This is a genomic window from Pseudodesulfovibrio karagichevae (assembly GCF_041414475.1).
Lineage (GTDB): Bacteria > Desulfobacterota > Desulfovibrionia > Desulfovibrionales > Desulfovibrionaceae > Pseudodesulfovibrio > Pseudodesulfovibrio karagichevae.
Window position 1 is genome coordinate 1 of sequence record NZ_JBGLYH010000023.1, and the last position, 50,246, is coordinate 50,246.

The 50,246-nt window shown below is 64.1% G+C and carries 65 protein-coding genes; 46 read left to right on the forward strand and 19 right to left on the reverse strand.

Annotation, left to right across the window (positions count from 1 at the left end; all coding sequences use genetic code 11):
• A partial coding sequence (locus AB6M95_RS09560) for a hypothetical protein (protein ID WP_371386511.1) occupies positions 1-285 on the forward strand: 285 nt, incomplete at its 5' end.
• On the opposite strand, the gene AB6M95_RS09565 is transcribed toward AB6M95_RS09560, so the two are convergent.
• Positions 266-1,168 (reverse strand): glycosyltransferase family 2 protein, encoded by a 903-nt coding sequence (locus AB6M95_RS09565; RefSeq protein ID WP_371386512.1) that lies wholly within the window; start codon positions 1,166-1,168, stop codon positions 266-268. The genes AB6M95_RS09560 and AB6M95_RS09565 overlap by 20 nt on opposite strands.
• Positions 1,169-1,444: 276 nt before the next feature.
• Here AB6M95_RS09565 and AB6M95_RS09570 point away from each other — a divergent pair, with 276 nt between their 5' ends.
• The gene (locus AB6M95_RS09570; RefSeq protein WP_371386513.1) at positions 1,445-4,198 is read left to right on the forward strand and encodes a SulP family inorganic anion transporter; all 2,754 of its coding nucleotides are present in this window, start codon (positions 1,445-1,447) and stop codon (positions 4,196-4,198) included.
• Here the strand turns inward: AB6M95_RS09570 and rfbD are convergent.
• The 11 genes from rfbD to AB6M95_RS09625 form a co-directional block, all read right to left on the reverse strand.
• On the reverse strand, positions 4,195-5,070 hold the full coding sequence (gene rfbD / locus AB6M95_RS09575) for a dTDP-4-dehydrorhamnose reductase (protein ID WP_371386514.1): 876 nt from the start codon (positions 5,068-5,070) through the stop codon (positions 4,195-4,197). The genes AB6M95_RS09570 and rfbD overlap by 4 nt on opposite strands.
• On the reverse strand, positions 5,070-6,086 hold the full coding sequence (gene rfbB / locus AB6M95_RS09580; RefSeq protein WP_371386515.1) for a dTDP-glucose 4,6-dehydratase: 1,017 nt from the start codon (positions 6,084-6,086) through the stop codon (positions 5,070-5,072). Before rfbB ends, rfbD begins: the two co-directional genes overlap by 1 nt.
• A gap of 76 nt (positions 6,087-6,162) precedes the next feature.
• Positions 6,163-6,624: a tRNA (cytidine(34)-2'-O)-methyltransferase gene (locus AB6M95_RS09585; RefSeq protein ID WP_371386516.1), complete on the reverse strand. Its 462-nt coding sequence runs from the start codon at positions 6,622-6,624 to the stop codon at positions 6,163-6,165.
• 2 nt (positions 6,625-6,626) lie between these two features.
• Positions 6,627-7,334 carry a molybdopterin-guanine dinucleotide biosynthesis protein MobB gene (locus AB6M95_RS09590; RefSeq protein WP_371386517.1) on the reverse strand — a complete coding sequence of 236 codons (708 nt, stop codon included), beginning with the start codon at positions 7,332-7,334 and terminating at the stop codon, positions 6,627-6,629.
• A gap of 15 nt (positions 7,335-7,349) precedes the next feature.
• Positions 7,350-8,003: an energy-coupling factor ABC transporter ATP-binding protein gene (locus tag AB6M95_RS09595; protein ID WP_371386518.1), complete on the reverse strand. Its 654-nt coding sequence runs from the start codon at positions 8,001-8,003 to the stop codon at positions 7,350-7,352.
• Positions 8,000-8,695: an ABC transporter permease gene (locus AB6M95_RS09600; protein ID WP_371386519.1), complete on the reverse strand. Its 696-nt coding sequence runs from the start codon at positions 8,693-8,695 to the stop codon at positions 8,000-8,002. The genes AB6M95_RS09595 and AB6M95_RS09600 overlap by 4 nt, the downstream gene beginning before the upstream one ends.
• Before the next feature lie 66 nt (positions 8,696-8,761).
• Complete coding sequence (locus AB6M95_RS09605) at positions 8,762-9,586, reverse strand: ABC transporter substrate-binding protein (RefSeq protein ID WP_371386520.1); 825 nt, start codon at positions 9,584-9,586, stop codon at positions 8,762-8,764.
• Positions 9,587-9,640: 54 nt separating this feature from the next.
• Positions 9,641-10,027, reverse strand: coding sequence for a winged helix-turn-helix domain-containing protein (locus AB6M95_RS09610; RefSeq protein WP_371386521.1), 387 nt, complete (start codon positions 10,025-10,027; stop codon positions 9,641-9,643).
• Positions 10,028-10,158: 131 nt separating this feature from the next.
• Positions 10,159-10,995: a HesA/MoeB/ThiF family protein gene (locus AB6M95_RS09615; RefSeq protein ID WP_371386522.1), complete on the reverse strand. Its 837-nt coding sequence runs from the start codon at positions 10,993-10,995 to the stop codon at positions 10,159-10,161.
• A 4-nt stretch (positions 10,996-10,999) separates the two neighbouring features.
• Complete coding sequence (locus AB6M95_RS09620; protein ID WP_371386523.1) at positions 11,000-11,227, reverse strand: MoaD/ThiS family protein; 228 nt, start codon at positions 11,225-11,227, stop codon at positions 11,000-11,002.
• A gap of 92 nt (positions 11,228-11,319) precedes the next feature.
• The gene (locus tag AB6M95_RS09625) at positions 11,320-13,047 is read right to left on the reverse strand and encodes an aldehyde ferredoxin oxidoreductase family protein (protein WP_371386524.1); all 1,728 of its coding nucleotides are present in this window, start codon (positions 13,045-13,047) and stop codon (positions 11,320-11,322) included.
• 199 nt (positions 13,048-13,246) lie between these two features.
• On the opposite strand from AB6M95_RS09625, the gene AB6M95_RS09630 reads away from it, so the two are divergent.
• Together AB6M95_RS09630 and AB6M95_RS09635 are read left to right on the forward strand one after the other, a co-directional pair.
• Positions 13,247-13,801 (forward strand): hypothetical protein, encoded by a 555-nt coding sequence (locus AB6M95_RS09630; RefSeq protein ID WP_371386525.1) that lies wholly within the window; start codon positions 13,247-13,249, stop codon positions 13,799-13,801.
• Positions 13,802-13,902: 101 nt separating this feature from the next.
• Complete coding sequence (locus tag AB6M95_RS09635; RefSeq protein WP_371386526.1) at positions 13,903-14,265, forward strand: SpoIIAA family protein; 363 nt, start codon at positions 13,903-13,905, stop codon at positions 14,263-14,265.
• A 110-nt stretch (positions 14,266-14,375) separates the two neighbouring features.
• On the opposite strand, the gene AB6M95_RS09640 is transcribed toward AB6M95_RS09635, so the two are convergent.
• Positions 14,376-15,116, reverse strand: a complete 741-nt coding sequence (locus tag AB6M95_RS09640) for an SDR family oxidoreductase (RefSeq protein ID WP_371386527.1) — start codon at positions 15,114-15,116, stop codon at positions 14,376-14,378.
• A 287-nt stretch (positions 15,117-15,403) separates the two neighbouring features.
• On the opposite strand from AB6M95_RS09640, the gene AB6M95_RS09645 reads away from it, so the two are divergent.
• The 20 genes from AB6M95_RS09645 (at position 15,404) to AB6M95_RS09740 (ending at position 32,652) form a co-directional block, all read left to right on the forward strand.
• Positions 15,404-16,003 (forward strand): TetR/AcrR family transcriptional regulator, encoded by a 600-nt coding sequence (locus AB6M95_RS09645; protein ID WP_371386528.1) that lies wholly within the window; start codon positions 15,404-15,406, stop codon positions 16,001-16,003.
• Positions 16,004-16,578: 575 nt separating this feature from the next.
• Complete coding sequence (locus AB6M95_RS09650; RefSeq protein WP_371386529.1) at positions 16,579-18,408, forward strand: DNA primase family protein; 1,830 nt, start codon at positions 16,579-16,581, stop codon at positions 18,406-18,408.
• A 273-nt stretch (positions 18,409-18,681) separates the two neighbouring features.
• A complete protein-coding gene (locus AB6M95_RS09655; RefSeq protein WP_371386530.1) occupies positions 18,682-20,106 on the forward strand; it encodes a primase-helicase zinc-binding domain-containing protein in 1,425 nt (474 codons plus the stop codon).
• Entirely contained in the window at positions 20,096-20,374 is a 279-nt protein-coding gene (locus AB6M95_RS09660; protein WP_371386531.1) for a hypothetical protein, read from the forward strand. The genes AB6M95_RS09655 and AB6M95_RS09660 overlap by 11 nt, the downstream gene beginning before the upstream one ends.
• Entirely contained in the window at positions 20,367-21,011 is a 645-nt protein-coding gene (locus AB6M95_RS09665) for a hypothetical protein (protein ID WP_371386532.1), read from the forward strand. Before AB6M95_RS09660 ends, AB6M95_RS09665 begins: the two co-directional genes overlap by 8 nt.
• Complete coding sequence (locus AB6M95_RS09670; RefSeq protein ID WP_371386533.1) at positions 20,998-22,884, forward strand: terminase gpA endonuclease subunit; 1,887 nt, start codon at positions 20,998-21,000, stop codon at positions 22,882-22,884. Before AB6M95_RS09665 ends, AB6M95_RS09670 begins: the two co-directional genes overlap by 14 nt.
• Positions 22,885-23,229: 345 nt before the next feature.
• Entirely contained in the window at positions 23,230-23,445 is a 216-nt protein-coding gene (locus AB6M95_RS09675; protein ID WP_371386534.1) for a hypothetical protein, read from the forward strand.
• Between the two features lie 2 nt (positions 23,446-23,447).
• On the forward strand, positions 23,448-25,007 hold the full coding sequence (locus AB6M95_RS09680) for a phage portal protein (RefSeq protein ID WP_371386535.1): 1,560 nt from the start codon (positions 23,448-23,450) through the stop codon (positions 25,005-25,007).
• A complete protein-coding gene (locus AB6M95_RS09685; protein WP_371386536.1) occupies positions 24,997-27,168 on the forward strand; it encodes a phage major capsid protein in 2,172 nt (723 codons plus the stop codon). The genes AB6M95_RS09680 and AB6M95_RS09685 overlap by 11 nt, the downstream gene beginning before the upstream one ends.
• Before the next feature lie 55 nt (positions 27,169-27,223).
• Positions 27,224-27,580: a DUF2190 family protein gene (locus AB6M95_RS09690; RefSeq protein ID WP_371386537.1), complete on the forward strand. Its 357-nt coding sequence runs from the start codon at positions 27,224-27,226 to the stop codon at positions 27,578-27,580.
• 93 nt (positions 27,581-27,673) lie between these two features.
• Positions 27,674-27,952, forward strand: coding sequence for a hypothetical protein (locus tag AB6M95_RS09695; RefSeq protein WP_371386538.1), 279 nt, complete (start codon positions 27,674-27,676; stop codon positions 27,950-27,952).
• Positions 27,945-28,367, forward strand: a complete 423-nt coding sequence (locus tag AB6M95_RS09700; protein WP_371386539.1) for a DUF5675 family protein — start codon at positions 27,945-27,947, stop codon at positions 28,365-28,367. The genes AB6M95_RS09695 and AB6M95_RS09700 overlap by 8 nt, the downstream gene beginning before the upstream one ends.
• Positions 28,367-28,852 (forward strand): hypothetical protein, encoded by a 486-nt coding sequence (locus tag AB6M95_RS09705; protein ID WP_371386540.1) that lies wholly within the window; start codon positions 28,367-28,369, stop codon positions 28,850-28,852. The genes AB6M95_RS09700 and AB6M95_RS09705 overlap by 1 nt, the downstream gene beginning before the upstream one ends.
• A 13-nt stretch (positions 28,853-28,865) precedes the next feature.
• Complete coding sequence (locus tag AB6M95_RS09710) at positions 28,866-29,066, forward strand: hypothetical protein (protein WP_371386541.1); 201 nt, start codon at positions 28,866-28,868, stop codon at positions 29,064-29,066.
• 9 nt (positions 29,067-29,075) lie between these two features.
• Complete coding sequence (locus tag AB6M95_RS09715; protein ID WP_371386542.1) at positions 29,076-29,423, forward strand: hypothetical protein; 348 nt, start codon at positions 29,076-29,078, stop codon at positions 29,421-29,423.
• On the forward strand, positions 29,420-30,109 hold the full coding sequence (locus AB6M95_RS09720) for a hypothetical protein (RefSeq protein WP_371386543.1): 690 nt from the start codon (positions 29,420-29,422) through the stop codon (positions 30,107-30,109). Before AB6M95_RS09715 ends, AB6M95_RS09720 begins: the two co-directional genes overlap by 4 nt.
• Positions 30,110-30,118: 9 nt before the next feature.
• The gene (locus tag AB6M95_RS09725) at positions 30,119-30,574 is read left to right on the forward strand and encodes a hypothetical protein (protein WP_371386544.1); all 456 of its coding nucleotides are present in this window, start codon (positions 30,119-30,121) and stop codon (positions 30,572-30,574) included.
• A gap of 12 nt (positions 30,575-30,586) precedes the next feature.
• The gene (locus tag AB6M95_RS09730; protein ID WP_371386545.1) at positions 30,587-32,026 is read left to right on the forward strand and encodes a phage tail tube protein; all 1,440 of its coding nucleotides are present in this window, start codon (positions 30,587-30,589) and stop codon (positions 32,024-32,026) included.
• Between the two features lie 3 nt (positions 32,027-32,029).
• A complete protein-coding gene (locus AB6M95_RS09735) occupies positions 32,030-32,332 on the forward strand; it encodes a hypothetical protein (protein ID WP_371386546.1) in 303 nt (100 codons plus the stop codon).
• Complete coding sequence (locus AB6M95_RS09740; RefSeq protein WP_371386547.1) at positions 32,215-32,652, forward strand: DUF1799 domain-containing protein; 438 nt, start codon at positions 32,215-32,217, stop codon at positions 32,650-32,652. Before AB6M95_RS09735 ends, AB6M95_RS09740 begins: the two co-directional genes overlap by 118 nt.
• On the opposite strand, the gene AB6M95_RS09745 is transcribed toward AB6M95_RS09740, so the two are convergent.
• Positions 32,627-32,845 carry a hypothetical protein gene (locus AB6M95_RS09745; RefSeq protein WP_371386548.1) on the reverse strand — a complete coding sequence of 73 codons (219 nt, stop codon included), beginning with the start codon at positions 32,843-32,845 and terminating at the stop codon, positions 32,627-32,629. The genes AB6M95_RS09740 and AB6M95_RS09745 overlap by 26 nt on opposite strands.
• A gap of 49 nt (positions 32,846-32,894) precedes the next feature.
• Here AB6M95_RS09745 and AB6M95_RS09750 point away from each other — a divergent pair, with 49 nt between their 5' ends.
• The 11 genes from AB6M95_RS09750 (at position 32,895) to AB6M95_RS09800 (ending at position 43,165) form a co-directional block, all read left to right on the forward strand.
• A complete protein-coding gene (locus tag AB6M95_RS09750) occupies positions 32,895-35,255 on the forward strand; it encodes a phage tail tape measure family protein (protein ID WP_371386549.1) in 2,361 nt (786 codons plus the stop codon).
• Positions 35,255-35,608, forward strand: coding sequence for a hypothetical protein (locus AB6M95_RS09755; protein ID WP_371386550.1), 354 nt, complete (start codon positions 35,255-35,257; stop codon positions 35,606-35,608). The genes AB6M95_RS09750 and AB6M95_RS09755 overlap by 1 nt, the downstream gene beginning before the upstream one ends.
• Positions 35,608-36,270 (forward strand): phage minor tail protein L, encoded by a 663-nt coding sequence (locus tag AB6M95_RS09760; RefSeq protein ID WP_371386551.1) that lies wholly within the window; start codon positions 35,608-35,610, stop codon positions 36,268-36,270. The genes AB6M95_RS09755 and AB6M95_RS09760 overlap by 1 nt, the downstream gene beginning before the upstream one ends.
• Positions 36,260-36,688 (forward strand): NlpC/P60 family protein, encoded by a 429-nt coding sequence (locus AB6M95_RS09765; protein WP_371386552.1) that lies wholly within the window; start codon positions 36,260-36,262, stop codon positions 36,686-36,688. The genes AB6M95_RS09760 and AB6M95_RS09765 overlap by 11 nt, the downstream gene beginning before the upstream one ends.
• Positions 36,664-39,399: a TipJ family phage tail tip protein gene (gene gpJ / locus AB6M95_RS09770; protein ID WP_371386553.1), complete on the forward strand. Its 2,736-nt coding sequence runs from the start codon at positions 36,664-36,666 to the stop codon at positions 39,397-39,399. Before AB6M95_RS09765 ends, gpJ begins: the two co-directional genes overlap by 25 nt.
• Positions 39,399-40,334 (forward strand): glycine-rich domain-containing protein, encoded by a 936-nt coding sequence (locus AB6M95_RS09775; protein ID WP_371386554.1) that lies wholly within the window; start codon positions 39,399-39,401, stop codon positions 40,332-40,334. The genes gpJ and AB6M95_RS09775 overlap by 1 nt, the downstream gene beginning before the upstream one ends.
• A 119-nt stretch (positions 40,335-40,453) precedes the next feature.
• Positions 40,454-40,687 (forward strand): hypothetical protein, encoded by a 234-nt coding sequence (locus AB6M95_RS09780; RefSeq protein WP_371386555.1) that lies wholly within the window; start codon positions 40,454-40,456, stop codon positions 40,685-40,687.
• 2 nt (positions 40,688-40,689) lie between these two features.
• The gene (locus AB6M95_RS09785) at positions 40,690-42,216 is read left to right on the forward strand and encodes a hypothetical protein (RefSeq protein ID WP_371386556.1); all 1,527 of its coding nucleotides are present in this window, start codon (positions 40,690-40,692) and stop codon (positions 42,214-42,216) included.
• Positions 42,217-42,248: 32 nt separating this feature from the next.
• On the forward strand, positions 42,249-42,560 hold the full coding sequence (locus AB6M95_RS09790; protein WP_371386557.1) for a phage tail fiber protein: 312 nt from the start codon (positions 42,249-42,251) through the stop codon (positions 42,558-42,560).
• A 9-nt stretch (positions 42,561-42,569) separates the two neighbouring features.
• Positions 42,570-42,926 carry a hypothetical protein gene (locus AB6M95_RS09795; protein ID WP_371386558.1) on the forward strand — a complete coding sequence of 119 codons (357 nt, stop codon included), beginning with the start codon at positions 42,570-42,572 and terminating at the stop codon, positions 42,924-42,926.
• A 32-nt stretch (positions 42,927-42,958) separates the two neighbouring features.
• Positions 42,959-43,165: a hypothetical protein gene (locus AB6M95_RS09800; protein WP_371386559.1), complete on the forward strand. Its 207-nt coding sequence runs from the start codon at positions 42,959-42,961 to the stop codon at positions 43,163-43,165.
• A 39-nt stretch (positions 43,166-43,204) separates the two neighbouring features.
• Here the strand turns inward: AB6M95_RS09800 and AB6M95_RS09805 are convergent, their stop codons facing one another.
• The 4 genes from AB6M95_RS09805 to AB6M95_RS09820 form a co-directional block, all read right to left on the reverse strand.
• Positions 43,205-43,453 carry a hypothetical protein gene (locus AB6M95_RS09805; RefSeq protein WP_371386560.1) on the reverse strand — a complete coding sequence of 83 codons (249 nt, stop codon included), beginning with the start codon at positions 43,451-43,453 and terminating at the stop codon, positions 43,205-43,207.
• Between the two features lie 6 nt (positions 43,454-43,459).
• The gene (locus AB6M95_RS09810) at positions 43,460-43,915 is read right to left on the reverse strand and encodes a thermonuclease family protein (protein ID WP_371386561.1); all 456 of its coding nucleotides are present in this window, start codon (positions 43,913-43,915) and stop codon (positions 43,460-43,462) included.
• Positions 43,916-43,923: 8 nt separating this feature from the next.
• Positions 43,924-44,673: a hypothetical protein gene (locus AB6M95_RS09815; RefSeq protein WP_371386562.1), complete on the reverse strand. Its 750-nt coding sequence runs from the start codon at positions 44,671-44,673 to the stop codon at positions 43,924-43,926.
• A 112-nt stretch (positions 44,674-44,785) separates the two neighbouring features.
• Entirely contained in the window at positions 44,786-45,304 is a 519-nt protein-coding gene (locus AB6M95_RS09820) for a helix-turn-helix domain-containing protein (RefSeq protein ID WP_371386563.1), read from the reverse strand.
• Positions 45,305-45,404: 100 nt separating this feature from the next.
• Between AB6M95_RS09820 and AB6M95_RS09825 the strand changes: the two genes are divergently transcribed.
• Positions 45,405-45,722, forward strand: coding sequence for a hypothetical protein (locus AB6M95_RS09825; protein ID WP_371386564.1), 318 nt, complete (start codon positions 45,405-45,407; stop codon positions 45,720-45,722).
• On the opposite strand, the gene AB6M95_RS09830 is transcribed toward AB6M95_RS09825, so the two are convergent.
• Positions 45,704-45,976, reverse strand: coding sequence for a hypothetical protein (locus tag AB6M95_RS09830; protein ID WP_371386565.1), 273 nt, complete (start codon positions 45,974-45,976; stop codon positions 45,704-45,706). The two genes, AB6M95_RS09825 and AB6M95_RS09830, sit on opposite strands and share 19 nt — an antisense overlap.
• A gap of 97 nt (positions 45,977-46,073) precedes the next feature.
• On the opposite strand from AB6M95_RS09830, the gene AB6M95_RS09835 reads away from it, so the two are divergent.
• From AB6M95_RS09835 to AB6M95_RS09880, 10 genes are all read left to right on the forward strand, one after another.
• A complete protein-coding gene (locus AB6M95_RS09835) occupies positions 46,074-46,298 on the forward strand; it encodes a hypothetical protein (protein WP_371386566.1) in 225 nt (74 codons plus the stop codon).
• Positions 46,299-46,369: 71 nt separating this feature from the next.
• Complete coding sequence (locus AB6M95_RS09840) at positions 46,370-46,864, forward strand: phage regulatory CII family protein (protein ID WP_371386567.1); 495 nt, start codon at positions 46,370-46,372, stop codon at positions 46,862-46,864.
• Positions 46,865-46,888: 24 nt separating this feature from the next.
• Positions 46,889-47,113: a hypothetical protein gene (locus AB6M95_RS09845; RefSeq protein ID WP_371386568.1), complete on the forward strand. Its 225-nt coding sequence runs from the start codon at positions 46,889-46,891 to the stop codon at positions 47,111-47,113.
• Between the two features lie 106 nt (positions 47,114-47,219).
• Positions 47,220-47,684 carry a helix-turn-helix domain-containing protein gene (locus AB6M95_RS09850; protein ID WP_371386569.1) on the forward strand — a complete coding sequence of 155 codons (465 nt, stop codon included), beginning with the start codon at positions 47,220-47,222 and terminating at the stop codon, positions 47,682-47,684.
• Between the two features lie 105 nt (positions 47,685-47,789).
• On the forward strand, positions 47,790-47,939 hold the full coding sequence (locus tag AB6M95_RS09855; protein WP_371386570.1) for a hypothetical protein: 150 nt from the start codon (positions 47,790-47,792) through the stop codon (positions 47,937-47,939).
• Complete coding sequence (locus AB6M95_RS09860; protein WP_371386571.1) at positions 47,936-48,238, forward strand: hypothetical protein; 303 nt, start codon at positions 47,936-47,938, stop codon at positions 48,236-48,238. The genes AB6M95_RS09855 and AB6M95_RS09860 overlap by 4 nt, the downstream gene beginning before the upstream one ends.
• 201 nt (positions 48,239-48,439) lie before the next feature.
• Positions 48,440-48,643 (forward strand): hypothetical protein, encoded by a 204-nt coding sequence (locus AB6M95_RS09865; RefSeq protein ID WP_371386572.1) that lies wholly within the window; start codon positions 48,440-48,442, stop codon positions 48,641-48,643.
• A 4-nt stretch (positions 48,644-48,647) separates the two neighbouring features.
• A complete protein-coding gene (locus tag AB6M95_RS09870; protein ID WP_371386573.1) occupies positions 48,648-48,782 on the forward strand; it encodes a hypothetical protein in 135 nt (44 codons plus the stop codon).
• Between the two features lie 594 nt (positions 48,783-49,376).
• Complete coding sequence (locus tag AB6M95_RS09875; RefSeq protein ID WP_371386574.1) at positions 49,377-49,802, forward strand: hypothetical protein; 426 nt, start codon at positions 49,377-49,379, stop codon at positions 49,800-49,802.
• A 13-nt stretch (positions 49,803-49,815) separates the two neighbouring features.
• Positions 49,816-50,130 (forward strand): hypothetical protein, encoded by a 315-nt coding sequence (locus AB6M95_RS09880; protein ID WP_371386575.1) that lies wholly within the window; start codon positions 49,816-49,818, stop codon positions 50,128-50,130.
• Positions 50,131-50,246 lie beyond the last annotated feature (116 nt).

Below are 50,246 nucleotides of genomic sequence, written 5' to 3' on the forward strand. Positions count from 1 at the left end.
GAAAAGGGCTTTCCTTTCCCCCTTCCCCCGGACCCCCATCCCCCTTTTCTTCCTAAACTTTTTATTGCCGCTTCGCGGGGTAGGCGCAAGATGCGTTTTGGTTCGATATTGACCCAAGGCATCGCCATTCTCTTTATGGAGCGATTTGGGTGCGCAGCACCCAGCGGCTTTTCACCCGCGCTCGCACAAGGCTTTCGAGAGTTGTGCAGATGCGACGTTATCGGAAGCCGCTTTACCCAAACCATTACCTTACTGAACGAATGGTTTACAGGAGATGGGAGTTGATGACCGCCTGGTCGAACTGTCGTATGGCCTCTTCGGCGAGGGCGTCCGTGCCCATGACCCTCATGGCGTGGTCGTGGAGCATGCGGGTGATGTCCATGGGGCCGGGGATGGTCATGAATCCGTAGGCTTCGGCCCAGGTTTCGCCGCGCAGGTAGGAGAGCGCCCAGCGCACCGTGTGCTCATGGAAGAAGTGCTGGTTGTTGATGACCAGGACGGCCTTGCACCGGCCGTCTTCGGCCCGTTCCTTGAACGTGACCTTGCGGTGTTCGCAGGAGGTCAGCGGGTAGCTGACGTGGTAGAACGAGGCCCCCGCCTGCGCCGCCTGGACCCAGAGATCCCAGTCGCGGTAGTAGGTGTTGTCACGGAAGCCGACGGTCCGGTCGAAGGCTTCGCGGGTGATGAGCACGCCGGGGCCGAGGAAGCCGCGCGTCTGGAGCAGGCCGTCGCGGTAGGGCGGCAGCTGGATCATGGACGGACCCGTGGAGCGGTTCTTGCCCGACGCGAGCCGGATGTAGTCGGCGTACATGATGTCGGTTTCGGGGTGGTCCGCGAAGACCGCGTCGGCGGTGGTCAGGTACTTGGGGTCCAGCCGGTGGTCGGGCCGCAGGAACACGAGCCGGTCGCCGATGGCCTTGGCGGCGGCCAGGTTGCGCGCACGGGCCGGGGTGACGTTGGGATCGAAGGTTTCCAGCCGGGTGGCGTCGAGGCCGGTGATGGCCCGCCACAGGGCCGGTTCGGAAGGGTCGTGTCCGCCGTTTCCCGCCACCACGATCTCGGTCCGGTCCAGCCCTTCGGACTGTCGGGAGATGGACTGCAGCAGTCGCGGCAGGCCAGGGTGGGTTTCCAGGTCGGAAACGATTATGGAAACGGTATGCTTGCGCATGGTCGCCCTTCCATGGGATTTCGAGTTCCGGTCCGAGGAGGTGCATACGTCCGTGTACACATTTCGCCTCACTCGCACCAATTATATCGACTCATAGATCGGGAACTTTAGACCTTGCATATGTTTTTTTGAAAAAAAAGATATGCAGCCGACGTTGTTTCACCCGCTTGCGCGTGGGCCTGGGTTGACGTATGTACTTAAATGCGTGAAACAATATGTAAACCGGTTTCGTCTGTTCCGGTCATGTATAGCACCTCTTGAACCCGGCGGTACCTTGTGGCGATTTTCAAGTGTGAATCCTGCGGCTATGAACGTGTTGTCCCGGACGGTTTGACCGGGAAAAAGGCCAAGTGTCCCGGTTGCGGCCGGGGCGTGACCATCGAGACCGAACATCAGGCCGAAGCCGCGGCCGATGCAGGGGCCGGGACCGTGAACGGCGCCATACCCTTCGACGTGGAGATGCCATCGGCCGCGGCCGCCGTGCGGGACGAGCCGCTTCCGGCGGGTGGGGACGGCGAACCGCTGCAGCCCATCGACCTGGACGCCGGGGAACTGGACGTGAACCTGGAAGGGCCCGAGGACGTCATCTGCGCCGCCTGCGGCCACGTGCAGGAGCCCGGCCGCGCCGCCTGCTCGCGGTGCGGCGAGCCGCTCAAGGCCGTGGAGTACCTGCCCGAGGTGGACGAGAGCGAGATCGATGTCAGCGACCTGGCCGAGCCCGACGAGCCGCAGGTCTGGGATGTCGACTTCCGGGGGGGCGCGGACGGGGAGAGCCTCGAGACGGTCGGCGACCCGGAGCGCTGGCGGCTGCTGCGCGGCGGCAAGACGCTGAATCTTTACGCTGGCGTCGTCTCCGGCGTGCTGTCGCTCTTTTTCGTCTATTCCCTGTCCCTGCTGGCCGCGTCCCAGGGAGGCATGCACCAGTATCTGCCGTTTCTGCTCGGCACCGCCCTGACCGGGGTCATCGTCGGGTCCATCTTCTTTTCCTTCCTGTCGCGGGTGCCCTTTGCCCTGGTCGGCCCGGAGACGGTCCTGACCGCCGTGCTTTTTCTGTTCATGGGCAGCATGTACCGCTACATGGCCGACACCTTCGCCCCGGAACTCATCCTGCCGACCCTTCTGGCGGGCGTCGCGGTTGCGGCCCTGCTGACCGGGCTGAGCCTGCTCGTGCTCGGGCAGCTCAAGCTCGGCGAATACATCCGCTACATTCCGCTCCAGATCATCGGCGGGGTCATCGGCGGCGTGGGCGTGTTCGTGCTTATCGGGGCGTTCGCCTGGATGGGGGATCTGAGCCTCGATTGGAGCAACGTCTACAGCCTGGGGCTGTCCCTGGTGACCAATTTCAACCTCAGCCGGGACCTCTACACCATGGGGCCGAGCGTGATCTTCGGCCTGATCCTGTTTTTCGCCATGTTCCGGACCAAGAACTCCCTGTTCTTGCTGGCCCTGATCCTGGTGGCCGTGGGCGCGGGCAACGCGGCGGGCATCTGGGCCACGGACCCGGCGATCCGCGACCTGGCCGAGCCGGTGCCCTTTCCCAAGGGGTCGCTGCTGGTCCACCTGGTGAGCGTGCTCAAGTCGCCCATGCTCTTCACCGACATCCAATGGTCGGTGATCAAATCCCACGGGCTGTACATCGGGGCCATGGTCATCCTGGCCGTGCTCACGGTCATGTACCGGATCACCCGGCTCGAACTGATCCGGGGCCGCGAGAGCAACCTGAGCCGCGAATACAGTGCGCTGGGCGTGACCAACATGGTCTCCGGGCTGTGCTGCGGCATGCCGGTCTCCCTGTCCTTCGGCCGGAGCGCGGGCAGCTATGCCGCGGGCGGCCGGGGGCCGCTGGCCGGCATCGTGGCCGGGCTGATCTGCGCGGTGGGGCTGTTCTATGCGGACTTCATCCTGCCCATGATTCCCCGGTTCGTGCCCGAGGGGCTGCTCGTCTACGCCGGGCTGGACCTCATCCGCGACTGGATGCTGCGCACCAAGTCGTCCTTCACCAGCCGGTCCGAGCTGTGGCTGCTCCGGTTTACCTTCGCGGCCACCATCCTTCTCGGGCTGCTTGAGGGCATCGGCTTCGGCGTGGCCCTGGCCCTGATGGTCACGGTCAGCCGGGCGGGGCGCGGCGGGGTGGTGCGCAACGTGCTCTCCGGCTCGCAGCATACCAGCAACGTGGATCGGGCCTCGTCCCAGCAGCGCGTGCTCAAGGAATTCGGCGACCATATCCACATCATGCGCCTCCAGGGGTTCATCTTCCTGGGAGCCATGGAACAACTCCTCAGGGACGTCCGCAGGCGGCTGGAGGCCGAGAACCAGCTCTCCCTGGAATACCTGGTCCTCGATTTCCGCCTGGCCCGAGGGTTCGCCTCGGCCTCGAGCTTAGGGTTCGCAAAGCTCTACAAGCTGGCCGTGGAGAACAGGGTTCAGGTGGTCATCACGAGCGCGCCGCTGGAGTTGGAGTCGCATCTCGTCTCCCTCGGGTACGCGGGCGACGAGGAGGGGCAGTTCAAGATTTTCTTCAACTTGGACTATGCTCTGGAGTGGTGCGAGAACCATGTGCTGGACGCCGAGGGCATGCTCGAAATCCGGCAGAAGACCCTGCCCGAGCTGCTCGTGCCGATCTTTCCGGAACCCAAGTACATCCCGGCGCTCATGAAGGTCCTCAAGCGCGAGGTGGTCCAGGCGGGCGAGGCGGTCTTCCGCCAGGGCGACAACTCGGACGCCATGTATTTCGTGGAGTCGGGCAGGCTGGACGTGGAACTGGAGCTGCCCGACGGGCGGATCGTCCGGCTCAAGAAGGTCGGACCCGGCGCGGTCTTCGGCGAGATGGGCATCTACACCCTGTCCCCGAGATCGGCGACCATCCGGGCGGCGGAGAAGTGCGTCCTCTACCGCATGACCCTGCGCAAGCTCGACGCCATCGAGGCGCGCGTGCCCAGGCTGGTCACGGCCATCAACCGGTTCCTGATCAACCTCCTGTCCGAGCGGCTGGTCGAATCCAACGCCCGGGTCCGCGAACTGATGCTCTAGGCCCCCAGGCCGAGGTCGCCGCGCACGTACTGTTCGAGGGCTTCCTCCCAGGGGCGCGGAGCCAGGCCCGTGGTACGGATGAACTTGGACAGGTCAAGCACCGAGTAGGGCGGCCGGAAGGCCTTGGTGGGGTAAGCCGAGGTGGGCACCGGCGAGACGGTGCAGTCCTTGTTGGCCAGGCTCACGGCGGTATTGGCCAGCCCGTGCCAGGAGGTCGCGCCCGAATTGGCCAGGTGGAAAACGCCGGTGGCGTCCTTCTCCAGTAATCTGATGGTGTTTGCCGCTATGTCCGGGGTGTAGGACGGGGAGCCGATCTGGTCGTTGACCACGGTGAGTTTTTTGTGCGCGTCGGCCAGTCCCAGGATCTTCTTCACGAAATTCGTCCGTCCCGGCCCAAATAGCCAGGAGATGCGGATGATCAGGGTGCGTTTGTAGCCGAGCTTGAGCAGGCCGCGTTCCCCGTCCGCCTTGCTGATGCCGTAGACCGAGGTGGCGCTGGGCTCGTCGTACTCGGTGTAGGGCGTGTTTTTCCGTCCGTTGAAGACGAAGTCCGTGCTGTAGTGGACAAAGGGGATGGCCCGGCGCGCGGCCAGGGTGGCCAGCAGGGGCGGGACCGAGCCGTTGAGGGCGAAGGCCATTTCCGATTCGTCCTCGGCCAGGTCCACCTGGGTGTAGCCCGTGGCGTTGATCAGCAGGTCCGGGTCGTTCCTGTCCATCCATTGTTCCACGGACATCGGGTCGAGGACGTCGCAGTCCCGCCTGGACAGGGGGAAGGCCAGGGCCCCGGCGTTGTCGAAGGCCTTGGACAGGGCCTGGCCGAGCAGGCCGGTCCTGCCGCCGAGGACGGCTATGCGCAATCCTTCCATGCGCATCAGGCGCGCTCCTCGTACCAGGAGTCCATGAACGTCCGGTATTCGCCGCTCTGCACCTGTTCGAGCCAGGTGGTGTTGGCCTCGTACCAGGCGATGGTCTTGGCCAGTCCCTGGTCAAAGGGCAGGGTCGGGGCGAAGCCGAGTTCTTCGGCCGCCAGGGAGAAGTCCATGGCGTACCGCTTGTCGTGGCCCGGCCGGTCCGTGACGAAGGTGATCAGCGACTCCGGCTTGCCCACGATGGACAGCAGGGTCTTGACCACCGAAATATTGGTCTCCTCGGCGTTGCCGCCGAAGTTGTACACCTGGCCCTCGCGTCCCCTGGTCAGGGTCAGCTCCACGCCCCGGCAGTGGTCGTCCACGAAAATCCAGTCGCGCACGTTGAGCCCGTCGCCGTAGACCGGAAGCTTCCGGCCCGCCTTGGCGTTCAGGTACATGAGCGGAATGAGCTTTTCCGGGAACTGGTATGGCCCGTAGTTGTTGGAGCAGCGGGTGATCAGCACGGGGAAGCCGTATGTCTCGAAGTAGGCCCGGGCCATGAGGTCCGCGCCCGCCTTGCTGGCCGAGTACGGGCTGTTGGGGGCCAGCGGCGTGGTCTCGGTGAATTTTCCGCTGGGCCCGAGGGTGCCGTAGACCTCGTCCGTGGACACGTGGACGAACCGCCCGGTGCCGCACTGGCGGGCGCATTCCATGAGGGTCTGCGCCCCGCCCGTGTTGGTGGTCACAAAGGGCGACGGATCGTTGATGGATCGGTCAACGTGGGATTCGGCCGCGAAGTTGACCACCGCGTCCACCTTGTTGCCGGTCAGGATGTCCATGACCAGTTCCCGGTCGCAGATGTCGCCCCGGACGAACTCGTAGCGCGGCTCGTTCTCCTCCAGGTCCAGGAGGTTCAGCCGGTTGCCCGCGTAGGTCAGCTTGTCCAGGTTGAGGATGGACCAGTCCGGGTGCGCGGCGAGCATGAGCCGGATGAAGTTGGTGCCGATGAAGCCGCAGCCGCCGGTAACGAGAAGTTTCATGGAGTGTGCTTGGTCTCTGGTGAAAGGGTTCGCAATCTCTTGGACTGTGGAATCCTACCGCCGGGGCGGCGAAAATTCAAGCCGGGAAGGCGTCCACGATGCCGCCGGTCTGGCGCAGGGCCTCGAAAAGCAGGATGCCGGTGGCCGTGGACAGGTTCAGGCTGCGCACCTCGCCCCAGATGGGGATGCGCACCTTGGGGTGGCCCTTCATGAGTTCCGGGGGCAGGCCGCGCGTCTCCGGGCCCAGCACGATGGCGTCGTCCGCCCGGAACTCGAAGCGGTGGTGGGACGTGCTCCCTTTGGTGGTGGCCATGACCAGGCGCGGCGGGGCCACGGCTTCGAGAAACTGGCCGAAATCCGGGTGCACGGTCACGTCGACATACGGCCAGTAATCGAGCCCGGCGCGCTTGAGATGCTTGTCGTCGATGGTGAACCCGAGCGGCTCGATGAGGTGCAGCGGGGTTCTGGTGGCCGCGCACAGCCGCGCGATGTTGCCGGTGTTGGGCGGAATCTCCGGCTCGAAGAGGACGATGCGCACGGCTACACGTCCAGCTTGATGGTCGCCTTGCCCGGCGCGTACCCTTTGAGGGTGCGGATCATCTCGCGGATGGAGGCGGAGATGATGTCTTCCACGAACGGCTTCATGCCCACCACCGCGCCGTCGATGTCGACCTGGATGGAGTTGTGCATGGCCAGGCAGGCCCGGGGGGTGGTCTTTCCGGCCACGATCTCCGAGGCCAGGGTCCGGCAGTCCGGGCGGCCGCAGGTTTCGCAGTCCATGCCCGGCAGGAAGAAGCCCTTTTCGAGGACCGCGTCCGCTAGGGCCGGAAGGTCGTTGATCACCGGCACGCCGTCCACGGACGTTTCGCCCACGCTGGCGATGGCCAGTTCCGGGTGGAGCCAGTCGATGCCGTCGGACAGGTCGCCGCGCAGGCAGAGGATGCGGGGCAGGAAGCCGAGCTCCTTGCCGCCCTCCACGATGAGCACGTCGTTGGTCAGCAGCGGCAGCAGGTCCGGCAGGAAACGGTGGCTGGTCCAGTGGACGAAGGCCTCCTTGGGGCCCAGGCCCGCCACGGTGTCGCACACGGCGGCGTAGTCCGTGGTGTCGGCGTCGCTCCAGTCGAAGCCGTGGTGGCTGAACTTGGCCGCGGACACGGTCAGGCCCCGCTCCTTGAAGTGGCGGGCGAGTTCCACGCCCAGAGTGGTCTTGCCGGAATTCTTGGGTCCGATGATGGAGACTGCCTTCATGGGTCCTCCGAACGGTTATATGGTCCGCACCAGGCGGCCGTTTTCGAGATAGTGGATGTGCTCCGTGACCGCCGTGAGCCAGGTCATGTCGTGGCTGGCGATGACCAGGCTCGCGCCGTACTCCTCGCGGGCGGACAGGGCAGCCTGATGGATCAGCTCGGCGCTCTTGGCGTCCAGGCTGGCCGTGGGCTCGTCCATGAGCAGGAGCTTGGGCTTGAGGACCAGCCGGGCCGCCAGGGCCACGCGCTGCACCTCGCCGCCGGACAGCTCGAACCACTGCCGTTTGGCGAACACGGCGGGATCGAGGCCGACGACCTCCAGGGCGCGGGCCACCTTGGCGGGGATGTCGTTCTTTTTGCGGATGCGCAGGCCGTAGGCCACATTGGCGAAGACCGTGCGCTTGAGCAGGTAGGGTTCCTGCACCAGCAGGGTGACCTGCCGGTTCACGGTCGATCTGGCCGAAGTGGGGCGGCCGAGAAAATGGATGGTCCCCTTTGCCGGAGGCTCCAGGAAGGCGAGCAGGCGCAGCAGGGTGGACTTGCCCGAGCCGTTGGGCCCGGCCAGTCCGGTGATGGTCCCTTCCGCGAACTCCAGGTGCTCGATGTCGAGGACGGTCCGGTCCGAGTAGCGCTGCCGGACGTTGTCGAGGGTGATCAGCGGCGCGGTCATTGGACGGCCCGCTTCTTGAGGCCCGAGGCCCCGATGTTGACCAGCAGGGCCACGGCCAGGAGGACCATGCCGAGCGCGATGCCCATGGCGAACTCGCCCTTGCCCGTCTCCAGCGCGATGGCCGTGGTGATGGTCCGGGTGTGCCACTTGATGTTGCCGCCGACCATCATGGAGATGCCCACCTCGGAGACGATGCGCCCGTAGGCTGCCATGGCCGCGAGCATGATGGAGTAGCGCGCCTCGAGGACCGTGGCCCACATCATCTGGCCGGGGCTGGCGCCGAGTGTGATCAGGGTCATGGGCAGGCGCTTGTCCAGGGACTCCACGGCGTTGGCGGTCATGGCGATGATGATGGGCAGGCCGAGCAGGGTCTGGCCGATGGCCATGCCCGGAATGGTGAAGAGCAGGCCGGTGCCGCCCAGGGGGCCGTTCCGGGTCAGGAAGGCGTAGACAACCAGTCCGATGACCACGGTGGGAAAGGAAAGCAGTGTGTCCACGCCGGTGCGGACGACCTTCTTTCCGGGAAATTTCTTGTAGCCGAGCAGAAAGCCCAGGGGCACGCCGATGCCCATGCTGCAGATCATGGACAGCGTCGAGGCGTAGACCGTGGCCCAGATGGCCGTGTAGGCCTCGGGATTGCCCGAGAAGAGAAGCAGGAGCCCCTGCCGGAAGCCTTCAAGCAGATATTCCATGGTGATCTCACGAAAACGGGGGAGGGAGTTGCCGCCTCCCTCCCCCGTCGGGTCAACTGTGCTCTATTATTGGGCGTTGGGGATGAACAGCTTCTTGCCGAGCAGCTGGAAGTTGCCGATGGCCTTCTGGGTGTCCGGGGAGGCCATCCAGGCGATGAACTTGGTGGCCAGATCGTACTGGGCGTCCTTGCACTTTTCGGTGTTCACGGCCAGGGCGCTGTACTGGTTGAACAGGACCTTGTCGCCTTCCACCAGGACCACCAGCGGCGGATTGCCGCCCTTGGTGTCCGCGTACTTGATGAAGGTGCCGCGGTCGGTCATGGTGTAGCCGTTCTTCTCATTGGCGATATTGATGGTCGGGAGCATGCCCTGGCCGGTCTGGATGTACCAGGCTTCCTTTTCGGGCACGGCCATGCCTGCGGCCTTCCACAGGGAGAGCTCCTTCTTGTGGGTGCCGGAGTTGTCGCCGCGGGAGGCGAACACGGCCTTCTTCTCGGCGATGGTCTTCAGGGCTTCGGCCACCTGCATGCCCTTGACGCCCGCCGGGTCAGAGGCCGGGCCGATGATGACGAAGTCGTTGTACATGAGTTCCTTGCGGTCAACGAGCACGCCCTTGTCCACGTATACCTTCTCGGCGGCGGGGGCATGGACCAGGACCACGTCCACGTCGCAGTTCTCGGCCATCTTGAGGGCCTTGCCGGTGCCCACGGCCACGTATTTGATCTCGATGCCGGTATCCTTGAGGAATTTGGGCACGATCAGTTCATCCAGCAGGCCGGTGTTGGCGGTGCTGGTGGTGGTGGCCATCATCAGGGTCGGACCGGCCAGCGCGGGCAGGGCCATGGCCAGGGCGATGAGGCAGGACAGGGCGGCAATAAGCAAACGTTTCATTTTTTCCTCCATTGATGAACAGTTGTATCCGCGGACCCCAAACAAGATGAGGTTCTATTCCATGTCGTCCCGGTAGAACTCTCCGGATTTCTTGACTTCCATTTCGAGCAGTTCCGAGGCGCGCTTGGTGGCGTATTCCTCCACGTCCAGGTAGAAATGCAGGAATCTCTCCATGACCTCCTTGCCGTAGGGCGAGAGGTTGAAGCGCTGGCCCTTGCCCTTGGTCTTCTCCACCAGGGGCTTGCCGATGCGTTCCTCGGCATTCTTCAATTTGCCCCATGCCCGCCTGTAGGACATGCCCAGGGCTTCCGCCGCCTTGCGCAACGATCCCAGTTTCTCCACTTGCTGGAGCAGCAGGGTGCTGCCGATGCCGATATAGGTCTGGTCCTCTTGTTCGAGCCAGACGCGCAGTCTCAGGATGGTATCGGGGTTTCGCTTCATGAGGTACCTCGGAGTTCTCGGATCCAAAAAAAAGGAGCCTATTCGGAAAGATATTCTACCAAGTGAAGAAAATAGACGATTTTTTTGAATTACGTCAATGAAAACATAATGGGGCTCGGGTTGGCACCGAATCAGAGCGAAACGGTTTCGAACGTGTGGGAACGCAGGTCCGCGACGAGCATTTTGTCGGCCAGGGTCGGCGCGCCGGTCAGGACATTGACGACCTCCATAGCCATGAGCGAGGCCACCAGGTTCACGGCCGGGGCCGGGCAGCCGAGGCGCTCCTCGCCGCCGTTGTCCGTGCCCATGAGGTCGGCCGGGCCGATCCGCCCGGGCATGACCACGGCCACATACCCGGTCCATCCGGCCAGGGCCCCGGTCACCAGGGGGATGCCCGCCTCGGAGGCGGCCTGCTGGAGATGACCGCGCATGGCCAGGCCGCCCAGGGCGTCCACGGCCAGGGCGCAGCCGTCGAGAAAACCGGGTAGGGTCTCGATGGTCAGGAATTCGGAGCGTGTTTCCAGGGTGATCGAGGGGTTGACCTCTCCGGCCCGCAGCCGGGCCGCGTGGGCCTTGTCCCGGCCGAGCCCGTCCAGGGTGGACAGGGCCTGCCGGTTCAGGTTGGAGGCCTCGAACCGGTCGCCGTCCGCCGCGCGCACGCGGCCGACGCCCAGGCGCAGGAACTGCTCCAGCAGCGAGCCGCCCAGGCCGCCGAGCCCGACCATGGCGAGGCGCGCCCGCAGCAGGCGGATCTGGTCTTCGCGGGAGATGGACCGGCGGTTGCGCAGGTAGCGGGCGGGCGTGACGTCCAGGTCCAGGGCCAGGGCCTCGATCTCGTGGCCGGGCAGGCCGTGCCTCCCTGCCAGTTCGGCCACGTCCCACACGTCCAGGACCGGCCCCCTGCCGCCCCAGGGCAGGGCGCGGGATTGCGCGAGACCCCGGATGGAGTCTTCGATGGAGGCGGCCAAGTGGCTAACCTCCGCCCACCGGGGGAAACAGGCCGACGCGGTCGCCGTCCTTGATCTCGCTGTCCAGGTCGGAGCGCAGGGCGTTGATGAACATGATGGTCACGTCCTTCTCCGGGATGCCGAGCCTGGCCACCAAGGAGCGGATGGTATCACCCGGCTCCACGGGGTAGTCGTCTGCGTTTTCCGGCAGGTAATCCCGCAGGGTGGCGAAACATTTGAGTTCTATTCCCATGTCATGAACCTAGGCGGTTGGGGTACGGGGGTCAACCACAAAAAGGGGCCGGGGAATGCTCCCCGGCCCGTGTCGTTGGTCTCGATGCGTCGTTAGACCTTGGCGCCCTGGAGTTCTTCCACGGTGTAGTCCCAGGTCACGTTGTGAGGCGGCAGGGGATCGGTCTCGAAGAAGCGGGGCAGCTGATCGTCGATCTTGGAGAAGCCCGCGCGCTCGTTGAATTCCTGCTCGTCCTTCATGGTGCCCGCGCCCAAGGCGACCAGGTCGTCCACGGAGAAGGCGTTGCCGGTCCAGGACTGGACTAGGTCGGCCATGGTCTGGACGCCGTTGTCGGAATCCAGGACCGCGAAGGCCACGAACAGGCAGAAGCCCATGGAGTCGATGGCGGCGGTGGCCACCTGGAGGTTCTTGGACAGCTCCACGTTGCCTTCCTTCTTGTGGCCGTCGACGGAGCCGCCCACGCCCAGGACGTTGGCGGTGACGCCGTAACCGGCGGTGTGGTCCGCGCCCATGGCGGTGGTGGCGTAGGTCACGCCCACGCCCTTGACCGCGCGCGGGTCATAGGCGGGCATGGACTGGCCCTTGACGGTGGGCAGGCGGTCCACGCCGAACGCGCCGCCGGCGAAGTCCACGCCGTTGCCGATGATCATGCCCAGGGGATCGTTGGTGCCGACCTTCTTGAGCAGCTCGATGGCGGCCTTGCCGTCACCCCAGGGGATGATGCCGCCGTCCATGGCCACCGCGACGGTGTTGCCGATCTCGATGGTGTCCATGCCCTTCTCGTCGCAGATGCGGTCCATCAGGGCGATGTCGTCGATGTCCTTGATCATGGAGTTGGCGCCCAGGGCCCAGACGGTCTCGTACTCGAAGCCGGAGGTGACGTAGTTGCCGTCGGCGTCGTTGTACTGCTGGGAGCACTGGATGATGCAGCCGGTGTGGCAACCCTCGGTGGTCTTGCCGCCGCGCTCCTTGATGATGTCGGCGATCTTTTCGCCAGAGATCTCGGCGGCGTGCTCGCACTGGCCGTAGCGGAAGTTCTTGGTGGGCATGGCGCCCGCCTCGTTGATGATGTTGACCAGCACGGAGGTGCCGAAGCCGGGCAGACCCTGGGAGGTGACCGGATGGCCCTTCAGGATGGAGACCCAGGTGGAGCGGGCATCCTTGAAGGCGGCCCCATCGGCGGCTTCGACCTTCACGTTGACCTCGGGGTCGAGGACGATGGCCTTGATCTTCTTGGAACCCAGGACCGCGCCGGTGCCGCCGCGTCCGGCCGAGCGGGCGGGCCGCTTGTACGGATCGGTGAACTGGATGGTGGCGGTCTTGCGCAGGGTTTCGCCGGCGGGTCCGATCATGGCCGCGCACAGCTTGTCGCCGTACTGGGCCAGGAGCTTGTCATGGCCGGGGTAGGTGTCCAGGCCGGTGATGTCGGAGGCGTCGCGGAACTCGACCTTGTCCTCGGTGATGAACAGGGTGGAGAAGGGCGCGCCTTCCTCGGGCTTGTCTTCCAGGATGATCGCCTTGAGGCCCATCTTGGGCATCTTGTGGGCGAACAGGCCGCCGGAGTTGGACTCCTTGATGCCGCCGGTCAGCGGGGACTTGGTGCCCACGGACACGCGGCCGGAGTTGGCGGCGGTGGAGCCGCCCATCAGGCCGGTTGCGATAACCAGTTTGTTCTCGGCGGACAGGGGATGGCAGGTGGCCGGCACTTCCTTGTTGATGACCCTGGAGGTCAGTGCGCGGCCGCCGAGGCCGACGTAGGGACCGGCATCCTCAAAAGCGTATTCCTTCGTCCGACAGTTGATTCTCAAAATTTTAGACATTGATTCACCCTCAGTCTTTTTTGGAATTGAGCGTACCTCTTGACGCATTGTCGATAAACGGACTAACTGTCTTCTCATACCCCGTTTTCAAAATTAATGTCAAAAAAAACAATATATTATGTTTAGACCGGCATAATGTTCGAACTTTGTACAATAGATCCGGAAGGCAAAAATGGAATTGATCAGTAAGGACGACTGTATGGGAATTTCTATGGTCGCGGAGGCCGCGTGGGGGTGGAACTATATTCTCCAGAAGGGGTTCGCCCTGGACGGGGTTTCCGGGACTTCGGTGCGCGAATTTTTGCATGAGGCGCTCGGTTTCGACGACGAATTCATCGACTCCACGGTGCGGACCATCTTCCTGAACAACAGCCCGGTGGACGACCTGGACCGGACCTTCATCAAGGACGGGGACCGCATGGCCTTGGGCAGCGCCATGCCGGGCCTGGTGGGCATTGTCATGGGCAGGGACAATTTCTACAGGAGCTTCCGCAGCGGGATCGAGGTCAAGGACCACTCCCGCGCCGACGCGGCTCCGGCCCGGCTGACCATGAAGGTCTTCAGCACCCTAGCCGTGGAGAGTGGCCGGGGGCTGCTCGCGCGGGGCATCCTGGTGGACGCCGCGCTGCTGGCCGAGTTCCTGCGCGGGAAAAAGGCCCAGATCGTGAAGGCGGGCGGCCTGGACGCGGACGGATTCCTCGCCCGGCTCGACGGCCTGAGCGGCGATGTGGCCATCCGGGTGACCTTCGCCTGATCGGTCGGAACCCGAAACGATTCTGCGGCTTCGGCTGGGCACGGGCTCGCAAATGGGGTATGCTCCTTGGGTTGAGTGGTATCTCTACAAGGAGGTTTCGCATGATTACCGTTATGGAACAGTCCACGACCAGGATGCTGGCGGTCCGCGCCTCGGGCAAACTCACGGACGACGATTACAAGAGGGTCTGGATTCCGGCCCTGGAGATGATCATTCGGGAGCACGGCAAGGCCGACGCCCTCTTGTACATGGACGAGAATTTCGAAGGATGGGAGCCTAAGGCCCTCTGGGACGACGCCAAATTCGGCATGGCCCACCGCAAGGGATTCCGCAAGTTGGCCGTGGTCGGCGGTCCGGCCTGGGTCCGCTGGGGCGTCAAGCTGGGCGAACTGCTCATGGACTGCGAGGTCAAGCTCTACCCGCCCGAGAAGCTGGACCAGGCCCTCGATTGGATTTCGGCCTAGAGCACAAAAAACGGACGCTTCAACGAGCGTCCGTTTTTTGTGCCGGGCGGTAGTCCTGGCGCGAGGCGGTTTTCTCTGACCCCTCGATTGCGTCCATCCCCACTCGCGGCCTAGGCGAATCCTCCGTTCACGCGCAGCACCTGCGCGTTGACCCAGGTCCCGTCGGGACCGGCCAGGAAGGAGACCGCCGCGGCGATTTCCTCCGGGGTGCCTAGTCGGGGTTCGAGCGGAGCCATGCCGCCGATCCGGGCGATTTGCTCCTCGGTCTTTCCGGCCAGAAAGAGGTCCGTGCCGATGGGCCCCGGGGCGATGGCGTTGACGGTGATGCCTCGTCCGCGCATCTCGTTGGCCAGTACCCGGATCAGCCCCTCTACGCCCGCCTTGGAAGCGATGTACGGGCCGTAACCCGGAAAGGCCGGTGCGATGACGCTGGAGGACAGGGCGATGATCCGGCCGCCCCGTTCGAGGTGCGAGGCCGCCTGGCCCAGGACGATGAACGCGCCCCGGAGGTTGACGTTGATGACCTTGTCGAAGACGTCCATGTCCGCCCCCTCGATGGGTTGCATGGGCATGATTCCCGCGCTGTTCACGACCACTTCCACGGAGCCAAAGGCCTCCTTGGCCGCGTGGAACAGCCGCTCGACATCCTCGACCTTGCCGACGTCGCCCCGGACGGCGACCGCGCGGCCGCCCATGCCGGTGATCTCGGCGACCGTTCTGTCCGCCTGCTCCTTGTTGCCGACGTAATTCAGCGCGACGGCGAATCCGTCCCCTGCCAGCCGCAGGGAAATGGCCCGGCCGATGCCGCGCGAGCCGCCCGTGACGATAGCTGTTCCGGTTGATGCGCTCATGGTTTTCTCCTTTGTGCGGACTGCGGATGAGGCCGAGTCCGCGTGTCAGAATTTTTTTGCATTTTTTTGATGATATTACAATTTACATTTAATGTAAGTTGTAGTCCTGAGTTCGTCAACCCGTGATCAAGATTTCGTGAATCCCTCGGCGGGAGCCGTTTGACAAGCTCGCCGGGGTAACTTACTTTTTGGGAGAAATGTAATAAAAACGTTTTTTTGTGTCCGCGCCCAACCCGTTAAGATGGACGCGGTACACAGGGAACATGCAGGGTGGATGAGGGCGCGCCATGCCGAAGACCGGCTTGAGTTCGGAAGAACTGGTCGAGAAGACCATCGAGATCACCATGGAGCTTGTCCGGCGGCACGGTCTGGACAAGTTCCGGCTCGTGGACGTCGCCAGGGAGCTGGGCGTCACGCATGCGGCCCTGTACAACCATTTTCCGGACAAAGTGGCCATCCTCGACACGATCTCGGAACGGTGGCTGTCGGAGATGGACGAGGCGCTGGTCAGAGTGGCCGAGACCCGCGGCCCTGCGCGGCTGGCCATCATCGAATGGTTCATGGCCTACCACCGGCGCAAGCGCAACAAGGTCCGGGGGGACCCGGAACTGTTCCGCTCGTTCAACATGGCGGTGGAGGCGGACAAGCCCTTCGTCCTCCGGCACCTGCAAAACATGCACGACCAGCTGCTGCGTCTGGTGGAGCGGGGGGCGGAGACAGGGGAACTCGACGTCCCCTCGCCCGAGGGCGCGGTGGAGGCCCTGCTCGAGGCCACCATGGCCTTCCACCACCCGCTGATGGTCCTCGAACACAAGGACGAGGACCGGGAACTCCTGCTGCAAAGGGTGGTATCGGTCGTCCTGGCGGGTCTTTCGGCCAACCGCTAGACTCCCCGCCGCCGGGCCGGGAAGGCTGCAAGCCCCCGGAAAACAAAAAACGGACGCTTTCGACAAGCGTCCGTTTTTTTAATTCAAAGTGGTGGGCGATACGGGATTTGAACCTGTGACTTCCACCGTGTGAAGGTGCTTTATGCCCTGGAACCACACGGAAGCCTATGTAATAGGCTGCCACTTTCCCCGACTTGACCGACATACCCCACCTCAGAAAGGTGAGCAAAAGGTGAACTGTGCAGCGTGCTCCGCAGGGCTTGGACAGCATGGTTCGATCACCGCGACCGGGACGGTCGCTTCCGCTTTTCCCCCACGCCCGGGGCGGCACCTGTCCGGCTCCCCCATCTCCCCCCCTAGAGAAAGAACAAGCCAATGGTCCAATGGCCTTATCCACCGGCTTGGGTCCTCCTGTATGGCCTGGATACAGGGGTCGCGTATAGCTCGGGGCTCGGCCGTGCTTGGGGTTTTTGTTGGGTGGGAATTTGGGAAAAATGCAATATCGGCGGGTGGCTGTGAAACAATTTCGGGGCTGATCGAGGCCTGTTCGAGGTCGGTCGCCGGGAGGTGGTGCCGTGGCTGATGATCGCATGATGTCTCAGGCCGCGCCCCTCCTCGACCTGCCGGATGGGTACACGCTCGGCAAGGACGCCGCCGGGCGCTGGGACGTGGTGGTGCCGGACGGGTTCGACTGGATGAACGAGAAGAACCTGGCCGAATTGACCGACCTCAAGCGGCAGCTGGAGGAATCGCTGTCCCCGCCGCCGGTCCCTCGGGATCAGGCCGCGCCGCCGGCCGAGCCGGAGCTGGACATGCCGTGGCTCTCCCTGGATCCGGGGTTCATCCTCGAGTGCATGGGCCGGAACGTAACCGGCGATGCCGAGCTGTACGCGGCCATGCACAAGGACAAAGTGGCCATCAACATCACCACTGGCGGAGACAAGAAGACTCCGGAGACGTTGGAGTTCACCGGGCACCATTGGCGGATGGATGAATCGGGCGTGTACGCCTACTCCCTGGTGGAGAACGTGGCCATGGCCTACTGGCATGCGCACCAGGTGACCACGGTCTCCAAGTTCAAGGCCGCCATCGAGGACAAGCATAACGAGCTGCTGCATACCGCGGCGGAGGCTGATCAGAAGATCCTGCGCGGCGACATCGACTCGCTGGAGAAGCAGCTGGCCGAGAGAACCAAGGGCGTGAGCAAGCGGATCTACTCCCTGCGCGCCCCGACGCGGGAATCTTCGGTCATAACCAAGGCCCGGTCCATCACCGGGTTCCCGCTCAACTGCCGCTCGAGCTGGCTGGACAACCGGCCCAACCTGCTGCCCGTAGCCAACGGCATCATCGACCTGGAGACGGGGGACTTCCGCCCCGGCCGTCCGGACGACTGGATGGTGCGCGCAGCGCCTGTGGAGTGGAGGGGGGCCGATTTTGACCGGGCGGCGTGGGAGGAGTTTCTGCGGACCGTGTACACGAACCCGGAGATCGACGAACCGGAGCCGGACCTGGTCCCGTTCATCCAGCGGTTGTGCGGGTACGCCCTGCTCGGCGCGACCCCTGACCACATCCTGCCGATCCTGACCGGGCGCGGGCGCAACGGAAAATCGACGTTGCTCAACACCCTGTATTGGACCCTCGGCCCATTGGCCTGCGGGCTTCCGTCTGAGCTGCTGCTGGACCAGGGGGTGAGCCGGTCGGCCGATTCGCCCACGCCGTCGATCATGTCCCTCAAGGGGTTGCGGCTGGCCTGGGCGTCGGAGACGGCGGAGGGCCGCAAGTTCTCCATCGAGCGGGTCAAGTGGCTGACCGGCGGCGACCCGCTGACCGGCCGCCATCCGAACGACAAGTACCCCACGACGTTCGACCCGACACACCTCATGTTCCTGCTGACCAACAACCTGCCCTCGGCCCCGGCCACGGACTACGCCTTCTGGAAGCGCGTGTTGGCCATCCCGCACCGCATCTCGTTCGTGCATGGGGAACCGACTCAGGTTTTCGAGCGCCCCATCGACAAGCGCCTCGAGTCCAAGCTGGCCGCCTGCCTACCCGGCGTCCTGGCCTGGCTGGTGGAGGGGCACATGGCGTGGAGGGCCTACGGGCTCTGCCCGCCGGCTGTCGTGACCGAGGCGACGGACAAGTACCGCGAGGGCGAGGATACCCTGGGCGAGTTCCTGTTCGAGTGCTGCGAGATCGGCAACGGCCTGCGGGTCGGCAGCTCCAAGCTCTATAGCGTCTTCGAGGAGTGGTACCACCTGCGCGCCGGTAAGTTCCCACCGGCACAGAAGAAGTTCGGGAACTGGATGAACGACAAGGGGTTTGAACGACAGAAGTCGGGCACGGTCTACTACATCGGGCTCGACCTCAAGATGGAGCATCAGGACGGTTTCCATCCGGAGGAGTAGCGCAAAGGTCCGTATCGTCCGCCTATGGTCCGGGCAATGGTCCGGCATGCAGGCCCTTGAAATGACAGGGGATGGATTAGTGCACGGGATGATAGGGAGTAAAACTCCCTATTCATAAATATCTTGAACAAGGAAGTATCTAAATGAAGAGAAAAGGATTTAGTCCCTATGGTCCCAACTCTTCGGGAAACGTTGCCCACCGGGCCTTCCCGGCCTGGACCTTTGGCCGGACCATAGCGGACCATACGGACGATAGGCCCGGCGGAGGACGTCATGCCCGTTGAACTGATCGAGCTGGTGCGGGCGCGCGTACCCGGCGGGTTCGAGCATCCCGTCGGCGGCCGGGGCGAATACCAGGGGCCGTGCCCGGTGTGCGGCGGGACCGACCGCTTCCGGGTCTTCCCGGACCAGGCACCGAGCGGGGACGTGGCCGAACGGGCCGGGGTGTCCGGCGGGTACTGGTGTCGTCAGTGCGGCCTCAGCGGCGACTACGTCCAGTGGTTGGTGGACGTCGAGGGGTGGGATTGGACCAAAATTTTCGATTTTCTCAGCGTAGAGGGCGAGGCGGCAGGGCCTGCGAGCGCGAAGAGGGAGAGGCCGAGGCGTGACTCGGCGGGCCGCACGCTCGATCAGCTGAACCCGGTGACGTTCCCGCCGCTGAAGTGGCAGGAGCACGCCCGGAAGTTCGTCGAGGAGTGCGCCGCCCGGCTCCAGTCGAACCCCCACCTGTTGCAGTGGCTCGAGCACCGGGGCGTGCCGTTGGACATCGCGCAGGCATACCAGCTCGGGTGGCACGCCGGGGAGCCGCAAAGGAACGGGCCCCCGTGCATCTACAGGAACCGGGAAGGGTGGGGGCTCGACAAGCAGATCAGTCCGAAGACCGGGCGGTTAAAGTCCATATGGATTCCGCGCGGACTGGTGGTCCCCAATGAACGGGACGGCCAGCTGGCGGCTGTGCGCATCCGGCGGCCGAACCAGGACCTGGGGGAGAACGACGACAAGTACATCCTGGTGGCCGGGTCGGAGCAGAAGGTTGTCACGATCACTCCGAACGCCCGGGCCTACGTCGTGACCGAGGCCGCGTTGGACGGGCTGGCCGTCATGGCCGCCGCGCAGCCCGGCGTGGGTATGTGCGCCATGGGCACCCTGTCCATGTACCCGGATCAGCAGGCGGCCGGTTGGCTCGGCGAGGCCACGGGCATCCTCAACGCCCTGGACTTCGAGCCGCAGGGCAAGGGGGAGCAGCATGGGAACAAGTTCCGGTTCTGGTGGGACCAGCGCTATCCGCAGTGCCGCCGCACGCCGGTACCGGCGGGCAAGGATCCCGGCGAGTTCGTGGAGCTGCACGGGCTGCCCGCTCTGGGCGCGTGGATTAGGTCGCAGCTCTCCCCGGTCATGCGGGTCACTGCGCCGCCGCCCAGGGGGAACGTGACCGCAGCGCCGCCGCCCAAAGACAAGAAACTCCAGATCCCGGATGACGTCGAGGCCCTGCGCCTGCTGCTGGCAACCAACCGCCTGGAGATACACGTCGGCGAAAACGGCAACCTGCTGGGCTGCCGCGGTCCGGCCGAGATCCATGACCGCGTCGCCCTGCTGGCCCACCGTCCGGTTGTCGCCCGCTGGCTGCGGGAGATCGGCGAATGTGAAGTGACGATACGTAATTTTCTCAAGCCGTTGGAGTCTGCAAATGAGCGATGACATCACGTTGAGCGAGCGGGATTTGGACGCCGCGATGTCCAGCGAATACATGAAAGTTCCTCCTAAAACAGGAATATTTAGGGGCGCGCGGTTCTCCCTGTCCACCAAGGTGGGCGGGCGGATGCAGCTGGTGCAGGTCGTATGCAAGGGGGAGCCCTACGAGCGCACCTTGGGCAAGGGGAAGAAGGCGCTGTACGTGGAGGTCTACGGGTACGGTGTGCGCAAGGCGGTCAACGTCAAGAAGCTCCAGGAGGTGCAGCGTGGTTAAGGATTCCAGAACGTTCAAGAGCCAGACCCTTGCCCGTGAGTTCTTGGACGGCGAAGGGTTCAAGGTGAACTCCTCCACCTTCAGTCGGCACGCCCGGGCCGGGTACATCGGTGAGAACGCGGAAGGCGAGTTCGAGGCCGACGCGCTGCTGGCCTACGCCCGGCAGCGTCTCAAGCGGAAGGAGTCCGGCAAGACCGTGAGTGCCGAGGAGAAGGAGCGGATGGACGCCAAGTCCCGGGCCGAGCTGGACCTGCTCGAGGCCAAGGCGGCACGCGAGCGGATCAAGCAGCGGCGGGAGGAGGGCGGCATCATCGAGTTGGAGGATCATCTGAACGACCTGGCCGCGCGTATGGCCTTCTTCTCCCTGCAGCTGGACGGGTATGCGGTGCAACAGGCCGAGGCGTCCGTGGACGTCCTTGTCGGCAAGCGCCTCGACGGGGTGGAGAAGATCATCGCCCTGGTCGACGGTGATCCGGGCAAGGTCCGTGACTTGGCGGCCTATTTCGAGCGGCAGGTCCCGGAACTGTCCGAGGTCTGTCTGGTCAAGAAACAGCAGTGGCTCCAGGCCTTTTCCCGCGAACGGGTGTTCGTGGTGGATTTGGATGAAGCCATCGGGGACGTCGATGTTCAGGCTTGAGTTCACCCCCGGCGAGTGCGCTGTGATGGAGCCGACCATCCTTGACCAATCCACCGGCGAGTGGATGCAGGAAAACGTGGTCGTGCCGGAAGGCCCTATGAAGGGGTCGCATTACGATCCTCGGCTGTCGCCCTATTTCCCTCCGCTGTGGGACCTGTTCATGCAGGCGTGGGTCAGGGAGATGGCCGTGGCAGCGGGGCCGCAGATCGGCAAGACGCTCTTCGGCCAGGGGTTCCTGGCCCGGCGCGGGGTGGAGCGGCCGGGCCCCCGGCAGATCGCCCTGCCAGACGAGGACCTGACCGAGGATTGGTTCGACAAGAAGCTGATCCCTTTGTTCGAGAACAGTCCGAAGCTGCGGCGGTATATCGGGGACGAGCGGAACGCCGTGGTCAAGACCGAGATATCGCTGAAAAACGGGACCACCTTCACCGGGCGGTGGATGGGGTCGCTGTCCAAGCGCGCGTCCCTGTCCGTCCTGGACGGCCTGGGCGACGAGCCGGACATGTTCCCGGCCGGGGCGCACAAGGATTTCGTGGAGCGCTTCAACACGTTCTCCACCCTGTACAAGCTGCTGTGGATCGGCAAACCCATCGGCTACGACGGCGAGAGTTTCATCTGGGACGAGTTCAACCGGGCCGACGTCAAGGTGCGCTGGGCCGCGCGGTGTCCTGCCTGCGGGACCTATCAGGTCATGCAGTTCGAGAACATCAAGGTGCCCGAAGGGGTGCGCGACCCGGCCGAGATCCGGCTGAACAAGGCGGCGTGGTACGAGTGCTGCCACTGTGAATGGCGGTGGACCGACCAGATCCGCAACCGAGCCGTGCGCGACGGGCGGCTGGAGTTCGACAGGGAAGTGGACCGGCCCGTCAAGATCGGGGTGCACATCCCGTCGTGGAACTCGCGCTGGGTGTCCCTGTCGTCGGTCATGGCGGACTGGTTCGCGGCCCAGGGCGACCCGGACAAGCTCAAGTCGTGGTGGAACGGTTACGCGGCGCAGCCGGCCAACGTGATTGCCTCGGAGTCCAACGAGGAGCGGCTGCAACAGTTCATGGTGCCGGAGCTGCCGCCGCTGGTGGTGCCGTCCGAGGCCCAGGCCATCACCCTGTCCACGGACATGCAGAAGGACCACTTTTTCTATTCCACCTGCGCCCATTGGGTGGACCCGACCGGGCAGGACGACGGGTCCGAGGAGTGGATCATCGACCAGGGAAAGATCGAGACCTTCAAGGAACTGCACGAGCTGATCTTCCAGTCCCGCTTCCGGCGCGACGGCAAGCGCAGCGATTTCCTCGGCGTGTGGCGCGCGGGCCTGGACACCGGCGGCGGCAAGAACGAGTGGGAGGACGAGACCAGGACCATGCAGGCCTATGAGTGGCTGTTGCGCCAGCGGCCCGGCGTGGTCTTCGGCACCAAGGGCATGTCCAGGAAGACGCCGGGCTACCATGTCCGCCTCGGCAACCCCATGCAGCAGCTGCCCAACGGCCGGAAGCTCAAGCGGCCCATGCGGCTGCACTTCATCGACACGGACGCCTTCAAGGACCTGTTCTTCTGGCGGCTATCCGACGAGGCCAGGGACAAGGAGGGGCGGTGGCTGGAGCCGATCCACTTCCACGCCAAGACGCCGCCCGAATATTTCTACCAGCTCTGCTCGGAAAAGAAGGTGCTGCAGAAGGGCACCTACATCTGGAAGCGGGTCCGCGCGAACCACTGGCTGGACTGCATGATCGGCCATCTGGCCATGGCGCACTGGCAGTGGAGCCCGTCGCTCAAGGCGATGGTGGCGGCGGACATGGCGGCCAGGGCGGCGGCCAAGACGCAGCGGGCGTCTCAAGGCGAGAAGAAGTTCAACCCCTACACGGGAAAGGAAATGTGATGACGGCAAACGCGACGATACAGGTAGCCGTGGCCAAGGCAAGGGAAGGGGTTGTCTACTCGCCGAAGAAGGGGGCGCTGTGCCCCGTGTGCGGCAAGCGCTGTCCGGTGGTCAGCTCTCCGAAATGGGACGGTGATATCAAGGTCAGGTATCACAAGTGCAATAACGATAAGTGCATAATCCACACGACCGGAGTAACCGTAAAGTCAGTGCAAAAAGATGTGTCCAATCAAAAGGATGCACATGGTTGATACCAGTAAAATTTACTGATCAGTAAACAACCGGGTTTATCCCGCAAAATTCCAGGGTGTATTTTCTTCGCAAAACACACCCTGGAGTTTTTTTATGGCGACCGAAGCGGAACTGAAAGCGGAGCTGGCGAAGTACAAGGCGGCGCGGGACGCGATCCTGTCCGGCGGCCAGACGGTCAGCGTCGGCGGCGACCAGTTCACCCGGGCGACCTTCTTCCGGCTCGAGGACAAGATCGTCGAGCTGGAGAACCGCATCGCCTATGTCCGGCGCGGCGGGTTCGCCCGCTCCACGTTTGTGGGGAGGGGGTAGCCGTGGGTGTCGGGCGGTTCCTCTTCGATTCCTGGACCAGCCTCCGCGCCGGGATGATCGCCCTGAACGATCCGCGCGCCGCCGTGGCCTACGTGGCCGACAGGCGGCGGTACCTTTCGTACAAGGCCGCCAGCCGGGACGGGGCGAACCGCGCCTGGCGCGGGGACCGGAAGTCCGGGGACGCCAGCATCCGCAAACAGTGGCGGGACGTGGTGTACCGCGCCCGCGACCTGGCCAAGAACTCGCCTTTCGTGGCCGGGGCCCTTGAGAAGATCTGCGACAATGTCGTCTTCACCGGCATCCGGCCCCAGTTCATCTTGACCCGGAACGGCGAGCCGAACCGGGACCTGGCCCGCGACCTGGAGCGGCTGCACAAGCGGTGGGCCAAAGCCGTGAACGCGGTCGAAAAACAGGAGCTCGGCTTGCGCCACCTGTGGACCGACGGCGAGTACCTGATCCACTTTTTCATCGACACCTCCCTGCTCAAGAAAGGGCTGCCCCCGCTGAACTACGAGCTGCTCGAGGCGGACCACCTGGACGCCACGGTGGACGGGACGTTGAGCAACAGCAACTACGCCAAGCGCGGCATCGAGTACGACGCGAGCGGCAACGTGGTGGCCTACCATCTTTTCCCCGAGCATCCGGGCGATTTCACCTGGATGTCCCTGACCGATTCCCAGCGTGTGGATGCGGCCAGCATCGAACACGTCTTCGCGCGAAAGCGCATCTCCTCCAGCCGGGGCATCTCCTGGATGGCTTCAATCATCATGTGGATGCGCAACTTCGAGGAATACCAGGACTCGGAGCAGGTGGCCATGCGGCTGCTGTCCGCGTTCGGGTTCTTCGTGGAGACACCGTTCCCGGAAGTTGAGAATCCGCTGGGCGGCGCGCCCGTCGATCCATCGTCCGATGAAAAGACGCTCAAGGCCGGGGACTTCATCCAGCCCGGCCAGGTGGCTACGGTGTCACCGGGCTCCAAGGTCACGGCCGCCGGGTTCGACAGGCCCGGCTCCAACTACGAGCCGTGGGTCAAGTCGCAGCTGCGCGGCGGTGGCGTGGGTATGAACGTGAGCTACGAGACCTTCACCGGCGACCTCACCGAGACCACCTATTCAGGTGGTCGCCAGGGCCTCCTTGTGGAACGCCGCTCCTTCCGCCGCCAGCAGGCCATTCTCAACCGCAAGCACAACGACCCCATTGACGAGCGGTTCATCGAGTTCGCCGCCATGACCGGACTCATGAATCTGGCCGGGTACGAGGTCGACATCAAACAGTTGTGCCCGGGCTGGCCCTGGGTAGACCCGCGCAACGACGCCCAGGCCGCCCGCATCGAATATGAGCTGGGCATTACCACCCTGACCAAGATGTGCGCCGACCGCGGCCTGGACTTCGAGGAGATCACCCGGGAACGCCAGGAAGAGCTGGATCTGTTGGCTTCGTCCGGTTTTTCCGGTGATGAGGACGCCTTGAGCAAGGCCAAGGAAATGATTCTCAGCGCGGTGGCCCAGGCGCTGGACGCGCGTGAAGCAAAACAAACCAAGGAGGCGGCCCATGCTGCGTAGCAAGACGGCCAGACTCAAGAGGGCCGCGATGGCGGCCAAGCCCGAGCAGGGCGAGAGCAAACAGGACTTTCTGAAACGGTGCATGGGCGGCGACAAGAACCAGCTGCCCGCCTGCGCCGCCGCCTGGAACAAGGCCACCCTCAGCGCCGTGGCCGACAAGGACAGCGTCACGCTGCTGTCCGAGCCGGGCAGCGTGGAGGCCGGGAACGAGAACGGCGAGTTCGCCATCCTGGCCTACACCGGCAAGGTCATCGACTGGTGGTGGATGGACCCCTTTATCATCGACCTGTCCGGCATGGCCCTGGCCAAGAACAAAGTGCCCTCGCTGCTGGAGCACGTCCGCGAGTGGCGGGTGGGCGGCATCGACAGCGGCGCGGCGTCCGACAGCGGCTTTCTGGTCACCGGCAAATTTCTGTCCAACGACATTGCGCAGGGAGTCCGCCGGGACGCCGCCGACGGCTACCCGTGGCAGGCGTCCATCGGCGTGCAGGCCCTGCGCGTGGAAGTGCTCAAGGAGGGCGAGTCCGCCGAGGTCAACGGCACGACCGTGGACGGCCCCATCGACATCTGGCGCAAGGCGTCGGTCTTCGAGACGAGTTTCTGCTCCTTTGGAGCGGATGATGATACTGCGGCGGTCGCCATGTCGGCTACCGCGATAAACCAACAGGAGGAATCCATGGACAAGCGTTTGAGGATGTTCCTGGAACGTCGCGGTCTGAAACAGGATGCGACCGAACAGGAGGCCCTGGCCTTTCTTGAAAAGCTGGACGTCGAAGACGGCGAGCAGCCCGGAAACGGCCCTGAGAAAGAGGAACTGCGGAAGTCCGAAAAGGCACCCGCCCCGGAAAAGAAAACCGACCCCGCCCCGGTCCCGGCCCCCAAGGCCGAGATGACCGCTGACCAGGCCATCAACCTGACTGCCCTGGGCGGCACCATGGGCCTGGCCCCGGAGGAGATCACCGCCGTGCTCAAGGACCAGACCAGCGAGGAGAAGGCCAAGCTGCGGCTGTACGAGGCCGCTGCCGAAAAGAACCCGGCCTTCGGCGTCGGGCGTCTCCAGTCCGGCGAGGACGAAGCGGACAAGTTCCGCATGGCGGCCACGGACGGCGTGGCCCTGCGCATGGGCCTGAAGGTGGACAAGCCCGCTGCCGGCGCGGACGAGTTCAAGGTGCTGTCGCTCCACGAGCTGGCCAGGATGTGCCTGGACCGTGAGGGCGTGGCTACCAAGACCCTGTCCCGCTACCAGCTGGCCAAGCAGGTTGTGCGCCTGTCCGCCGGCGGCGCGTCCACCAGCGACTTCGCCTCCATTTTCATGGACGCGGCCAACCGCACCTTGCAGCGGGCGTACACCGAAGCCCCCGAGACGTGGCGTCCGCTGGTCAACGTGGTACCCGCGTCCGACTTCAAGACCATCTACGGAATCTCCCTGTCCGAGGCCCCCGATCTGGAATTGATCGGTGAGAACGGCGAGTACAAGACCGGCGAACTCAAGGACAACCAGGAATCCTACCGCGTCGGCAAGTACGGCAAGATCCTGTCCCTGACCCTGGAGATGATTGTCAACGACGACCTGCGCGCCTTCAGCCGCATTCCGCAGCTGCTCGGCGCTGCCGCCAAGCGCAAGGTCGCCGACGTGGTCTACGGGCTGATCACCGGCAACCCGGTCATGAACGACGGCAAGACCGTCTTCCATGCCGCCCACAACAACCTGGCCGGAACCGGTGGCGCCGTCTCGGCCGACACCCTGTCCGCCGCCCGCGCCGCCATGCGCAAGCAGAAGGGGATGAACGGCGCGACCATGGACGTCACGCCCGCCATCCTGCTGCACCCCGTGGCTCTGGAGACCAGCGTCGAGATTCTGCTGCGCTCCACCGCGCTGCCCTCGGCGGAAATGTCCAGCGGCGTGCACAACCCCTGGGCCGGGAAGCTCCAGCCTGTGTCCGATCCGCGCCTGGACGCGGTCAGCGAGGCGGCCTGGTACCTCTTCGGCTCCCCGTCGCAGGTCGACACGGTCGAGCTGGCCTTCCTGGACGGCAACGAACAGCCCTACCTCGAAGAGAACGACGAGTTCGTGCGCGACGCCGTGTCCTACAAGTGCCGCCACATCTTCGGCGGCGGCTGGCAGGATTCCCTGGGCGTCTACAAGAACCCCGGCGAATAGCCCCGAACCGACAACCGCCCCGGCTTAGGGCCGGGGCGAGCACAAGGAGAACACCATGGCTCAGACCCATGTTCAGCCCGGAAAATTCATGACCTACACCAACGGCACCGGCTCCGACATCGTGTCCGGTCAGATGGTGCTGGTCGGCTCGCTCCTGGGCGTCGCCACCGTGGATATCCCGGACGGCGAGACCGGCGAGCTGATGATGAAGGAGATTCACCATCTGCCCAAGGCCACCGGCGCCATCGCCCAGGGCGTGCCGCTCTACTTCGACGCGGACGGCGACCCGGTGGACGGCGTGGCCGGTTCCGGCGCGCTGACCACCACGGCCACGGACAACACCCTGGTGGGCCACTCGTGGGCCGCCGCGGCCAGCGATGACGCCGAAGTCCATATCGATCTGAACGCGTAACTTCCCTACCTCCTCGAAGGGGCGGCCCGGCTTTGCAACCAGGACGGGCCGCCCTGAACAGGGGGCAACCGCAACCAGAGGGACGCCGACACCATGGAACTGACAGGACTCGAAGGCGGATTGCTTGCCTTGAATGCCGCTCTGCTCGTCGGCGCTCTGGTCCCCACCCTGCGCGGCGGGAAGTACATGACCCGAAAGGATTGCGACCGCAGGCACAAGGACTGTGAAAAGGAATGCGACCAGCGGCATGACGGGATCGGCAGGACGCTGTCTAGCGTGGAGCGGAAGGTCAACGCGCTGATTCTTTGGAGCGATAGACCAGGTGAAGACAAGGAGAAAGTTCTGAACGACAGGGGGATTGATCATGATTGAGATCAGACTGCAACGCGATGTTCGCGACGACCGGGTGACCATGGGGCGGCTGTACCTGATCGACGGTGATGTCGAGCAGGCGTGGCTCTACACCCTCGAAAATCCGTGGCTGGACAACAAGCCTAACATTTCGTGCATCCCGGCCGGGCGGTACATCTGCCGCCGCACCGTCTCGCCCACCTACGGCGAGACATTCGAGGTGACCGACGTCCAAGGCCGGACTCACATCCTGTTCCACTGGGGCAACTACGTGGGCAACACCATGGGTTGCATCCTGCTCGGCACCACGCGCGACCCTGCCGTTCCCGCCGTGTGGAACAGCCGGACCGCACACACCGAGTTCATGGACGAGCTGTACGGCGTGGAGCAGTTCACGCTCGAGATTGTCGACGATGACTACCAGGAGGCCGCGTAATGCTTGCCGCACTGCTCCCGCTGATTACCGCCGTTCCGTCCATCATCAGGTGTTTCACCGGTGATGACGCCAAGGACAAGGGCCTTGGCGAGAAGATGCTGGACGCTGTCGAGACCGTGACCGGGACCCGTGACGCGAGTTCCGCCGCTTCGATTCTGGCACAGAATCCCGAGCTGGTCATGCAGCTCGAGGCCAAGGTCGAGGAGGTCAACCTGGCCTACGCCAAGGAACTGACCAAACGGCACGAGGCCGACATGGCGTCGGATTCGTGGATGTCCAAGAACGTCCGCCCCCTGTGCCTGATGGGGCTGACCATCGCCATCATGGTCGGGGTGTGGCTGCCGGACCAGTACGTCAGCGCAGACCGGTTCACGGCCCTGACCGACATGAGCCAGTGGGTCTACGGTTACTATTTCGTGGGCCGTTCCAGCGAGAAAACGGGCGGACTGAGCGGGCTGACCGGCCTGTTCAGCCGCAAGAAATAACCAAGGAGAGACCATGCACCTCGACAAGATCAAGCAGCAGGCCGCCGATGCGGCCGAGCATACCGTGAACGAGTTCAAGGAAGAGACGGCCAAGGCCTACAAGGAGGCCGAGGACGCCGCCGAAGGGCTGTGGGCCACGCACAAGGTGACCATCATCGCGTGCGCTGTGGCCGTGGTCTGCATCATCGTGGCCGTTGCGGCCATGGCGGAGTAGGGGGCCGGAGTGTTTGCCGAAGCCGCCCAGGTCTTTCTCGACGCGTTCGGGGAGCCGGTCGTGTTCTACCCGCACGACGAGATGTCCAAGCCGATGACCGCCATGGTGGAGGACTTCGGCATGAGCGACATCCCGGCCGGGTGGCCCGGCCCGCCCGTGTTCGAGGGCACCGGGCGCTACGCCGTGATCCGGGTGCGGCCCGTGGACGTGGGGCGCGAGCCGACCAAGGCGGACGCCTTCCGCTGCGGCGAACTCGAGTACGAGATCCGGGCCGTGAGCCCGCTCCCCCGTCGGGGGTCCGACCAGGCCTGGTGGTCGTGCCTGTGTGTCGCGCAGCAGGGTGGGGTGTACCGATGAGCAGAGAGTCCTACGGATTCGACGGTTACGTCACTCTTCCCACGCAGTGGGTGAACAAGGACGGGGAAACCAAGATCCGCATGCGGAACTATGAGTTCTTCACGAAGAACGGCTCCATGGTCACCGTCAAGGACGGGGTCACTCCGTTCATGGCCTACCTGGCCAAGACGTTTCCCAAGGAGTTCACCAAGGCGCTGGGGTCGGTGGGCTGGTGGCTGCGCAAGCGCATCCAGGAGGCGGCCTATTCCGAGAATCCGCCGCACGCCCATTGGCCCGCGTTGTCCGACATCCAGCGGCTGCGCACCCTGGACGACCTCAAGCGCGAGCGGCTGGGCAAGAAACTGCGCGACCCGGCCACGCACGCCTTCGGCGCCCTGGTCAAGGCGGTCGGCTACAAGCGCGACAAGGCCCTGATGCGGGTGCGCGTAGGCTTTCTCTCTCAGGACGCGGCGGCCAAGGCGGCCCGGCTCCAGGCCGGGTTCTCCACCAAGGTCACGGACAAGACGCGCCGGTTCTTCGCCGCGGCCGGGCTGGGCATCCCCAAGGGCGAGACCATCGAGACCGAAGGGCGCGCCTTGATCCAGCCGGTGTTCGAGGCGTCCAAAAAGGAGATCGGCGTGCGCATCGAGACCAAGATCAGCGAGTACCTGGGCCGGTCCGAGCGCCGGTACAGCCGGGCGGCATAGGGAGACGACATGGACGCCATCGACAGCCAGACCATTGCGACCGCCTGGTACGAAGCCCTGCTCTCGGCCGTGCCGGTCAACGATTTTTGCGAGGCGGCGTTCGACCGCAAGCCGAACCTCTTCCTGGACTTCGACCCGCGCGACATGGAGGGCAGCCAGGACACGCCGTTCATCGGGTTCATCCCCATCTCGGACCGGGACGGCCAGGAGATCGAGGTGGGCGCGCACGTGGTCATGGTGGTGCTCGGCATCCAGGATGCCGCCAAGGAGCGTGACGAGGGCGGGCGCGGGGTCCGGTACCGGGGCGGCCAGACGCTCAAGGAGTTCGAGGTCGAGGTGCGCGGGTACCTGGAAGGCCTGGAATATCCCCTGTCCGACTGGCAGGCGGAGAAGTCCAACCCCGGCAAGGGATATTTCGAGAGACACATTTTCATCACCGTCAACATACCCAACACCCTGGGTTAGTAGGAGGACACCATGACACAGGCTAAAGGCTTCAAGGGCAAGGCCCTGATCGGCTTCGAGACCGCCTTCGGCGTGATCAACGCGGCCGGGTCCAGAAAACCCTACCTGGTCCCGTTCAACAACTTCGAGCCGAGCGCCAGCCAGGCCCTGGAGGATGATCCGTTGATTCGCGGCACCCGCAACCCCACGGCCCCGGTGCGCGGCAACATCGACGAATCCGGCTCGGCCACCGTTCCGGTGGACGCCCACGCCATCGGCCTGTGGCTCAAGGCGCTGTTCGGCGCGCCGACCACCACGGCGGTGGGGGCGGTGAACCTGGACGATGACAACGCCGTCGACCTCGGCAGCGGCAAGGTGGGGCTGCCCGCCACCGCGCACGGCCTGGAGCCGTCCGCTCCGGTGGTCATCTCCGGCACCACCAACTACGACGGGTACCACGTCCTGGCCCCGGAGACCTCGGCCAATCAGCTGGTCATCAGCGCCACCTACGTGAGCGAGCTGCTGGCCAGCTCGAACACGGCGACTCCGACGCGGCGCGCTACCCTCGACGCGGCACCGGTCACCGACCTGGGCGGCGGGCTGGTGGGGCTGCCCTGCGCGGGCCACGGCCTGCCCGTGGGCGCGGAGATCACCGTGGCCGGCACCGCGAACTACAACGCGACCTACACGGTCAAGCGGGGCTCCACGGCGAGCGTGATCGCGGTCACCGCCGCCTACGCGGCCGAGACCCTGAACGGGGACGAGACCGCCGACTGCCTGTTTTACCGGCACGTCTACGGCATCGACGATTCCCTGGACTTCGAGATGCCGTCCGTGACCGCCGAGAAGCGGTTCCCGGACCTGCCGCTGTACCTGCACGCCTACGGCCTCAAGGTGGGGTCCGCCGAGCTGTCCGCGGGCGGCTCCGGCGTGGTGGGCGTGAACCTGTCCCTGACCGGAGTGGACGAGGAGAAAAGCTCCACCGCGTTTGACGCGCACGACAACGACATTCCCGTGCAGTTCCCGCTGGTGCGTTTCAGCCAGGGGGACGCGCGGGTGGTGGATGACGGCGAGATCATCACCAACCGGTTCTCCTCCGTGACCCTGAGCATCAACGCCGACCTGGACACGGGCGACGACCAGTACACCATCGGCTCCGGCGGCCGCCGCGTGGCCCTGCCCGAGGGCATCATGCAGCTGTCCGGCAACATCTCCGGCCTGTTCACCTCCACCCGGTTCCTGGACCGGGCCGAGTCCCAGGCCCGCACCCCCCTGGCGTTCGGCTGGTACAAGGGCGGCTACGGCCTGACCGTGTCCATGGAAGAGACCGAAATCGAGCGCAAGACGCCCGGCATCTCCGGCCCCAAGGGCATCAAGGAGGAGTTCGGCTACCGCGCGTTCTACGACACCGGCGCGGCCGGATCGGCCATCGTGGTCACCCTGCAGAACGAGATCAAGACCTGGGAGGAGTAGAGCATGGCCAAGATCAAATTTGAAATGCCCAAGACCCCGGATGACTGCCGGACTCTCGGCGTGGACGATGCCAAGGAATATCTGCGGCGCGAGGCCGAGACCGAGGGCAACCCGGAAAAGGGGATGGAGCTGGCGCAGTGGGTCATCGAGACGGCCTACGGCCCGGATGTCTACGACCAGCTCAAGGTGTGCAACCGCAAGGTGAACACCTTGTACTCGATGATCACCACCTCCACCTTCTCGTTGGGGAGCGAAATAAAAAACTTCATGAGGTCTGGGGATGGCGAACCGACCCGGACCGAATAGATTACTGCCGGGCGTGCGGCGGATCGGGCTCGGAGTGCGAGGGGTGCGAGAACTCGCATGGCCCGGAGTTGTGGCCCGAGAACGCCGGGGCCTGGCGGCTGTGGCGTGGGATGTCCACGCAGTGGCGGTCGTCGGGCTTCGGGGTCATCGGCCTGGACTATTCGGTGATCCGCGAAACGGCGGCCATGCTGCTGCCCCCGGTGGACTACACCCCGCGCACGTTCGCCAAGCTGCGGGCCCTGGAGCAGGCCGAGCTGGAACGACAGCGGGAGCGGATGGAAGAGGCGCGGCGGTCTACAAAGCCGGGAGCAGGAACTTGAGAGCGGCCAGGAAGATGACGGCCCAGAAGATGAACTTGATAATCTGCTCGATTGCGCCGACCCCGGCCTTGGCACCCTTCCCGGCAGCATCAAGGGACGCGTCGAGAAAGTCCTTGGCTGTTGGAGGTTCGTACAGCCTCGGATCGCGCATCTGCTGGAGTCGGTAGTCATCATCAGGTCGTACGGGCTTCATAGTTTTTAAATAGGTCAAGGAATATCAAAAGTCAATAAGCGAGCTGATCGTGAGCGTGAACACCCAGATCATCGTATCCGCCAAGGATATGGCCACCGGCACCATGCGCCGGATTGGTTTGGTCAGCCGCAACCTGACCAACGAGCTTTTCAGCATGCGCAACGCCCTGATGGGCGGGGCGGTGGCCGGGATGGCTGCCTTGGTCCGGCAGTCCATCGAGGCCACGGACCAGATCGGCAAGGTGGCGGACAAGGTCGGCCTGACCACGGACCAGCTTCAGGAGCTGCGCTACTCGGCCAATCTGGCCGGTGTGGCCCAGGCTCAGCTGGACATGGGCATGCAACGGTTCTCCCGGCGGCTGGGCGAGGTGTCCCAGGGCCAGGGCGAACTGCTCAAGACGTCCAAGCAGTATGGCGTGGAGCTGCGCAACGCGGACGGGTCCATGCGCTCCAACATCGACCTGCTGGGCGACTGGTCCGAGGTGATCAAGAACGCCGAGTCCGACCAGGAGGCGCTGCGCATCGCCTTCAAGCTCTTCGACTCCGAGGGAGCCGCCCTGGTCAACATGCTGCGCGGCGGGTCCGAGGGGTTGAAGGGCATGCGACGCGAGGCCCGCGAGCTGGGCCTGGTCATCGACGAGAGCCTGGTTCGCAGTTCGGAGAAGGCGAACGATCAGCTCACCAAGATGGAGATGCTGCTCCAGGCCCGCCTTCGCTCCACCCTGGCCGAGCTGTCGCCCGACATCATCGAACTGGCCAACAGCACCTTCGAGTGGGTGCGGGCAAACCGGGAGCTGCTCACCCAGGACGTGCCCGGATATGTCCGGAAGATCATAGAAAACGTAAAGAGTTTCAACGGGATTGTGGCGGGTTCCGCAGAGGGCGGTCTTCTTCAGACCGCGGGGCTCGGCTACATCGGCTACCGGCTGTTCGGCGCAGGACCGGGGAAGATCATCGCGGCCCTGTACGTCATCAAGCGCGGCACGGACGAGCTGGAGAAGGGCATGGAGGCGGCGGCCAAGAGGATGGGGCTGCTGTTGCCCGATCCCAAGGGATACAAGAAATCGTCGTTCAGCGATTTGCTCCCCGGCGGAAGCGCCGACAAGGCCTATCGCGAATTCATGTGGGGGACTGTGCCGGACGTCCTGTCCGGAAAGCGGAATTTCTCCGGCGAGCTCACCGAGGACTACAAGGCGGTGCTCGAGGCGGCCAGGCAAGGGAGTGTCCCGAAGTCGTTGCTCATGGCGAGACCGCCCGAGGCGTCCATCGATCCCAGGGACAGGGATTACTCCGCCGTGCAGCCGCAGCCGTGGTACGAGCCGTCCGCCCCGGCCACGCCCATGACCGACCAGCAGCTCAAGCTGCAGGAGAGCCTCAACCGCGAGATCAAGCGGTTGACCATGGACCAGTTCGCCTTTGCCCGGGCCGAGGCCGAGCGGACCTACCAGAAGGATCTGGAGATCGCGGGCAAGAGCGAGGAGCTGGTCGCCCAGGCCGGGGAACGGCGGCGGTTGTCCCTGGCCTCCATCGCCGAAGAGGAGACCAAGCAGAACCGGCAGCAGGCCGAGCAGGCGGCCCAGGCCCAGCGGGACCTGACCGCCGAGATCGAGCGGGCCACGCTGGGGCGGTACGAGGCCCAGCGGCGCGAAACGAAACGATATTACGACGACCTGGTCAAGCGCGCCGAAGCGGCCGGGCTGGAGACCGTCAGCATCGAGCAGGGCCGGGCCGACCGCATCGCGGAGATCAACGAAGCCCAGCGCGAGGACGCCCGCCGCACCGCCGAGGAGATGAGCCGGGGCATCAAGGAGGCGCACATAAGGATGCTCGAGTCCTCCGATTCCATGGCCGACGGCTTCGAGCTGGCCATGGAGCGGATGGGCGAGACCTCGCAGTCCGTGGCCGAGAAAACGGCGGACGTCTGGCAGTCCTCCACCCGACAGGCGGCGAACGTCATCACCGACGCCCTGATGATGCAGGAGGTCAACTTCGGCAACTTCCTGGTCAGCCTTCAGCGCAAGGCCATGAACACCTGGATTTCCGAGCCGCTGGTCAACGGTTTGATGGACTTCGGCGGGTCGCTTTTCAAGAAGATCGGTGGATTCGCCTCCGGCGGCATCTCCTACGGCCCGCAGCTGACCATGGTCTCCGAAGGGTCCATCCCGGTGGAGGCGCACGTGCCCCTGCCCGACGGGCGCACGATCCCGGTCACCGTGTCCGGCCTGGGCGGCGGGCAGGGCGGCATCCGCGACGTGAAGATCAACATCTACAACCAGGGCGGCCAGCCCATGGACATGGGCAGCTACTCGGCGCGGTTCGATGAGACCGACCTGGTCATCGACTGCTTCCTGGAAGGGCTGGAGGAGAACCGCCGGGGCGTGGCGACCCTGCTGCAGGGAGGGCAGTTCTGATGGCGTTCGTCTTTCCGACCATCAAGGCCCCGTCCTCCATCGACTACGGCGGCCCCTATGATCCCTTCCTCGAGGACGAGTTCGAGTCCGGCGACGGCGGCGGCCGCCCGGAGTTCACCGCGCCCCGCGAGAATCCCGAGGTCTGGAGCTGGGGCAAGCTGCCCCGGGCAGACCTGAACGCGCTGCTCGACTTCCGCAAGACGGTGCGCGCCGCAAAATTCACCCTGACCCATCCGTCCTGGAACGAGGCGCGCGAGTACCGCTTCATCGGCAAGGGCATCCCCTACAAGGAGAGCGGGAAGTATCCCCACATGTTCAGCGTGACCATGACCATCAGGAGGGCGGACGTCTGATGCCGAGCCTTGCATCCATCCAGGAACGCAACGTCCAGTATTCGACCAGCTCGTACATCTGGCTGCTGGAGGTCCTGCTGCCAAGCGGCGAGGATATCCGTATCGCCCGCAACACCGAGGATATCGAGTGGCCCACCGGGTCCGGCGTGTGGTGGCAGGGGCTGGAGTTCGAGTTCGACGACATCGAGGAGACGAACAAGCACGAGAACCGCAAGTTCACCTTCCGGCTGTCCAACTCCAACGCCACCGGCGCGCTGGTCAGCCACGTGGAGGAGCTGGACGCCTGGCGCAAGGAGCACGGGCACGAGCCCTGCGACGCGCGCCTGATCGGCGTCAACTCCAACCTGCTGCACCAGACCGAGCCGGAGGTGGAGTACTGGTTCGAGGACGCGGGCATCTCCATCCCGCCGCCCATGCGTTGGGTCCTGTTCAAGGCCGGGGCCCAGGACATCTTCAAGGCGACGTTCCCGCGCCGCAAGATCTACCGCGATTTCTGCACCTGGATTCCCTACCGCGACGAGAACGGCCTGGGCGACTACTACGAGTGCCCCTACGTGAGCCAGTGCAACCACACCCTGACCGCCTGCCGGGAGACCTGGGGCAACACCATCAACTTCGGCGGCTACGCCATGGTGGAGAGGGGGGCGACCCTTGTTGCCTGATCTGCTCGACCTGCAGGCGGCGCAGTTCCGCAACGGCGGCCGGGGCCAGGTGGTCGGCGGCTACCACCAGTTCGATTGCTGGGGGCTGGTCATGGCCGTGTTCGACCGGTTCGGCGTGGCCGTGCCCGACTTCGCCCGGAGCTGTTGGGATGCCGAGGGCAACCACGCGGTCTACCGGGACGAAGCGGAGAGCGGCCGCTGGCTCAAGCTGGCCGCGCCCGAGGCTCCTTGTCTTGTGGTCATGCGCACGCATCCCCTCGCGCCCGAGGCCTGCAACCATTTCGGTGTGTACATCGGCGGCGGCAAGATGCTGCACATGCGCGACGAGGTCGGGGTCAAGCTCGACGCGGTCAACGAGCGCCCCTGGAAACGGTTTATCCTGGAGTATCGACGGTGGAACGGCAATACGTCTCGGTAAAGACCATCCTCAACATCGTCGACCCGCACGGCGAACCGACTTGCCGCGAGTGGTGGCACGCGGGCCGGAAGGTGCGCGACTACCTGCCGCACACCGTGGAGCTGATGCGGGAGACCGAGCTGGCCGTGTCGGTCAACGGCAACCTCCTGACCCCCTTCGAGCAGCTGGCCTACGTGGTCCAGCCGAACGACTTTATCCTGTTCAAGGTCATCCCCCTGGGCGGCGGGGGCGGGGGCAAGAACCCGCTGGCCGCCATCGCAGCGCTGGGCTTCATGATGATCGGGCAGTACTATGCTCCGTATATCACCGCCGGGCTGTTTACCACCAACACCACGGCATTGGGCGCGACGATAGCCGGCATAACGTACCCGACCACGACCGCCATCATCGCCGGCGGCATTACCATGGTCGGCGGCTACGCGGTCAACGCCGTGCTGGGCGGGGGCCGCCCGGATATGCCGTCCATCGGCGTGGGCAAGACCGGGTGGGAAGAGTCCCCGACCTACGGGTGGAACGCGGAGACCAATCCGACGCAAAACGGCCGGGTCCTGCCCGTGGTCTACGGCGAGCCCAAGAACATCAAGCCGTTCCTGGCCAGCCGGTACATCCGCACCGACGGGGACAAGCAGTACCTGAACCTGCTGTACCTGCTGGGCGAGGGCGAGCAGCTGGAACCGCAGGACCTCAAGATCAACGACCAGCCGCTGTCCAACTTCTCGGAGGTGACCTGGGATTGGCGGCCCGGGACCGTGGACCAGGCGCCCATCCCGGCCTTCAACGATTCCATTTTCGAGACCGCAGTGGGGTCCAAGATCAGCTTCGACTCGCCCATCGTCATCACCTGCGAGGGCGGCAACCTCGACGCCCTGGGCGTGGGGCTGTGCGCCCGGTCGGGCATGGCCAAGTTCACCACCGAGCTGACCACCACGTCGGTGACCGTGCGCCTGGAGTACCGCCTGGTGGGCGAGACCGAGTGGACGCTGTGGGGCGACGAGGTGATTTCCGGGGCGCAGCGCTCCCAGCTCAACCGTTATTTCCGCAAGTCCGGGCTGCCGTCCGGGCAGTACGAGATCCAGGTCTCCTTTGCCGAGGAGCCGGAGTCCAGCGACACCATCAACAACGAGATGTACCTGGAGTATTACCACGAGATCGTGAGCGACGACTTCCGTTTGCCGTTCACGGCCCAGCTGTCCATCGAGGCCATGGCCACGGACCAGCTGTCCGGCAACCGGTTCGTGGTCAGCTGCACCCCGCGCCGGTTGGAGCTGGATGTCTACGACGAGGACCTGGCGGCCTGGACCAAGACGTCGGCCAAGAACGCCGGTTGGATCGTGTACGACCAGATTCGCCACCCGCGCTACGGGGTGGGCTGGCCGCACACCCGCATCCGCTACCAGGATTTCAAGCGGGCCGCCGACTGGAACGACACCCTCGGGCAGGAGTGCAACATCTACTTCGACTCCGAGATGGCCTCGGGCAACGCGTTCGAGGAGATCGGCCTGTTCGGGCGGTTCACCGTGGTGCAGTACGGCACGCAGGTGGGGTGCAACGTGGACATGCCTGTGGAGCTGCCGGAGCAGAGCCTGGTGTCCACGGTGTCGAACATCGTCCGGGGGTCCTTCGGCATCGAGTACCTGCCGGTGCAGGACAAGGCGGACGCCATCGAGATCACCTACTTTCCGGACGGGGTGCGCAAGGTGGCCATGTTCCTGGGCCCGCACTACGGCCAGATCACCGGGCGGGTGCCCAACGTCAAGAAGTACACCCTGCGGGCCTGCGGGACCTACGAGGCGGCCGAGTCCTTCGCCCGGCTGATGCTCAACTGCAACCGCTGGCTGACCCGCACCCTGACCAAGAAGATGCGCGTGGAGGCCATCGGCTGCAAGGTGGGCGACGTGATTCAGTCCTTCCACGACAAGATGAAGTGGGGACAGGGCGGGCGCATCGCCTCGGCCACCCTGTCGGGCGCGCTGATCAACCGGGACATCACCTTCGAGCCAGGGCGCAGCTACAAGATCATCGTCAAGCACACGCACATCATGAACATCGAGACGCGGTCGGAGCAGATCGACGAGGGGGTCATCGTGAACCCCGCCGCCGAGGAGGCCGTGACCACGCGCGAGATCAGCCTGGTCGACCCCTGGGACCACCAGCCCATGCCCTCGGCCGTGTGCGACGTGTACGACGTGGAGCAGGGCAAGATGCTGGCCCGGGTGTTCAGCATCACCCGCGACACCAAGTGGACGCGGACCATCCGCGCCCTGGAATACAACGCGGTGGTTTGGGCCGGGGGCACACCCACGACCATCCCGGCCGCGCCGGTGGACCTGGACCCGGTCCGGGGGCTGCGGGCCAGGGTGCACCCGGCCCACGAGGACGGGTTGTACAAGACCCGCGTCACCCTGTCGTGGCGCGGCCATGCCACCCAGTGGCAGGTCTTTCAGCGGCGCGTGGGCGTCACCGCCTGGACCAGGATCGGCACGACCCACGATCCGTCTTTCCCGGTCTCCAACCTGGAGGTCGGGTTCATCTACGATTTCGCCGTGTCCGCGGACTACACCCCGGGCGGCGGCCAGGCCATCCAGGTGGACTACACCCTGGGCGACATCAGCGGCGTGTACGAGATGGTCACCGAGATCATCGACGGCGTGGAACAGCCGGCCACGGAATACATCGGCGAAACCGAAAGCAATTTCTACGAGGTGACCTAATGAGTGAATCGACCCTCCACCGCAGTTTCAAAGGCAGGCAAATCCATGTGCCGCATTCGTTTGAGTTCGCGAATGCGGCACAGCGAGAGGCCTCCGGCGACTATGTTTCCACGGACCTGTACAAGCTCGCCCTGCAGCTCGACGACAAGTCCCTGTGGCAGCTCACGGCCGTGACGCCGACGTGGAAGGAGGTCGGCGTCCAGCTGCCGTTCGAGGCCACCGGAGACCTGCTTTTCCGTGGTGAGAACGGCGTGCTCGTCAGGCTGCCCATCGGAGCCGATGGCAAAATCCTCGGAGCGGTGTCGGGCCTTCCTGGCTGGGTTGACGGTGGAGCTGGGGTTATCGGCGTCACCGAATTAACAGCCAGCCAGACCGTGACGGTTCCCGCCGGAGCTAAGGCCGCGCTGGTGGATTTGGTTGGAGGTGGTGCGGGCGGTGCTAATGCATACATCAGCTACACTTATTGGAGTTCTGGTGGTGGGGGTGGATGTGGAGAGCACCTGCTCGGCCTGGCTGTCAATTTAACTCCAGGTGACGAACTCACCTGTACCATCGGTGTAGGCGGGGCGGCCAACAATAATGGGGGGGCCACTTCCTTTGGATCGTATCTCACCGCCGAAGGCGGGACATGTACCCCCGGCTCCCCCGCAGGAGTGAACGGCGATCCTGTGATCGGAACAGATGGATATAAGTTAAGCTCCGGCTTTCAAAGCGTCCCTGGGGCTGGAGTGACGATTGAAGGCTCGGGCAACTATAAAGGCGGCGATGGGGCTGCCCCGTGGAAAGAAGGGACTGTCGCGAAAGGGACTGAATATACGGGAGCGGCAGCCAACGGTCATGGGTGTGGGGGAGCTGGAGGCGGTACCCATATACCCAATGTGTACAACGGCGGCCCCGGGAGTGACGGCCGCATGACCATAATCTGGCTCGGATAGGGGGGAGTATGTTTGCCTACATAAAAAATGGCGTAGTCGCTCAAATCATCGATGCTGAGGACCTGACCGGGCTGTACGCCGATGGGTTCGTCGCTGCCTGTGTGCCGTGCGATGGGACGGTGACAACGGGCATGGCCTGGGACGGCGAATCGTTCGGCCCGGCACCCATCCCGGCGCGGACGGCTGATGACGTCAAGGCGGAATTGGCCGCGCTGGACATGGCCGCTGTGCGGCCGTTGCGGGCCGTGGCCGCCGGGACGGCCACCACGGACGACACCGACAAGCTGGCCGCGCTGGAATCCCAGGCCGCCACGCTGCGGGCCGAGCTGGCCGCGCTGGAGAGCCAGGAGTAGTGATGACCGGACTGACCCTGCGCAACACCTCCGAGTACATCCTGGTCGCGCCTGACCGCGACCTGCGTACCGTCATCGGCGGCAGCGACGAGCGCTGGCCCGGGGTGGTGGTGCCCAACGCCAACCTGTCGCTGGAGGTCGGCGGGCAAGAGGTCGCCTGGCTGAACATCAACCGGACCGATGCCACGGCCGCCGCTGGCGAGACGTTCGACGGCGAGACGCTGGCCACGCCGAGCGGGGATATCTTCCGCGTTGTCGACGACCGACTGAAATGGGACGTGGCGTTCACCGAGCATCCCGGCGCATACGCCTGGGCGTTCGGCCTCACCGACTCGGGCAACCTCTCGTACCACTACCAGCCCGCGCTGACGTGGGACGAGATCATGGCCGGGCACGAGCGGCCCGACGACGTGGTCGGGTCCTATGCCGTCTACATGGATCGGATGCACGGCCCGTATGGGACGGGTAAATTTATTCATGTGTACCGCCCATGGTTCCAGGATGCGAACGGCAATGGGCAGTGGGGCACGATCGACATCACCAACGGCGTGATGACCATCTCCATCGACCCGGCGTGGCTGGACGCCGCCGTGTATCCGGTAACCCTGGACCCGACCATCGGATATAGCACCATGGGTGCTTCCGTCGTGGCCGCATCTTCCGCGTATCGAGCGAACCTCGCGGCGGATATGTATACTGCCGTCAGCGGCGATACCGTCAAAGCCATTCACGCGGGGTTTCGGACGTACTCGTCGGGCAGTCTCAACGTCGGTATATTCGACGCGGCGGACAATTCCAGGGTGGCGAACGAGTCCGTTTACGTGGGCAACAGTTCATATGTTTTCAGGTCCGTAACGGGGTTGTCCATCTCCCTGACGGACGCCCATGAATATTTCATGGGCGCGGGCATCAATACGGCCGTCATGTATATTTACGACTCGTACACGAACGGAGCGTTCCGGGGGACCTACGCCGATCCGTGGGTCGACATCAAGGTGGCGAGCTACCGGCTCTCCATGTACGCCGATATCGAGTCCGGCGGGGGCTCGCCCGTCAACTTCGACGAAGCCCTGTCCGTTTCCGGCGGCGGGAGCGCATCCCTCACGGCCCGGCTCGGCTATCCGGCCGCGCTTTCCGCGACCGGAGGCGGGGCGGCCGAGCTGGCGGCGTTGGTCGGTTTTCTGGACAGCCTGAGCGCGTCCGGCGGTGGCGGCGCGGCGCTCGCGGACCGGGTCGGGTTCCAGGCCGGGCTGGCCGTCTCGGGCGGCGGGAGCGCATCGCTCACGGCCCGGATCGGATTCAAGGACGTCCTGTCCATCTCCGGCGGCGGTGCGGCCGAACTGGCGGCCGTGGTCGAATTCTATGAGGCCCTGGCCGTGTCCGGCGGGGGCAGCGCAACGATCTTCATCGAGGGCGACACCGCCGTGATCCGCGAGGTCATCCGCCTGGCGGGCAACCGCCGCCTCAATTTCCAGCTGGCCGGGCAGCGGCGGCTGGTCATCACATTAACCGGCAACATAGGAGATTGATCATGCCCTGGACCACTGTAGCGAAGAACGCCATGTTGAATGCCCACACGTCCCTGTATGCGGCCCTGTTCGACGGTGACCCGGCGGACACCGGCACCGAGGTGAGCGCGGCGCGCGTGGCCGCGACCTACGCGGCGGCCGCCAACGGCGCGCGGGCGCTGTCGAACAATCCTCAGCTGACCGTGGCCGGGGGCGGTCAGGCCACCCATTGGGCGCTGTTCGACGCCGCAACCGCCGGGAACATGCTGGCGTACGGCGCGCTCAGCTCCACCAAGACCGACCCCGCCGACTTCACCGTGACCGGCATCTCCGGCTCGCTCGATCTGAACAACGATCCCGCATAGGGGGTGACCATGGCCATCGAATACGCCTACGAGTTGCGGGCCGGGACCGGGTGTTTCATCGAGCTGGCGGTGACCACCGACGGCGAGGGTTCGGACCTGACCGGCGCGGCTTTCGTCTACGTGATAGCGGCCAGCGAGGGCGGTCCTCCGCTGGTGTCCAAGGCCGGGACCGTGAGCAGCGGCCATACGGTCGGCTTCCAGCTGTCCCCGGAGGACACGGCGGACCTGGCGGGCGAATACTACCACGAGTGCAAGGTCAAGGACACGGTCAACCAGTTGCCCACGGGCGTGGACATCATCGATCCGGCCACCAAGGAGTCGAGGTTGATGGTCAGGATCCGGCCCAGCTCGGCGGTGCTGCCCTAGACCTGGCCAGCCGCTGCGGGTACAGTGCCCGCATGAGCAGCCCGCAGCGATTCCAGGCCCGGCGCGACGGCGCGGACGGGGCCGTGGTCCGGGACAACCTGACCGGCCGGACCGTGGCCGTGTTTCCGCCCGACCCCGATATCCAAGGCATGGCCCGCCGCTTTGCCGACGCGGCCGCCGCCGAGTTCAACCGGCGCCATGAGGCGCACCTGGCCACTCGCCGCAGGCGCGGCTGGTGATGCGCAAGAGAAAGCCCCCGGTGACGGGAGCTTTTTGTTTTATCGTTCCTTGTTCGACTGCGAAACAACGGAACCGGCCAGCGACTTGGTTTTATCGCTGTACTTGTCACTTTGCAGCACCTTCGCGGCCTTTGTCTCCATTTCCTTGCCGGTCTGTTTCCCGGTGTTTGCCTGGGCGATGACCGAACCGGCCAGACTTTTGGCCGTTTTTGAGGCCGACTTGTCTTTTATGGTTTTCACGGCCAGATCGACAATGTCATCTGAAGATTGTTTCTTGTTGTACCCCATCTCACATCACTCCTTCGCGGCCTGCAGCCGCGCATAGTGTTTGTCGTGCTCCTTGATATACTTGATCTCGGCGTGGCCGGTGTGGACCAGGTCCTCCTGGAGGAGGTGGCCGTCTCGCCAGACCCAGGCGAGGAGGCGGCCGTAGCGGTCCCAGCAGTCCGGCTTTTTCGTGTAGTAGTCCTGGGCGGCCTCCAGGATCACAGTCCTGCCTCGGTTGATCCACTCTGTGGTGTAGGCCGTGGCCTCCTTGCCTCCCTTGGCGTTCCACTCCGGGCAGTCCACCCCGGCCATGCGCACGGCCATGCGCAGGCCGCGCACCTCCACCACCAGCGAATCGCCGTCGGTCACGGCCAGGACCTGGGCGACGATCCTGTCGCCGGGTTCGAGCAGGGTGACGTCCCCGGCCAGGGCGGGCAGGGCCAGGGCCAGGAAGAGCAGGGTGGTGATGAGAATGTTGCGCATGGTTGTCTTTATCTCTTTTCCGCTGCGGCTTCATCCCTGATTTGTTGGTACTCGGCCCGGAGCCAGCTTGCGAGCGCCTCTTCCATGTGCAGGAGTCGCGGTTGTATCTCGAACTCCCCGGTGCCGAGGTGCAGGGCGAACCCGGCCTGGTCGTACACCCCGCGCTGCCATTTCGCCTTGCCGTTGACGCGGGCCGAGAACGTCACTCCCTCGCATTCGCCCACGACATCCCGTTTCCATTTGTCAAGGCGCTTCCGAGAGACCGTGGTCACGGCGTCCTCGGCCAGGGTTGGAGGCAGGCCGAGCAGCACCTGGACGATTTCCTTGGCGGACGGGGGCTGGTTCCCGTAGGACCAGCGGCATTCCTCGTGGTTGAAACCGTACTGATCGCCGTCGTGGTAGACATTGAACCACGCCGGGTCGCTCGGCGATTGCCGGATATCCATGAGCCCGTCCTGCGTTTCCAGGTACATCCACCCCAGGGGGTAGCCCACTCTGTATTTGCGGCACAGCGCAATCTGCTTTTCTTGCTCCGGGTTGTGCCCATTGGGCGGGTTTTCGAGTCGGTCATATTCGCTGGCCAGATGCTTGCACAGCCGTTGCGGGTCCGTCTTGCTGTACGCGGAACGCCGCTTTTTCCAATCCGGACACGTACAGCGGGCTTCGCGCAGGTAGCAAACGTAAACCTCGCCGGAATTACGGAAGCTGCGAACTTTGATGAAAGGCCCGTGGATTAGTTTGCGGATGTAGTCGAGCATGTCGAATAGACCTTTTGCCTGCTTGTTTTTGTGTATTCTTTTTACCGGCTACTTCGTCCTGTCTATTATTGCAGCCATTGTAAACGAGGCCGGACTCCACCTCCAGCCTCGTCTAGTCCCTGGTGTGTTTGTCTCCCGGGAGCCTTGGCGGGCCGTTCGGCTGGTTGGTTTCCTGGGCGTAGGTCGGGCCTTCCGGCTCCAGGGCGCGGCTGTCCGGCATGGCGGCGGACACGGTATGATACCAGGACCGCAAATTTTTGATCACAAACGGCAACATGTCCACCAGCGGGGTGCCGGGCGCGGCGCGCTCGATGCCGTCCACGCGCTCGGCCACGGGGCCGAGGTGGCGGGCGGCCTTGCTGGCCTCTCCCACGAGCATGCCGTCTTCGCGCGTGTAGGATGCGGACCGCCGTATCTCGCCTTCCCCGAGCAACAACCATTCCGGGCTCAGTCCGAGCTTTCTGGAGATGACCTCCAGGTCATCAGCGCTGGGACGTTGTCCGCGCTTCCAGGCCTGAACCTTGCCTAAAGATACCCCGAAATAAGAGGCGATAGAGGCGTTGGTGGCTTTCTCTCGCTGTGAATCTGAAAATTCTTTTTTAATTAATTCAAACTGTTGAAGCCACTTCATATTAATTTTAATCGTAAAATGATTAAATTGCATTGACAATGGATTAAATTTAATCCAAACCTATACCCGACAGCAACAATCAACGAGCGAGGAGGGTGTCGTGTCGGAAAAAATCTCCACCATTCTCGGGCAGCTTCCCGATGAGATCGTCAGAGTGGTCGCCGAAGCCGGGTACGAGAACGACGAGACCGACTCTTGGACTAAGGTCCTGATGAGCAAGCCGCCCCTTCGGACGCGTACCCGGGTCTCCATATTTTGGTCTCGCCTCGCGGCTGGACTCGTCGTTACAGCCTCGGTCATGGACTTGGCCGAACCCGACATGCCGTCCATGAAGGTGCGGTGGGACTTCGGGTGGCCAGATGCGGAAGATGTTGCCACGGCGATCAACCGCCTCGAAACCTATTTTGAGGGGCCGTAATATATGGGCCCGAATTCTCTCGGTGTCAGATCAGGAAAGTCTCTGGCCACCTGTTCGTCCAATTCATGCTTGATGGTGCGAAAGGCGTCCAGAGTCTTGAATAGCACACCGTTAGCTTTACCGGCCCGGCTGGATTTCGGGTATGCGCGAGAGATGCTCACTGAGACATCATTCAAAAGATCCCTCGCCCGTTTGATTTTTTCACCCGCAGCCTTGTGTTCATCCAGTGTGAATCCCGGTTTCTTTTTGGGCATGGCGAACCCCTGTTAAATTTTTTTAAAGGTATTTGAAAAAATGTTTGATCGCAAGAAAGAACTCAAAAAGTGGTTTATCGATCATCCGAAGGTGACTGTGCAGACCATCGCCGTCACCTACGGCAAGTCTCCCGCCACGGTCAACGGCCACCTGTATCACTGCCCAAGCGCCCCGAGCGACCTGCTCAAAATCTGTAGGAGCGCGGGTATCCCCGACGACCTGCTCCCACCCGTGACCCGGTCCAAGGCCGAGCTTTTGGCCGAGGTCGAGTCTCTCCGCGAACGGCTGGCCAAGTACGAGCCTGACCGCGCCGTCGCATAAATTTCTATCCGTCGCATAGATTTCATTTATTTCACGCCCTGACAACCTGTGAACCGGAGTCGTTTCACACCATGAGAAAGCCAATCGACCTGACCGAGATGTCCCTGTCCCACGTGATCAGCCAGATGGTGTCCGGCTCGGGCAAGCCCGCGGCCGAGATCGCCGCCGAGGTGGGGTGGTCGCCTTCCGTGGCCAGCCGCATTTTCAACCCCAGCGAAGAATACTGGCCGAGCCTGCCCATGGCGCCCGCGTTTTGTGTGGCCTGCGGGTCGAGCCTGCTGATCGACTGGCTGGCGTGCCAGGCCGAGGCGGGCGGGGTGCGCTTCGAGCATGCCGCCATGGGGTGGCAGGACCTGCTGCTCACGTTGACCGACCTGGAGAAGGAGCTGGGCGACGTGGCCGAGGAGGTGCGCCAGGACATCGAGCCGGACCCGGACGGCGAGCGGCGCATCGACCGGACCGAGGCCAAGCGGATCATCCGCGAGGTCCAGGACGTGATCACCAAGGGCGTGGCCCTGATCAACGGCGTGCGGCCCATGGCCGGATGTTCCGGCGAGGACCGGTAGCAAAACCCACCCAAGGAGGTTCCCATGCCCGACGCGACCACCCAACTCGAGGAGATCAAGGCGCGCATCGATGCGCTGGTCCGGCAGGCCGCCGAAGGGGAGTTGTATCTGCCCGAGGTGGGGCGGGTGAAGATCATGGGGCTGATGCTGGACGGGGTGCTCATGGACACGCGCAAGCGGGACCGGCGGGCCGGGGCGGTGCCCATGGGCGGGATGGACAACAGCGTGCCCGCCGGGGACCGGGCGTAACGAATTTTCCGCCGGAGCGAAAGCCTGACAACCGGCGCGAACACCCCGTGCAAGGGAGGGCGGATGGGCCGCCCTCCCGAACCGGGAGCGAGGAGGAAGGAAGATTATGACCAGGAAAACGAAGAACGTAACCGAAGCGGACCGCGCCCTGTTCGAGGAGCGCATGGGCCGCATCATGAAAGAGCTGGGCGTGCGCACCCAGGTGCAGCTGGCCGAGAAGATCGGCGTGCGGCAGTCGTCCATCTCCGACGCCAAGCGGCGCGGGTCGATCCCGTCCGACTGGCTGCTGAGGATATGGAACGAGACGGGCGTGTCCCCGGCCTGGATACTGGACGGCGACGGGTGCGGCCACAAGTTCGCCGTGGCCTCGGACAAGGCCGGTGAACTGGTCAACGCGGCCGAGATCCGCGCCGGGATCGAGGCCCAGGTGCGGGCCGAGGTGGACAACCTGGACGCCGGGGAACTGATCCGGCGGCTGCGGGGCAAGTTGCCGGACGTGGTCATCACCATCGGCGGTCAGCCCGAGTTCGAGCCCATGGGCGATTCGGTGTTCAGCAGCAGCGGACAGTAACGAATTTCCCGCCGGGGTGTTGAGACCGGCGGGGCACTCGGCTCCTTTGGCAAGGGAGGGCGGATCGGCCGCCCTCCCGAACCGGGGGCCGGATGGAGGAAGGATATGACCTGGTACGCCGAGATATTGCCGATGTTGTTTACCCTGCTGGGGGTGGCCCTGGCTTGGGCCGTGGCTTCGCTGTTCGACTGGTGGTTGTACCGGCGCTCGATGAAGCGGCGGCAGTTGCCCTACGACGCGAGGATGCGGCCATGATGAGCCTGTCCATCGAGATCAACAACGCCCGGGCCCGGCGCATCGCCACGGTCCTGCGGCGCAAAATCCAGGACTGCCCGGAAGGCATCGGCCACACCACGATCCTGCTGCGCCGGATCAACCGCAAGCTGGGGCCCATCTCCCAGTTCAAGCGGACCGACGACCTGCGCATCTTCATGCAGAACGTCCTGGGCCTGACCTTGTCGCGCTTCGGCCGCCCCACCTGGATGCTGGACGACAGCATGCTCCTTTTCCTCGTCCGCATGGCCCCGTCCTTCCCCGCCAAGGAGGCCGCATGATCGCCGTTCCTTCGCCCAAAGACGCGCCCGGACGTCCCGGCCCCGGCAATCTCCGCCGCCCGCTCCGGTGCACCGACTCGCGCTGCCCGAGCCGTGACCGTTGCCGCCGACCCGGCTTCGACGGCCAGCCGTGTGATTTTTCGCGGAACCGGGCGGGGGCTGCGTTCTGCGGGTATTTTTTGAGCAGAGAGGAGGTGGACCGTGGCTAACCAGAGCAGGGACCTCGCGCCGGACAGGCTGCGCTGCCAGGACTACGACTGCCCGTCCTGGAAAAGCGATTGCGCGCGAGCCGAGGAGTGGACGGGCGAGGGGCGTTTTACGTGGCTGCCGCTGTGCACGCGCCGCGCCAAGGCACGGAAATGCCACATGCGGATCGACCCGGTGACCTTGGAGGAGGGGGAATAGAGGCATGCACAGACAAAACTTTTTCGGGAATTTCATGCTGGCCGTGATCTGGCAGGTGGAGTTGGAAGCCTGTATCCGCGCCCTGGGCATCCGCACGGATGTTGAGGTCGAAGGCCCGCGAAGGAGCGACCATGGATAGGCGCGGCACGGCCCAAGAACGGGCAGAGCATCGACCGATCGCCTGGTTCCTCGGATTCGCAACCTGGATGGAAAACCACCTGGCCCTGCGCAGGGCTGGGGAAGTCGGAAAATGAGAGGAAGTCGCCATGAAGGAACGTTGTTATCTTTATCTGGGTACAAGCGCTGTTGGTAAGTCCTCAAAGCCTATACTCTTGGGGGTATTTTCTCCCGCTCCTTTCCCTGAGACGATGGAAGATGCTTTTTGCGTGACCGATTTGCCGGTCCACTGCACCTGTGGATGGCGGGGCTGGACGTCTGAATTGGTCCACGAGTTGATCCACATATGTCCCCGCTGCGGAGGACAATGCTACGTCGACAATGATCCGCGTATTGTCCCCGGATTTGTCCCCTCTGGCCGCGTGCGCTGCATTGATTGTGGGCATGTTTTGGGCCGGTTCGGTTGCAAAACCAGACGGAGTGAAGATCAATGTGCATGTCCGCGATGTGAAGTGAGAGAGGTCGAAGGGCAAGGCGAGTTTACGAAGGACCTTGAGCAAGTCATGCAATTCAATGAGGTGCCTTTCTAGGCAAGATAATGAGAGGAAGTACGGCAATGAGCGAATATTGTCCTAATTGTGGCGCCGACATCTATTCCGAGATTTGTCTCCTCGAACCGGACGACAACAGTGTGATTGAAGATGCCGCGTGGGGAAGACATCCGACGTATGAAAGCGAGGGGGAGTGCCCCCAGTGTCACAGCAAATTCAAAGTGAGCTTCGATACTCTGGTGTCTGTTGACATCTCCGTCACCGACATCACGATCGATGATCCTCTGGATGTTCCCAAGGAAGTCATCGACGCATTTTTCAAACAAACTCCGTCTCAGTTCGTGTTCGCCCATGACACAAGGTGCGAGCACTGCCGGGCTCACCTCTCGATCCAAAAGAAGACAGCCAAAGAGGTCATGGACAACGGGATGCGTGTAGCCATGGAGTTCCCCGCTCCCCGTGTGACCTGCCAGAAGTGCGCAGCAAATTAAAGGAAGTGCGACAATGAAGAGTCATCCCATATGCGGAACGTGCGTTGGCACTAGGTGTAGGGCCGTGGCCGGAACGGAAAGGGATTGCCATTGGGCAGACGCCAAAGAGGCGTATGACGCGCTCCATGCCGAGAACGAGCGGCTGCGCGAGGCCATCAAGAACGTCATCGCATACGAGCATTGCGGGGAGTGTGGGAAAGGCTGCCTCGTCTTTTTCGAGGAGAAACCCTGCGCCGCCGACTCAAAGCCCTGCGAGGAAGTCTTCACGCTCCTCAAGCTGGTTTGGCCCGAGTTCGTTGAACATGAATGCAAAGAGTATGGAGGGTAGTCAGATGAAGATAGGTTGCATGCCTTTCGCCGCTCCTCTTGTCCGGGCGATTTTGGAAGGCACAAAGACGCAGACCCGCCGCGTAGTCAAACTGGATATAGCCAGAGACAACCGTT

Excerpts from the sequence above, each read along its gene's own strand:
- AB6M95_RS09565 (WP_371386512.1), bottom strand. The coding sequence starts at position 1,168 with ATGCGCAAGCATACCGTTTCCATAATCGTTTCCGACCTGGAAACCCAC.
- rfbD (WP_371386514.1), bottom strand. The coding sequence starts at position 5,070 with ATGCGCATGGAAGGATTGCGCATAGCCGTCCTCGGCGGCAGGACCGGC.
- rfbB (WP_371386515.1), bottom strand. The coding sequence starts at position 6,086 with ATGAAACTTCTCGTTACCGGCGGCTGCGGCTTCATCGGCACCAACTTC.
- AB6M95_RS09590 (WP_371386517.1), bottom strand. The coding sequence starts at position 7,334 with ATGAAGGCAGTCTCCATCATCGGACCCAAGAATTCCGGCAAGACCACT.
- AB6M95_RS09595 (WP_371386518.1), bottom strand. The coding sequence starts at position 8,003 with ATGACCGCGCCGCTGATCACCCTCGACAACGTCCGGCAGCGCTACTCG.
- AB6M95_RS09600 (WP_371386519.1), bottom strand. The coding sequence starts at position 8,695 with ATGGAATATCTGCTTGAAGGCTTCCGGCAGGGGCTCCTGCTTCTCTTC.
- AB6M95_RS09605 (WP_371386520.1), bottom strand. The coding sequence starts at position 9,586 with ATGAAACGTTTGCTTATTGCCGCCCTGTCCTGCCTCATCGCCCTGGCC.
- AB6M95_RS09610 (WP_371386521.1), bottom strand. The coding sequence starts at position 10,027 with ATGAAGCGAAACCCCGATACCATCCTGAGACTGCGCGTCTGGCTCGAA.
- AB6M95_RS09620 (WP_371386523.1), bottom strand. The coding sequence starts at position 11,227 with ATGGGAATAGAACTCAAATGTTTCGCCACCCTGCGGGATTACCTGCCG.
- AB6M95_RS09625 (WP_371386524.1), bottom strand. The coding sequence starts at position 13,047 with ATGTCTAAAATTTTGAGAATCAACTGTCGGACGAAGGAATACGCTTTT.
- AB6M95_RS09630 (WP_371386525.1), top strand. The coding sequence starts at position 13,247 with ATGGGAATTTCTATGGTCGCGGAGGCCGCGTGGGGGTGGAACTATATT.
- AB6M95_RS09635 (WP_371386526.1), top strand. The coding sequence starts at position 13,903 with ATGATTACCGTTATGGAACAGTCCACGACCAGGATGCTGGCGGTCCGC.
- AB6M95_RS09640 (WP_371386527.1), bottom strand. The coding sequence starts at position 15,116 with ATGAGCGCATCAACCGGAACAGCTATCGTCACGGGCGGCTCGCGCGGC.
- AB6M95_RS09645 (WP_371386528.1), top strand. The coding sequence starts at position 15,404 with ATGCCGAAGACCGGCTTGAGTTCGGAAGAACTGGTCGAGAAGACCATC.
- AB6M95_RS09655 (WP_371386530.1), top strand. The coding sequence starts at position 18,682 with ATGCCCGTTGAACTGATCGAGCTGGTGCGGGCGCGCGTACCCGGCGGG.
- AB6M95_RS09660 (WP_371386531.1), top strand. The coding sequence starts at position 20,096 with ATGAGCGATGACATCACGTTGAGCGAGCGGGATTTGGACGCCGCGATG.
- AB6M95_RS09670 (WP_371386533.1), top strand. The coding sequence starts at position 20,998 with ATGTTCAGGCTTGAGTTCACCCCCGGCGAGTGCGCTGTGATGGAGCCG.
- AB6M95_RS09675 (WP_371386534.1), top strand. The coding sequence starts at position 23,230 with ATGGCGACCGAAGCGGAACTGAAAGCGGAGCTGGCGAAGTACAAGGCG.
- AB6M95_RS09685 (WP_371386536.1), top strand. The coding sequence starts at position 24,997 with ATGCTGCGTAGCAAGACGGCCAGACTCAAGAGGGCCGCGATGGCGGCC.
- AB6M95_RS09690 (WP_371386537.1), top strand. The coding sequence starts at position 27,224 with ATGGCTCAGACCCATGTTCAGCCCGGAAAATTCATGACCTACACCAAC.
- AB6M95_RS09695 (WP_371386538.1), top strand. The coding sequence starts at position 27,674 with ATGGAACTGACAGGACTCGAAGGCGGATTGCTTGCCTTGAATGCCGCT.
- AB6M95_RS09700 (WP_371386539.1), top strand. The coding sequence starts at position 27,945 with ATGATTGAGATCAGACTGCAACGCGATGTTCGCGACGACCGGGTGACC.
- AB6M95_RS09705 (WP_371386540.1), top strand. The coding sequence starts at position 28,367 with ATGCTTGCCGCACTGCTCCCGCTGATTACCGCCGTTCCGTCCATCATC.
- AB6M95_RS09710 (WP_371386541.1), top strand. The coding sequence starts at position 28,866 with ATGCACCTCGACAAGATCAAGCAGCAGGCCGCCGATGCGGCCGAGCAT.
- AB6M95_RS09720 (WP_371386543.1), top strand. The coding sequence starts at position 29,420 with ATGAGCAGAGAGTCCTACGGATTCGACGGTTACGTCACTCTTCCCACG.
- AB6M95_RS09725 (WP_371386544.1), top strand. The coding sequence starts at position 30,119 with ATGGACGCCATCGACAGCCAGACCATTGCGACCGCCTGGTACGAAGCC.
- AB6M95_RS09730 (WP_371386545.1), top strand. The coding sequence starts at position 30,587 with ATGACACAGGCTAAAGGCTTCAAGGGCAAGGCCCTGATCGGCTTCGAG.
- AB6M95_RS09735 (WP_371386546.1), top strand. The coding sequence starts at position 32,030 with ATGGCCAAGATCAAATTTGAAATGCCCAAGACCCCGGATGACTGCCGG.
- AB6M95_RS09745 (WP_371386548.1), bottom strand. The coding sequence starts at position 32,845 with ATGAAGCCCGTACGACCTGATGATGACTACCGACTCCAGCAGATGCGC.
- AB6M95_RS09755 (WP_371386550.1), top strand. The coding sequence starts at position 35,255 with ATGGCGTTCGTCTTTCCGACCATCAAGGCCCCGTCCTCCATCGACTAC.
- AB6M95_RS09760 (WP_371386551.1), top strand. The coding sequence starts at position 35,608 with ATGCCGAGCCTTGCATCCATCCAGGAACGCAACGTCCAGTATTCGACC.
- AB6M95_RS09775 (WP_371386554.1), top strand. The coding sequence starts at position 39,399 with ATGAGTGAATCGACCCTCCACCGCAGTTTCAAAGGCAGGCAAATCCAT.
- AB6M95_RS09785 (WP_371386556.1), top strand. The coding sequence starts at position 40,690 with ATGACCGGACTGACCCTGCGCAACACCTCCGAGTACATCCTGGTCGCG.
- AB6M95_RS09790 (WP_371386557.1), top strand. The coding sequence starts at position 42,249 with ATGTTGAATGCCCACACGTCCCTGTATGCGGCCCTGTTCGACGGTGAC.
- AB6M95_RS09795 (WP_371386558.1), top strand. The coding sequence starts at position 42,570 with ATGGCCATCGAATACGCCTACGAGTTGCGGGCCGGGACCGGGTGTTTC.
- AB6M95_RS09800 (WP_371386559.1), top strand. The coding sequence starts at position 42,959 with ATGAGCAGCCCGCAGCGATTCCAGGCCCGGCGCGACGGCGCGGACGGG.
- AB6M95_RS09805 (WP_371386560.1), bottom strand. The coding sequence starts at position 43,453 with ATGGGGTACAACAAGAAACAATCTTCAGATGACATTGTCGATCTGGCC.
- AB6M95_RS09810 (WP_371386561.1), bottom strand. The coding sequence starts at position 43,915 with ATGCGCAACATTCTCATCACCACCCTGCTCTTCCTGGCCCTGGCCCTG.
- AB6M95_RS09815 (WP_371386562.1), bottom strand. The coding sequence starts at position 44,673 with ATGCTCGACTACATCCGCAAACTAATCCACGGGCCTTTCATCAAAGTT.
- AB6M95_RS09820 (WP_371386563.1), bottom strand. The coding sequence starts at position 45,304 with ATGAAGTGGCTTCAACAGTTTGAATTAATTAAAAAAGAATTTTCAGAT.
- AB6M95_RS09830 (WP_371386565.1), bottom strand. The coding sequence starts at position 45,976 with ATGCCCAAAAAGAAACCGGGATTCACACTGGATGAACACAAGGCTGCG.
- AB6M95_RS09840 (WP_371386567.1), top strand. The coding sequence starts at position 46,370 with ATGAGAAAGCCAATCGACCTGACCGAGATGTCCCTGTCCCACGTGATC.
- AB6M95_RS09845 (WP_371386568.1), top strand. The coding sequence starts at position 46,889 with ATGCCCGACGCGACCACCCAACTCGAGGAGATCAAGGCGCGCATCGAT.
- AB6M95_RS09850 (WP_371386569.1), top strand. The coding sequence starts at position 47,220 with ATGACCAGGAAAACGAAGAACGTAACCGAAGCGGACCGCGCCCTGTTC.
- AB6M95_RS09855 (WP_371386570.1), top strand. The coding sequence starts at position 47,790 with ATGACCTGGTACGCCGAGATATTGCCGATGTTGTTTACCCTGCTGGGG.
- AB6M95_RS09860 (WP_371386571.1), top strand. The coding sequence starts at position 47,936 with ATGATGAGCCTGTCCATCGAGATCAACAACGCCCGGGCCCGGCGCATC.
- AB6M95_RS09870 (WP_371386573.1), top strand. The coding sequence starts at position 48,648 with ATGCACAGACAAAACTTTTTCGGGAATTTCATGCTGGCCGTGATCTGG.
- AB6M95_RS09875 (WP_371386574.1), top strand. The coding sequence starts at position 49,377 with ATGAGCGAATATTGTCCTAATTGTGGCGCCGACATCTATTCCGAGATT.
- AB6M95_RS09880 (WP_371386575.1), top strand. The coding sequence starts at position 49,816 with ATGAAGAGTCATCCCATATGCGGAACGTGCGTTGGCACTAGGTGTAGG.